Source organism: Saccharopolyspora sp. MMCC62, assembly GCF_057736575.1.
Window position 1 is genome coordinate 516,255 of sequence record NZ_JBYKCM010000003.1, and the last position, 56,214, is coordinate 572,468.

At 72.9% G+C, this 56,214-nt stretch carries 53 protein-coding genes (2 of these 53 running past the window's edge); 30 read left to right on the forward strand and 23 right to left on the reverse strand.

The genetic code is table 11. From position 1 onward, the window contains the following. A protein-coding gene (locus AC29IT_RS09590; protein ID WP_488218468.1) for a DUF2157 domain-containing protein crosses the window boundary here: on the forward strand, window positions 1–404 show its final stretch. Its footprint begins 580 nt before the window's first position; the window shows 404 of its 984 coding nt (coding positions 581–984); its start codon lies off the left edge, out of view; the stop codon is at window positions 402–404. A 275-nt stretch (window positions 405–679) separates the two neighbouring features. Here the strand turns inward: AC29IT_RS09590 and AC29IT_RS09595 are convergent, their stop codons facing one another. Together AC29IT_RS09595 and AC29IT_RS09600 are read right to left on the reverse strand one after the other, a co-directional pair. Further along, window positions 680–1,612 carry a TroA family protein gene (locus tag AC29IT_RS09595; RefSeq protein WP_358440664.1) on the reverse strand — a complete coding sequence of 311 codons (933 nt, stop codon included), beginning with the start codon at window positions 1,610–1,612 and terminating at the stop codon, window positions 680–682. An 87-nt stretch (window positions 1,613–1,699) separates the two neighbouring features. Further along, window positions 1,700–2,668, reverse strand: coding sequence for a quinone oxidoreductase family protein (locus AC29IT_RS09600; RefSeq protein WP_358440667.1), 969 nt, complete (start codon window positions 2,666–2,668; stop codon window positions 1,700–1,702). A gap of 147 nt (window positions 2,669–2,815) precedes the next feature. On the opposite strand from AC29IT_RS09600, the gene AC29IT_RS09605 reads away from it, so the two are divergent. The 3 genes from AC29IT_RS09605 (at window position 2,816) to AC29IT_RS09615 (ending at window position 4,588) form a co-directional block, all read left to right on the forward strand. Then, window positions 2,816–3,133, forward strand: coding sequence for a hypothetical protein (locus AC29IT_RS09605; RefSeq protein WP_358440669.1), 318 nt, complete (start codon window positions 2,816–2,818; stop codon window positions 3,131–3,133). Beyond that, the gene (locus tag AC29IT_RS09610) at window positions 3,130–4,002 is read left to right on the forward strand and encodes an ATP-grasp domain-containing protein (protein WP_488218469.1); all 873 of its coding nucleotides are present in this window, start codon (window positions 3,130–3,132) and stop codon (window positions 4,000–4,002) included. The genes AC29IT_RS09605 and AC29IT_RS09610 overlap by 4 nt, the downstream gene beginning before the upstream one ends. Window positions 4,003–4,093: 91 nt before the next feature. Then, window positions 4,094–4,588 (forward strand): GbsR/MarR family transcriptional regulator, encoded by a 495-nt coding sequence (locus tag AC29IT_RS09615; protein ID WP_488218470.1) that lies wholly within the window; start codon window positions 4,094–4,096, stop codon window positions 4,586–4,588. A 1-nt stretch (window position 4,589) separates the two neighbouring features. On the opposite strand, the gene AC29IT_RS09620 is transcribed toward AC29IT_RS09615, so the two are convergent. The 5 genes from AC29IT_RS09620 to mptB all read right to left on the reverse strand — a co-directional run bounded on the left by AC29IT_RS09620 (window position 4,590) and on the right by mptB (window position 10,340). Then, window positions 4,590–5,546 (reverse strand): COX15/CtaA family protein, encoded by a 957-nt coding sequence (locus tag AC29IT_RS09620; protein ID WP_358440678.1) that lies wholly within the window; start codon window positions 5,544–5,546, stop codon window positions 4,590–4,592. Window positions 5,547–5,602: 56 nt separating this feature from the next. After that, window positions 5,603–6,496 carry an SCO6745 family protein gene (locus AC29IT_RS09625; RefSeq protein WP_488218471.1) on the reverse strand — a complete coding sequence of 298 codons (894 nt, stop codon included), beginning with the start codon at window positions 6,494–6,496 and terminating at the stop codon, window positions 5,603–5,605. 258 nt (window positions 6,497–6,754) lie between these two features. Beyond that, window positions 6,755–7,477 carry an ABC transporter permease gene (locus tag AC29IT_RS09630; RefSeq protein WP_358440715.1) on the reverse strand — a complete coding sequence of 241 codons (723 nt, stop codon included), beginning with the start codon at window positions 7,475–7,477 and terminating at the stop codon, window positions 6,755–6,757. Window positions 7,478–7,611: 134 nt separating this feature from the next. After that, window positions 7,612–8,553 carry an ABC transporter ATP-binding protein gene (locus AC29IT_RS09635; RefSeq protein ID WP_488218580.1) on the reverse strand — a complete coding sequence of 314 codons (942 nt, stop codon included), beginning with the start codon at window positions 8,551–8,553 and terminating at the stop codon, window positions 7,612–7,614. A 50-nt stretch (window positions 8,554–8,603) separates the two neighbouring features. Then, window positions 8,604–10,340 carry a polyprenol phosphomannose-dependent alpha 1,6 mannosyltransferase MptB gene (gene mptB, locus AC29IT_RS09640; RefSeq protein ID WP_488218472.1) on the reverse strand — a complete coding sequence of 579 codons (1,737 nt, stop codon included), beginning with the start codon at window positions 10,338–10,340 and terminating at the stop codon, window positions 8,604–8,606. A gap of 130 nt (window positions 10,341–10,470) precedes the next feature. On the opposite strand from mptB, the gene AC29IT_RS09645 reads away from it, so the two are divergent. From AC29IT_RS09645 to AC29IT_RS09675, 7 genes are read left to right on the forward strand one after another with little or no spacing between them, the layout of a single operon-like run. After that, window positions 10,471–11,322, forward strand: coding sequence for a helix-turn-helix transcriptional regulator (locus AC29IT_RS09645; RefSeq protein ID WP_358440686.1), 852 nt, complete (start codon window positions 10,471–10,473; stop codon window positions 11,320–11,322). After that, on the forward strand, window positions 11,319–12,782 hold the full coding sequence (gene sufB / locus AC29IT_RS09650) for a Fe-S cluster assembly protein SufB (RefSeq protein WP_358440688.1): 1,464 nt from the start codon (window positions 11,319–11,321) through the stop codon (window positions 12,780–12,782). The genes AC29IT_RS09645 and sufB overlap by 4 nt, the downstream gene beginning before the upstream one ends. 1 nt (window position 12,783) lies before the next feature. Beyond that, window positions 12,784–13,974, forward strand: coding sequence for a Fe-S cluster assembly protein SufD (gene sufD / locus AC29IT_RS09655; RefSeq protein ID WP_358440691.1), 1,191 nt, complete (start codon window positions 12,784–12,786; stop codon window positions 13,972–13,974). 46 nt (window positions 13,975–14,020) lie between these two features. Beyond that, on the forward strand, window positions 14,021–14,794 hold the full coding sequence (sufC, locus tag AC29IT_RS09660; RefSeq protein ID WP_224957672.1) for a Fe-S cluster assembly ATPase SufC: 774 nt from the start codon (window positions 14,021–14,023) through the stop codon (window positions 14,792–14,794). After that, a complete protein-coding gene (locus AC29IT_RS09665) occupies window positions 14,791–16,092 on the forward strand; it encodes a cysteine desulfurase (RefSeq protein ID WP_358440693.1) in 1,302 nt (433 codons plus the stop codon). Before sufC ends, AC29IT_RS09665 begins: the two co-directional genes overlap by 4 nt. Window positions 16,093–16,110: 18 nt before the next feature. Continuing rightward, window positions 16,111–16,572, forward strand: coding sequence for a Fe-S cluster assembly sulfur transfer protein SufU (sufU, locus tag AC29IT_RS09670; protein WP_224957670.1), 462 nt, complete (start codon window positions 16,111–16,113; stop codon window positions 16,570–16,572). Beyond that, a complete protein-coding gene (locus AC29IT_RS09675) occupies window positions 16,569–17,000 on the forward strand; it encodes a metal-sulfur cluster assembly factor (RefSeq protein WP_224957669.1) in 432 nt (143 codons plus the stop codon). Before sufU ends, AC29IT_RS09675 begins: the two co-directional genes overlap by 4 nt. A 134-nt stretch (window positions 17,001–17,134) precedes the next feature. Here AC29IT_RS09675 and AC29IT_RS09680 read toward each other — a convergent pair whose 3' ends face one another. Next, a complete protein-coding gene (locus AC29IT_RS09680) occupies window positions 17,135–18,925 on the reverse strand; it encodes an EAL domain-containing protein (RefSeq protein WP_488218473.1) in 1,791 nt (596 codons plus the stop codon). A 203-nt stretch (window positions 18,926–19,128) separates the two neighbouring features. Continuing rightward, the gene (locus tag AC29IT_RS09685) at window positions 19,129–20,331 is read right to left on the reverse strand and encodes a lycopene cyclase family protein (RefSeq protein ID WP_488218474.1); all 1,203 of its coding nucleotides are present in this window, start codon (window positions 20,329–20,331) and stop codon (window positions 19,129–19,131) included. Between the two features lie 64 nt (window positions 20,332–20,395). Between AC29IT_RS09685 and AC29IT_RS09690 the strand changes: the two genes are divergently transcribed. Further along, the gene (locus AC29IT_RS09690) at window positions 20,396–21,967 is read left to right on the forward strand and encodes a deoxyguanosinetriphosphate triphosphohydrolase family protein (protein WP_488218475.1); all 1,572 of its coding nucleotides are present in this window, start codon (window positions 20,396–20,398) and stop codon (window positions 21,965–21,967) included. A 205-nt stretch (window positions 21,968–22,172) separates the two neighbouring features. Here the strand turns inward: AC29IT_RS09690 and AC29IT_RS09695 are convergent, their stop codons facing one another. After that, a complete protein-coding gene (locus tag AC29IT_RS09695; RefSeq protein WP_488218476.1) occupies window positions 22,173–23,468 on the reverse strand; it encodes an MFS transporter in 1,296 nt (431 codons plus the stop codon). Window positions 23,469–23,627: 159 nt separating this feature from the next. On the opposite strand from AC29IT_RS09695, the gene AC29IT_RS09700 reads away from it, so the two are divergent. The 4 genes from AC29IT_RS09700 to AC29IT_RS09715 all read left to right on the forward strand — a co-directional run bounded on the left by AC29IT_RS09700 (window position 23,628) and on the right by AC29IT_RS09715 (window position 27,615). Then, a complete protein-coding gene (locus AC29IT_RS09700; protein WP_358444865.1) occupies window positions 23,628–24,296 on the forward strand; it encodes an acVLRF1 family peptidyl-tRNA hydrolase in 669 nt (222 codons plus the stop codon). A 251-nt stretch (window positions 24,297–24,547) separates the two neighbouring features. Continuing rightward, window positions 24,548–26,176 (forward strand): ABC-F family ATP-binding cassette domain-containing protein, encoded by a 1,629-nt coding sequence (locus AC29IT_RS09705; protein WP_358444863.1) that lies wholly within the window; start codon window positions 24,548–24,550, stop codon window positions 26,174–26,176. A 329-nt stretch (window positions 26,177–26,505) separates the two neighbouring features. Continuing rightward, window positions 26,506–26,715 (forward strand): helix-turn-helix domain-containing protein, encoded by a 210-nt coding sequence (locus AC29IT_RS09710; protein ID WP_009942935.1) that lies wholly within the window; start codon window positions 26,506–26,508, stop codon window positions 26,713–26,715. A gap of 144 nt (window positions 26,716–26,859) precedes the next feature. Next, complete coding sequence (locus AC29IT_RS09715; protein WP_488218477.1) at window positions 26,860–27,615, forward strand: enoyl-CoA hydratase/isomerase family protein; 756 nt, start codon at window positions 26,860–26,862, stop codon at window positions 27,613–27,615. A gap of 125 nt (window positions 27,616–27,740) precedes the next feature. Here AC29IT_RS09715 and AC29IT_RS09720 read toward each other — a convergent pair whose 3' ends face one another. Beyond that, the gene (locus AC29IT_RS09720) at window positions 27,741–28,544 is read right to left on the reverse strand and encodes a sugar isomerase domain-containing protein (protein ID WP_488218478.1); all 804 of its coding nucleotides are present in this window, start codon (window positions 28,542–28,544) and stop codon (window positions 27,741–27,743) included. A gap of 203 nt (window positions 28,545–28,747) precedes the next feature. Here AC29IT_RS09720 and AC29IT_RS09725 point away from each other — a divergent pair, with 203 nt between their 5' ends. From AC29IT_RS09725 to AC29IT_RS09750, 6 genes are all read left to right on the forward strand, one after another. Further along, the gene (locus tag AC29IT_RS09725) at window positions 28,748–29,371 is read left to right on the forward strand and encodes a TetR/AcrR family transcriptional regulator (protein WP_358444855.1); all 624 of its coding nucleotides are present in this window, start codon (window positions 28,748–28,750) and stop codon (window positions 29,369–29,371) included. A 252-nt stretch (window positions 29,372–29,623) separates the two neighbouring features. Further along, window positions 29,624–30,337: an Imm1 family immunity protein gene (locus AC29IT_RS09730; protein ID WP_358446829.1), complete on the forward strand. Its 714-nt coding sequence runs from the start codon at window positions 29,624–29,626 to the stop codon at window positions 30,335–30,337. A 150-nt stretch (window positions 30,338–30,487) separates the two neighbouring features. Beyond that, window positions 30,488–32,269, forward strand: a complete 1,782-nt coding sequence (locus tag AC29IT_RS09735) for an ABC transporter substrate-binding protein (RefSeq protein WP_488218479.1) — start codon at window positions 30,488–30,490, stop codon at window positions 32,267–32,269. A gap of 3 nt (window positions 32,270–32,272) precedes the next feature. Beyond that, complete coding sequence (locus AC29IT_RS09740; RefSeq protein ID WP_488218480.1) at window positions 32,273–33,310, forward strand: ABC transporter permease; 1,038 nt, start codon at window positions 32,273–32,275, stop codon at window positions 33,308–33,310. Then, a complete protein-coding gene (locus AC29IT_RS09745; protein WP_488218481.1) occupies window positions 33,307–34,230 on the forward strand; it encodes an ABC transporter permease in 924 nt (307 codons plus the stop codon). Before AC29IT_RS09740 ends, AC29IT_RS09745 begins: the two co-directional genes overlap by 4 nt. Beyond that, a complete protein-coding gene (locus AC29IT_RS09750) occupies window positions 34,227–35,819 on the forward strand; it encodes a dipeptide ABC transporter ATP-binding protein (RefSeq protein WP_488218482.1) in 1,593 nt (530 codons plus the stop codon). Before AC29IT_RS09745 ends, AC29IT_RS09750 begins: the two co-directional genes overlap by 4 nt. A gap of 22 nt (window positions 35,820–35,841) precedes the next feature. Here AC29IT_RS09750 and AC29IT_RS09755 read toward each other — a convergent pair whose 3' ends face one another. Both AC29IT_RS09755 and AC29IT_RS09760 read right to left on the reverse strand, forming a co-directional pair. Then, window positions 35,842–36,471: a nucleoside/nucleotide kinase family protein gene (locus AC29IT_RS09755; RefSeq protein WP_358446841.1), complete on the reverse strand. Its 630-nt coding sequence runs from the start codon at window positions 36,469–36,471 to the stop codon at window positions 35,842–35,844. Window positions 36,472–36,491: 20 nt separating this feature from the next. Further along, entirely contained in the window at window positions 36,492–37,424 is a 933-nt protein-coding gene (locus tag AC29IT_RS09760; protein WP_358446844.1) for a S66 peptidase family protein, read from the reverse strand. Between the two features lie 248 nt (window positions 37,425–37,672). On the opposite strand from AC29IT_RS09760, the gene AC29IT_RS09765 reads away from it, so the two are divergent. Beyond that, a complete protein-coding gene (locus AC29IT_RS09765; RefSeq protein WP_358446846.1) occupies window positions 37,673–38,239 on the forward strand; it encodes a DUF3090 domain-containing protein in 567 nt (188 codons plus the stop codon). Window positions 38,240–38,245: 6 nt separating this feature from the next. Further along, window positions 38,246–39,040, forward strand: a complete 795-nt coding sequence (locus tag AC29IT_RS09770) for an SCO1664 family protein (protein ID WP_358446849.1) — start codon at window positions 38,246–38,248, stop codon at window positions 39,038–39,040. A 219-nt stretch (window positions 39,041–39,259) separates the two neighbouring features. Here the strand turns inward: AC29IT_RS09770 and AC29IT_RS09775 are convergent, their stop codons facing one another. Beyond that, the gene (locus AC29IT_RS09775) at window positions 39,260–40,474 is read right to left on the reverse strand and encodes a serine hydrolase domain-containing protein (protein WP_358446921.1); all 1,215 of its coding nucleotides are present in this window, start codon (window positions 40,472–40,474) and stop codon (window positions 39,260–39,262) included. Between the two features lie 290 nt (window positions 40,475–40,764). Between AC29IT_RS09775 and AC29IT_RS09780 the strand changes: the two genes are divergently transcribed. Beyond that, complete coding sequence (locus tag AC29IT_RS09780; protein WP_358446918.1) at window positions 40,765–42,168, forward strand: ATP-binding protein; 1,404 nt, start codon at window positions 40,765–40,767, stop codon at window positions 42,166–42,168. Next, entirely contained in the window at window positions 42,168–44,117 is a 1,950-nt protein-coding gene (locus AC29IT_RS09785) for a vWA domain-containing protein (protein WP_488218483.1), read from the forward strand. The genes AC29IT_RS09780 and AC29IT_RS09785 overlap by 1 nt, the downstream gene beginning before the upstream one ends. Before the next feature lie 7 nt (window positions 44,118–44,124). Here the strand turns inward: AC29IT_RS09785 and AC29IT_RS09790 are convergent, their stop codons facing one another. From AC29IT_RS09790 to AC29IT_RS09815, 6 genes are all read right to left on the reverse strand, one after another. Next, entirely contained in the window at window positions 44,125–44,493 is a 369-nt protein-coding gene (locus AC29IT_RS09790; RefSeq protein WP_488218484.1) for a VOC family protein, read from the reverse strand. A gap of 187 nt (window positions 44,494–44,680) precedes the next feature. After that, complete coding sequence (locus tag AC29IT_RS09795) at window positions 44,681–45,346, reverse strand: HAD family hydrolase (protein ID WP_488218485.1); 666 nt, start codon at window positions 45,344–45,346, stop codon at window positions 44,681–44,683. 107 nt (window positions 45,347–45,453) lie between these two features. Further along, window positions 45,454–47,238 (reverse strand): DUF2637 domain-containing protein, encoded by a 1,785-nt coding sequence (locus tag AC29IT_RS09800; RefSeq protein WP_488218486.1) that lies wholly within the window; start codon window positions 47,236–47,238, stop codon window positions 45,454–45,456. 177 nt (window positions 47,239–47,415) lie between these two features. Beyond that, a complete protein-coding gene (locus AC29IT_RS09805; RefSeq protein WP_488218487.1) occupies window positions 47,416–48,300 on the reverse strand; it encodes a glycine betaine ABC transporter substrate-binding protein in 885 nt (294 codons plus the stop codon). 20 nt (window positions 48,301–48,320) lie between these two features. After that, entirely contained in the window at window positions 48,321–49,181 is an 861-nt protein-coding gene (locus AC29IT_RS09810) for an ABC transporter permease (RefSeq protein ID WP_488218488.1), read from the reverse strand. Next, window positions 49,174–50,337, reverse strand: a complete 1,164-nt coding sequence (locus tag AC29IT_RS09815) for a quaternary amine ABC transporter ATP-binding protein (RefSeq protein ID WP_488218489.1) — start codon at window positions 50,335–50,337, stop codon at window positions 49,174–49,176. Before AC29IT_RS09815 ends, AC29IT_RS09810 begins: the two co-directional genes overlap by 8 nt. A 225-nt stretch (window positions 50,338–50,562) precedes the next feature. Here AC29IT_RS09815 and mshC point away from each other — a divergent pair, with 225 nt between their 5' ends. Next, window positions 50,563–51,798, forward strand: coding sequence for a cysteine--1-D-myo-inosityl 2-amino-2-deoxy-alpha-D-glucopyranoside ligase (mshC, locus tag AC29IT_RS09820; protein ID WP_358442245.1), 1,236 nt, complete (start codon window positions 50,563–50,565; stop codon window positions 51,796–51,798). Window positions 51,799–51,871: 73 nt separating this feature from the next. Here mshC and AC29IT_RS09825 read toward each other — a convergent pair whose 3' ends face one another. Beyond that, window positions 51,872–52,711: a PAC2 family protein gene (locus AC29IT_RS09825; protein ID WP_488218581.1), complete on the reverse strand. Its 840-nt coding sequence runs from the start codon at window positions 52,709–52,711 to the stop codon at window positions 51,872–51,874. Between the two features lie 263 nt (window positions 52,712–52,974). Here AC29IT_RS09825 and AC29IT_RS09830 point away from each other — a divergent pair, with 263 nt between their 5' ends. The 3 genes from AC29IT_RS09830 (at window position 52,975) to AC29IT_RS09840 (ending at window position 54,979) form a co-directional block, all read left to right on the forward strand. Continuing rightward, window positions 52,975–53,655, forward strand: a complete 681-nt coding sequence (locus AC29IT_RS09830) for an HAD family hydrolase (protein ID WP_488218490.1) — start codon at window positions 52,975–52,977, stop codon at window positions 53,653–53,655. A 55-nt stretch (window positions 53,656–53,710) separates the two neighbouring features. Beyond that, window positions 53,711–53,974: a phosphoribosyl-ATP diphosphatase gene (locus AC29IT_RS09835; protein ID WP_358442237.1), complete on the forward strand. Its 264-nt coding sequence runs from the start codon at window positions 53,711–53,713 to the stop codon at window positions 53,972–53,974. Between the two features lie 156 nt (window positions 53,975–54,130). Next, complete coding sequence (locus AC29IT_RS09840) at window positions 54,131–54,979, forward strand: VOC family protein (RefSeq protein ID WP_488218491.1); 849 nt, start codon at window positions 54,131–54,133, stop codon at window positions 54,977–54,979. A 205-nt stretch (window positions 54,980–55,184) separates the two neighbouring features. Here the strand turns inward: AC29IT_RS09840 and AC29IT_RS09845 are convergent, their stop codons facing one another. Further along, window positions 55,185–55,961, reverse strand: a complete 777-nt coding sequence (locus tag AC29IT_RS09845; protein WP_488218492.1) for a thioesterase family protein — start codon at window positions 55,959–55,961, stop codon at window positions 55,185–55,187. A 39-nt stretch (window positions 55,962–56,000) separates the two neighbouring features. Further along, on the reverse strand, window positions 56,001–56,214 hold the final stretch of the coding sequence (locus tag AC29IT_RS09850; protein WP_488218493.1) for a RecB family exonuclease. Its footprint extends 713 nt past the window's final position; only the last 214 of its 927 coding nucleotides appear in the window; its start codon lies off the right edge, out of view — the gene reads right to left on this strand; its stop codon occupies window positions 56,001–56,003.

Consider the following 56,214-nt stretch of genomic DNA (forward strand, 5'->3'; position numbering starts at 1 on the left):
TGCTGGTGCTGATCGTGCTCGGCGGGCTGTGGGCGGTGCTCGCGGTGCGCGGGGTGCTCGACCGTCCGGCCCGCGGTCGCGCGGGACGGGTCCGGCGCGACGTGGGTTTCGGGATCGCGGCGGCGACCGCGCTCACCGGCGCGCAGTGGACCGCCGTGGCGCACCAGTCGTGGAGCTACGCGATCACGTTCGTGCTGGCCGTCGGCTGCTTCGCCGCGTTCGTGGCGCTGCGCTCCGCGGTGCTGCTGGTGTTCGGCGTGCTCGGGGTGACCGTGGCCGTGCCGGAGGCGCTGTACCACTGGACCGGTGGTGCGCTGGGCGGTCCGCTGATCGTGCTGCTGGTGGGCGTGGTGCTGCTGGCCGCGGGCGGTTTCGGGCTGCGGCTGCGCAAACGGGTCGGCTGAGCTCCGGACGGGAGCGACGCGGGTCGGTCGACCTCGGGCGGGAGCCATGCCGCTCGGTTGATCTCCGGTCAGGGGCGCTGCGAGTCGGTCGACCTCGGGCGGGAGCAGTGCCGGCCGGTTGGCCTCCGGACGGGAGCGTGCGGTCGGTCGGTGTCCGGAAGTGAGCGACGCGGGCCGGTTGCTTTCCGGACGGGAGCGACTGCGGTCGGCCGACCTCCGGAGGGCGGCGACGCCGGTCGGCTGAGCTCCGGCCAAGGGCGCCGCCGGTAGGTCGGTCAGCGGGCGCGGAAGGCGCGGAGCCGGTCCAGGCCCGGGGGAGAGCCGATCCCCAGCAGCGGCTCCGCCCGGTCCAGCAGCAGCCCGGCCAGGTCGGCCAGCACCCAGCGGGCGCTGGGCAGCGAGGCCAGCGCGGCCCACTCGAACCGGTCGGCCGCCACGACCCGGCCCGCGCGCACCGCGGGCAGGGTCCGCAGCAGCGGCTGCTCCCGCACCGAACCGGCGCCGCCGCGCAGCAGCACCAGCAGGTCCGCATCGTGCTCGCCGAGCCGCTCACCGGAGATCTCCGGGAACGGCAGTGGACCGTCGGCGACCGCCTCCTGCGCCGGTGGCCGGGCCGCGCCGAGCGCCCGCAGCACCTGCCCGGCGGCGGTCGCGGTGGACACGGTGGTGACGACCCCGTCGCCGCGGCCCGCGCCGAGCACCGAGATCGTCGGCATCCGGCGGTTCGCCAGCCGGGCGGCGAGGTCGGCGCGGTCCCGTTCGAAGTCCTCCCACGCGGCGATGGCTCCGGTCGAGCCCACCGCCGCGCCGAGCGCCAGCGCGTCCGCGCGCACGTCCCCGGTCCGCCGCACCAGCCGCAACCGGGCGAGGCCGCGCAGCAGTTCCGCCGGGACGCCGGGCAGCCGGTGCCCGGCCAGCACCTCCGGGCGCAGCCGTGCCAGCGCCTCCAGGTCGAGCCCGCCCGCGCCGCCGAGGTCGCGCACCGGCGAGCCCTGCGCCGCCTCGATCGCGGGCAGCACCGGATCACCACCGGGCAGCGCCACCGTGCCCACCTGCTCGCGGCCGAGCAGCAGGGCGAGGCGGGCCGTCCCGCCGTCCAAGGTCACCAGTCCGCGCCCGGTCTCGGCCGGAGCCGGGCGGCAGCCGCCGAGCAGCCCGGCCGCGAGCAGGGCCAGCGCGCCGCGCCGCCCGATCACACGATCGATCACGGTCGACCAGTCGGCTGCGGCACCCCGGAAGTTCCAGGTGAGCGGCCGGCCCGACCGCGGGACGGAGCGGCCGCGCGCCCGGTGCGATCAGGGCAGCAGCAGGAGCTTCCCCGTGCTGCGGCGGCCTTCGAGGTCCTCGTGCGCCTGCCGCGCCTGGTCGAGCGGGTAGGTCCCGCCGATGCGCACGTCGAGCTCGCCCGCCCGCACCGCCTGGAAGATCTCCCGGGCCCGCCGGTCCAGTTCTTCCCGGTCCAGGATGTGGTGCGCCAGCGACGGCCGGGTCAGGAACAGCGAGCCGCCCGAGTTCAACCGCTGCGGGTCCACCGGAGGCACCGGCCCGCTGGAGGCGCCGAACAGCGCGAGCGTGCCGCGCGGGCGCAGCGACGCGAGGCTGCCGTCGAAGGTGTCCTTGCCGACCCCGTCGTAGGCCACGTCCACGCCGCGCCCGTCGGTGAGGTCGCGGACCTCCTCGGCCACGTCGGCCTCGGTGTAGCGGATGATCTCGTCGGCACCCGCCGCGCGCGCCAGCCGTTCCTTCTCGTCGGTGGACACGGTCCCGATCACGTTCCCGCCGCGCGCCTTGATCAGCTGGGTGAGCAGCAGCCCCACCCCGCCCGCCGCCGCGTGCACCAGCGCCGTCTCGCCGGGGCGGATCGGGTGCGTGGCGTCGACGAGGAAGTGCGCGGTCATGCCCTGGAGCATCGCGGCGGCCGCCGTCCGGTCCTCGACGCCGTCCGGGACGTGCACCGCGCCGCGGGCGGGCACCACGGCCTGTTCGGCGTAGCCGCCGGGCGACATGGCCCACGCGATCCGGTCGCCGGGGGCGAAGCCGGTGACGTCCGGGCCGACCTCGCGGACGGTGCCCGCGCCCTCGACACCGGGGGTGAACGGCAGCGGCACGCTGTAGAGGCCGCTGCGCTGGTAGGTGTCGATGAAGTTCACCCCGGCCGCGGACACCTCGACCAGCAGCTCCCCGGACTGCGGCGTCGGCCGGTCCGCTTCGGCGGCCTCCAGCACCTCCGGTCCGCCGTGGGCCGGAATCCGAATCGCGCGCATGCGTGCCTCCAAGATCTCGCCTCGTCCGCCCGGCACCGGAACGGCCGCCGGGACGGCCCCCACTCTCGCAGGCGCGGCGGCGGGCGGGCGGTGGCCTGGGTAACTGTTCGGTCCGTGTCGTCGGGGTGGTTGTCTAGGATCACCCGCATGGCAGCCGAGAACGACACCGAGCAGAGCACCGCGCCCGAGCCGAAGGCGATCGCCAGGGTGAAGGCGTTCGCCGCGGGCCACGGCGGTTCCGCGCGAGCCGTGGTGGAGAACCTCGGCCAGGCGGGCGCCCGCATCGTGCTGATCGGCGAGGACGGCGCGCTCGGCGACGTGCTGGTCGCCGACGTCGCGGCGGGGGAGGCCGTGGTCGAGGCCGTCGAGCAGGTCACCGGGGGCGAGTGGGACGGCGACACGACGGCCGCTCTGCAGATCGGGCCGGCGCACCGCCGCAAGATGGCCGGCCCGCGAGCCCGGTGAGACCGGCACCTCGGGTCCTGCTCGCCAGCTGCGCCGAGCTCCCCGGTTCGAACGCGGACGACGCGGACCTGCCGGAGGTGCTGGCCGAGCTGGGAGTGCCCGCGGCCTGGGCGCCGTGGGACGACCCGACGGCACCGTTCGGTTCCGCCGAGCTCGTGGTGCTGCGCAGCACCTGGGACTACCCGTTGCGGCGCAAGGACTTCCTGGCCTGGTGCGAGTCGGTGCCCGCGCTGGTGAACCCGGCGCGGGTGGCGCGCTGGAACACCGACAAGACCTACCTCGTCGACCTGGCCGCGCAGGGCGTTCCGGTGGTGCCGACCGAGCTGGTCGCCCCGGGCGAACCGCTGCGCTGCCCGGACTTCGAGTTCGTGCTGAAGCCCTCGGTGGGGGCGAGCTCGCGGGGTGCGGCGCGGTTCGCGGCGGGGGAGCGGGACGCGGCGGGCGCGCACCTGGCCGCGCTGCACGCCGAGGACCACACCGTGCTGGTGCAGCCCTACCAGCGGGCGGTGGACCGGGAGGGCGAGACGGCCCTGGTGTTCCTCGGCGGGACCTTCTCGCACGCGTTCGGGAAGGGCGCGATGCTGCCGGATCCAGTGGCCGCGGGCCCGGGACCGGGGGAGCGGTTCGGAGTGCGGCCGGATCCGGCGCTGCGCAGGCTCGCCGAGGACGCGCTGGACGCGGCGGCGGCGCTGCACCGGCTGCGCCGGTCGGAGCTGCTGTACGCGCGGGTGGACCTGGTGCGCCGGGACGACGGATCGCCGCTGCTGCTGGAGCTGGAGCTCACCGAACCGTCGCTGGGGTTCCGGCAGGCCGATCCGGAGGCGAAGCCGCGGTTCGCGTCGGCGGTGCGCGCGGCGCTGCGCGGCTGAGCTCCTCGGGGGCGTGTCGGGGTGGCTTCGCCGTTCTTCTCCGCCTATGGTTTCAGCATCGGTTGAAGTCGATCAGTCGGAGGCACCAGAGGTGACCGAGTACGCCCAGCGCACCGACCGTCCCGCCATGCCCGAGTGGATCGAGCAGATGGCGGCGCACTTCGAAGCCACCGAGGGAATGCCGCTCATCGCCGGGCGCATCCTCGCGTTCCTGCTGATCTGCGACCCACCGGAGCGCACCGCCGCCGAGCTCTCGCACGGCCTCAACGCCAGCAGCGGATCCGTCAGCACCAACGTGCGGTTGCTGCTGCGCCTCGGGGTGATCTCCAAGACGACCCGGCAGGGCCGCGAAGCGGCGCTCTACCGCGTCGAGGAGCACCGCTGGCCGGAACTCGTGCGGCACCGGATGGAGCAGGTCACCGGCCTGGAACAGCTCACCGAGGACGGCCTGCGGATGTTCAGCGGCCAAGGCGAGCGGGCCCGGCGGCTGCGCACCGTGCACGAGTTCTACAAGTGGCTCTCGGGCGAGATGCCCCAGCTCTGGCAGCGCTGGGAGCGGGAACGCCGCGGCGCGCTGCGGATGTGAGTCAGGCGGGAACGGGTTCCGCGGACTCGGCGGCGGGGACTTGCGGGACCGGTCCGCGGTAGCGGGATTCGCACCACAGCAGCGCGGTCGCCGTGATCACCAGCGTGGCGCCCAGCACGTGCAGCACCACCAGCACCCCCGGCACCCCGAGCAGGTACTGCGCCGAGCCGAGCGCGCCCTGCGCCAGCACCAGCACGCACGCCGCGCCGTAGGCCTTCAGCAGCGCCTTCGTCGGCCGGGCGGCGCGCAGCCACACCCCGAACACCGCGAGCAGGCACACGTACGCCATCACCAGCAGCCCGTGCACCTCGACCAGCGTCGGCACCGCCACGACGAGCCGCGGCGTGTCGGCGTCCCCGGCGTGCGGCCCGGCGGCGGTCACCAGCGTGCCCGCGACCAGCATCGCCGCGGTCACCGCGGTCAGCGCCACCAGCAGCCACCGCATCCGGTCCGGGAGCACCTGCGTCGCGGGCTCGTCGCCCTCACCGGCGGCCTTGTACAGGTACGCGGCCAGCCAGATCAGCACCGCCGAGGCCATGAAGTGGATGGACACGCTCCACCAGCTCAGGTCCACCAGCACCGTGATGCCGCCGATGACGGCCTGCGCGACCACGCCCAGCGGCATGACCAGCGCCAGCTTCACCAGGCGCGGCCGGCGCGGGCGCACCAGCCACGCGGCGATCAGGCAGGCCAGCGCGACGAACCCGACCAGGCCGGTCAGCGTGCGGTTGCCGAACTCGATCACCTGGTGCAGCGTCGCGACCTCGGGGTGGTCGATCGGGACCATGCTGCCGGGGAAGCACTGCGGCCAGGTGGGGCAGCCGAGCCCGGAACCCGTCACCCGCACCACCGAACCCGTCACCGAGATCAGCGATTGGGTGATGAGGACGGCGAGCGCGAGCCAGCGCACCAGGCGGTGGTCGGCGGCCGGGATCCGGGACAGCATCGACGACGGCACGCATCGATGGTATTCGCCGTCCCGCATCCCCCGGCCGCCAGGTGGTGCGCCGCAGGTCACTCCACGCGCTTCTCGCGGGCGAAGGTGCCCTTCGGGAACGCTCCGGCCTTGAGGACCTGGGTGCTGAGCTTCTTGCCGTACCCGGCGAGGCGCTGCGCGTTCTCGGCACCGAGGTGCGCCCAGGGGGCGGCGGCGAGCGCGTCGGTGCGCTGCTCGACGTCCTCGCGGAACGCGACGCCCTGCTCGGTGAGCTCGCCGTCGGCGTCGAGCAGGCCGCGGTCGGCGAGCTCGCGCTGCGCCTGCGCCCACTCGTCGTCGGACCAGCCGCGGCTGGCCTGCGAGAACTGGCGGGAGAGCCCGTCGCCGGCCGCGGACTGCAGGACCAGCGCCTGGAGCCCGGTGAGGCCCACCGCCTGCAGCACCATCAGGTGACCGTCGCCGCGGTGCTCGCGCAGCAGCGACTGGGCGTGCCAGAGCACCAGGTGCGGTTCTTCCGGCCAGGCGAGGTCGGCGTGCCCGGCGTACAGCGGGCGGGCTTCGGGGCGGCAGGCCTCGGTGGCGCGGCGGGCGAGCGCGGCGGCCTCGGCGAGCTCCTCGGAGGCGATCGTGTCGGGGCCGAGCAGCTTGCGCAGCGCGGCGTCGGCGGCGCGGAACCGGGCGGCCACGACGGCGTCCGGGGTGGTGATCGCCCAGGCCTGCGGGATGACCTCGGCGATCACCCGCGGGTTGAAGTTGTAGAAGGTGGCGGCGACGACCCCGGCGCCGACGGCGCCCATCGGGGCGGCGCGGCCGGCGAAGTAGCGCATCCGGGTGCCGTCGAGGCCGAGTGCGGCGAAGGCCTCGTCGGCTTCGGGGCTGAAGTAGATCAGCGAGTGCAGCGGTTCGAGGCTGCGGTGGCAGGGGCGGGCCAGTTCGGCACCGGGCGTCGCGTCGGCGTGCGGTTGGGTCATGCCCTCACCCTACTTCCGGTAACCCCAGGGCCCGGAAGTCCCGCGAGCACCCCCGCACCCGCGGCAGCGCACTGTCCTGTCAGCGGCGAAGCCGCTGAGCAGCAACGACGCGCGCACCCGGCACCGCAGCGGGTTCTCAGCGGTTTCCTCGCGAGGACAGCGTTTTCGCCTGTGGCGGAGCCACCGGTGAAAACGATCCCGCAGCGAGGAAAGCGCTGAGGTTCCGCCACCCGACCCTCTCGCCGAAGGAGCGGAACATCAAGTCAACCGAGTAGTCCGCACCGCCAGCGCTCCGGCTGCCGCGGCCCAGGCCACCAGGACCAGCACCGGCTGCCAGCCCGGCAGCGCCGCGTGCTCCAGCGCCGCTTCCAGCGAGGTGGCCAGCGCACCCGAGGGCAGCAGTCCCGCGATCGCGCCCACCGGCCCTGGCAGATCGCTCATCGGCAGCGCCAGGCCGCCGGCCAGCAGCAGCACGAACCAGATGGCGTTCGCCACCGCCAGCACGATCTCCGCGCGGAACGCGCCGCCGACCAGCACCCCGGCCGCGCCGAACGCGAGCGTGCCCAGCACCAGCAGCGGCAGCGCCGCCACGATCCCGACCGGGCTCGGCGTCCAGCCCAGCAGCGCGGCCGTGATCCCCAGCAGCACCGCCTGCAGCGCCACCACCAGCAGCGTCGCCAGCACCCGGCCGCTGATCAGCGTCCAGCGCGGCAGCGCCGTCGCGGACAGCCGCTTGAGCACCCCGTAGCGGCGGTCGAAGCCGAGCGCGATGGCCTGCCCGGTGAACGCGGTGGACATCACGGCCAGCGCGAGGATGCGCGGCGCCACCGAGTCGACCCGCGGCTCCGGCACGGTGCCGATGTGCAGCGTGCTCAGCCCGATCAGCAGCGCCAGCGGGATGATCAGCGTGAGCAGCGCCTGCTCGCCGTGCCGGATGATCAGCAGCGCCTCGATGCGGGTGTGCGCGGCGAGCATCCGCAGCGCCCGGCCGCGCCCCGGGGCGGACGCGAAGGTGCCCGCGGGGAACCGCTCGCCGGGGCGCGGGGCGTCCCGGTCGTCGTGCGCGAGTTCGGTCCCGGTGGTGCCGGTCCCGCCTGTCCTGGCGGCGCCGTGGTTCACGAGCGCAACTCCCGTCCGGTGAGGTCGAGGAACACGTCCTCCAGGCTGCGCCTGCTCACCCGCAGCTCGTTGGCGAACACGCCGTGCCGCGCGCACCACGCGGTCACGGTGGAGACGACCTGCGGGTCGATGGTGCCGCGCACCACGTAGCGGCCCGCGCGCTGCTCGACGGCCTCGTAGCCCTCGGGCAGCGCGGCCAGCAGCAGGTCCAGGTCGAGCGCGGGTTCGGAGTGGAACTTCAGCTCCTGCCTGCCCTGCGGGTCGGCGGTGAGCTCGGCGGTGGTGCCGTCGGCGACGGCGCGCCCGTGGTCGACGATGACGACCCGGTCGGCGAGCGCTTCGGCCTCGTCCATCAGGTGCGTGGTGAGCAGCACGCCGACGCCGTCGCGGCGCAGCGCGGCGACCAGGTCCCACACCAGGTGGCGGGCCTGCGGGTCGAGCCCGGCGGTGGGTTCGTCGAGGAACACCAGCTCGGGCCTGCCGACGAGCGCGCAGGCCAGCGACAGCCGCTGCTGCTGGCCGCCGGAGAGCCGCTTGTACGGGGTGCGCCCGGCGGAGGTGAGCCCGAGGACGTCGAGCAGCCAGCGCGGGTCGATCGGGTCCGCGGAGCAGGTGGCGATGAGCTCCAGCATCTCGGCGGCCCGCACGCCCGGGTAGGCCCCGCCGCCCTGCGGCATCACGCCGATCCGGGGCCGCAGCCGTTCGCCCTGGGTGGCGGGGTCGAGCCCGAGCACCCGCACCGTCCCGCCGTCGGGCCGCTGGAAGCCTTCGCAGATCTCGACGGTGGTGGTCTTGCCCGCGCCGTTGGGCCCGAGCAGGGCGAGCACGCTGCCGCGCGGCATCCGCAGGTCCAGGCCGTCGACGGCGGTGGTGCCGCCGAAGCGCTTGGTCAGCCCGCGCACGTCCAGCGCGTCGCCGTCGGCGGCCGGTCCTGCGATCACCGGGCCGGGCGTGGGGGTGCTCGCGGCTTCGTTCACGACGTCCAAGCCTATGACGTGACGGGGCGCTCATCCTTCCGGGTCGGCAGCAGCGGCGGCACCTTGCCCCGCACGAGCCACAGCAGGATCCCGAAGGCGAGCAGCGAGGCGATGACGGCGAACGGGATCTGGTAGGCGCGCAGGATGTAGGCGGCCCCGGTCGGCGGGACCACCAGCGCGACGATGGAGCAGATCGTGGCCGCGCCGATCCGGAACCGGTGGTCGTTGGTGGACAGCGACAGCGGTACGACCATCCACAGCAGGTACCAGGGGTGCAGCACCGGCCCGAACACGGCGAGCGTGCCGAGGGTGATGCCGAGCGCGGCGAGCGGTTCGATCCGCCCCTTGAACGACAGCCACAGCAGCCGCACGCACACCACACCGGTGATGGCGTACCCGAAGATCTTGGTGATGACCAGCATCGAGTTGGTGTGGTTGCCGAGGCCGAGCAGCATGCCGACGCCGCCGCCGGTCATGCCGAACGCGGTCATCGGCGCCAGCCAGGTCTTGATCCGGTTCGGCACGTCGTAGGTCTCGATCCAGCCGAGGCCCCAGCCGCTGGCCACGGTGATGATCGTCATGGTCCCCAGCATGAGTACGCCGAGCACGGCGGCGACCCCGACGAGGTCGCGCATCCGCCCGCCGCGCCTGCGCGCCACGTAGATGCCGAAGAAGCCGAGCGCGACGAAGCCCGGCGGTTTGATGGCGCCGCCGATGCTGAGCAGCACCCCGGCGAGGACCACGCCGATCGGTCCGCGCCAGCGCAGCCCGAGCTCGATCGCGGCGAGCATGATGCCGACCAGCAGCGCCTCGTTGTGCGCGCCGCTGACCACGTGGAACAGCGTGATCGGGTTGGCGGCGGAGAGCCACAGCGCGGCCACCGGGTGCACCCCGCAGCGGGCGGCGAGCCGCGGGATCGCCCAGATCGCCAGCACCAGCCCGATGATCATCACGACTCGCCAGAGCAGCACGCCGAACACGACGTCGTCGCCGATGACGCGGCCGAGGTGCTGGCCGAACAGCAGGAACAGCGGCCCGTACGGGGAGGGCGTGTCCCGCCAGATGTTCGGCACGTTGGCGACCAGCGGGTGGTCCACGCCGAGCGCGGTGGCGGGCCCCAGCGTGTACGGGTTGATGCCGAGCGCGGCCACCGCGTTCTGCGCCAGGTAGGTGTACATGTCGGTGCTGAACAGCGGTGGCGCGACGGCCAGCGGCAGCCCCCACATGACGACGGTGCGGTCCATCTGGGTGCGGCTGACCATCCGGTCCCGGCCGGGCCAGGAGAGCTTGCCGAGCCACAGCCAGGCGGTGACGACCATGAGCATGCCGAGCCAGGCGCAGGCCATGGCGACGGTGGGGATGCGCGCGGGCAGCCCGAGCAGCCGCACCCCGATCAGCGGGTTGTCGACGGGCGCCGCGCCCGCACCGATGGCGCCGAAGGCGAGCACGAGCGAGCCGGTGGTGCCGAAGCGGCGGACCAGGTCGAGCTGGCGGCGTTCGGGGGCGTCCAGCGGGGCGGGCTGGTACTCGGCGGGCGCATCGCCCGCGTAGGCGGTGTCGCTGCTGGGGGGCGCTTCGGCGACCCGGGTGGTGCCGCGTTCGTCCTGCTCAGCGCCGGTCGGCGCGGTGCCGGTGGCGTCCTGCCGTCCGGTCGCGTTCCGGGATCCGGTGCCCGCGTCCGGTGTGCCGGAGGTCGCTGACTCGCCCGGCCCGGCCTCGTCCTGCTGGTTCGTCTCGCCTGCGCCCACGGCACCGAAGCTTAGGGCAGGGGTCGGGCGGGGCGTCCCGCCGTCGCGCAACCGCCGATCGGAGTGATCCGGGTCACGTTGGTGGACCTGCGGTCTGGTGTGCCGGAGCTAAATAGGTAACATCGGTGTTGTGAAAAACGCTGGAACGTCACCTCCGGCCGCGGCCGCCGACTCGGGCGCCGCAGCCCCGGGTGCAGGCGCGCCGTCCGGGGACGGGCGGACCCGGCACTCGGTCGCCCGCCTCCTGCTGGAGCGCGGGCCGATCACCGCCGCGGCGGTGGCCGAGGCCCTCGGGATCAGTTCGGTCGCGGTGCGCAGGCACCTCGACGCGCTGGTCGCCGAAGGCGAGGCCTACACCAGGGAGTCCTCCGCCCGGCAGCGCCGGGGGAGGGGCAGGCCCGCGAAGCTGTTCCTGCTGACCGAGGTCGGCCGGGCCAGGTTCGGGCACGCCTACGACGACCTGGCCGTGGCGGCGCTGCGGTTCATCGCCGACACCGACGGTGAACAGGCGGTGCGGGAGTTCGCGCGCAAGCGGATCGCCGCACTGGTCGCCCACCACCGGGAGGCGCTGGCCGCTGCGCGGACCAGGGCCGAACGGGCCGAGGTCCTCGCCGGTGCGCTGACCCGCGAGGGCTACGCTGCCTCGACGCGCAGCGTGGCCTCCGGCGAGCAGCTCTGCCAGCACCACTGCCCGGTGGCGCACGTCGCTGCGGACTTCCCGCAGCTGTGCGAAGCCGAGACGGAGGCCTTCGCCGAAGTCCTCGGCACCCACGTGCAGCGGTTGGCCACCATCGCCAACGGCGACGCGGCCTGCACGACGCACGTACCGCTCACGCGGTCCGAGCGAACCGCCGATCGCGGCCCGGAGACCCAGGTCATCCCGGAATCCGCGTCGGCCGAAACCGATCCGGCCGCCCACGACCGGTCCCAGACCGACGGGCGGCAGACCGCCCCGATTCCTGACGGAGGGGAGTCCGTATGACTGCCGCTGCCGAGCAGCGCACACCCACCACGGCGTCGAACACCTCTGGCCAGCTCAGCCAAGAGGAGACGCTGGCGACCCTGGGCAACTACGAGTACGGCTGGGCCGACAAGGACGTCGCGGGCGAAGGCGCGCGACGCGGGCTCAACGAGGACGTCGTCCGGGAGATCTCGGCCAAGAAGGACGAGCCGGAGTGGATGCTCGAGGCGCGGCTGAAGGCGCTGCGGCTGTTCGAGCGCAAGCCGATGCCGAACTGGGGCGCCGACCTGTCGGGCATCGACTTCGACAACATCAAGTACTTCGTGCGCTCGACCGAACAGCAGGCCCAGAGCTGGGAGGACCTGCCCGAGGACATCAAGAACACCTACGACCGGCTGGGCATCCCGGAAGCGGAGAAGCAGCGGCTCGTCGCCGGTGTCGCCGCCCAGTACGAGTCCGAGGTGGTCTACCACAAGATCCGCGAGGACCTCGAGGAGAAGGGTGTCCAGTTCCTGGACACCGACACCGCGCTGCGGGAGCACCCGGAGACCTTCAAGGAGTACTTCGCCTCGGTCATCCCGGCCGGGGACAACAAGTTCTCCGCGCTGAACACCGCGGTGTGGTCCGGCGGCTCGTTCATCTACGTGCCGAAGGGCGTGCACGTCGACATCCCGCTGCAGGCCTACTTCCGGATCAACACCGAGAACATGGGCCAGTTCGAGCGGACGCTGATCGTCGTCGACGAGGACGCCTACGTCCACTACGTCGAGGGCTGCACCGCCCCGATCTACTCCAGCGACTCGCTGCACTCGGCGGTCGTGGAGATCGTGGTCAAGAAGGGCGCGCGCTGCCGCTACACGACCATCCAGAACTGGTCGAACAACGTCTACAACCTGGTCACCAAGCGGGCCAAGGCCGAAGAGGGCGCGACCATGGAGTGGGTCGACGGCAACCTCGGCTCCAAGGTCACCATGAAGTACCCGTCGGTGTTCCTGATGGGCGAGCACGCCAAGGGCGAGGTGCTCTCGGTGGCGTTCGCCGGTGAGGGCCAGCACCAGGACGCGGGCGCGAAGATGGAGCACATGGCTCCGCACACCTCCTCGACGATCGTCTCCAAGTCGATCGCCCGCGGTGGTGGCCGCACCTCCTACCGGGGTCTGGTGAAGGTCGCCAAGCGCGCCAACCACTCGGCCTCCACGGTCAAGTGCGACGCGCTGCTGGTCGACACGATCAGCCGCTCGGACACCTACCCGTACGTCGACGTGCGCGTCGACGACGTGTCCATGGGCCACGAGGCCACCGTCTCCAAGGTCAGCGACGACCAGCTGTTCTACCTGATGCAGCGCGGTCTGACCGAGGACGAGGCGATGGCGATGATCGTGCGCGGCTTCGTGGAGCCGATCGCGCGGGAGCTGCCCATGGAGTACGCGCTGGAACTGAACCGCCTGATCGAGCTGCAGATGGAAGGGGCCGTCGGCTGACATGACGAGCACCACTGACACCGCCGACGCCCAGCACGGCCTGACGGAACACTCGCACGGGGGCGCGGTCGTGCCGCAGTCCTCCCGCGGCGAGCGCTTCACCTCCTACGACGTCGAGGCCTTCGAGGTCCCCGGCGGCCGCGAGGAGGACTGGCGGTTCACCCCGATCAAGCGGCTCAAGGGGCTGCACGACGGCACCGCGCAGGCCACCGCTTCGCTGAACGTCGAGGTCGAGGCGAGCGCCGAGGTCACGGTCGAGACCGTCGGCCGCGACGACGAGCGCCTCGGCAAGGGCGGCGTGCCCGCCGACCGGATCGCCGCGCAGGCCTGGAGCTCCTTCGAGCAGGCCACCGTCATCACCATCCCGAAGGACGTGCAGCCGGCCGAGCCGGTCAGCGTCGTCGTGCACGGCCCCGGCGAGGGTGAGACGGCGTTCGGGCACATCCAGATCCGCGCCGAGCGGTTCGCCGAAGCGGTCGTCGTCCTCGACTACCGCGGCTCCGGCGTGCTGGGCGAGAACGTCGAGTTCATCACCGACGACTCCGCCCGGCTCTCGGTCGTGTCCGTGCACGACTGGGCCGACGACGCGACCCAGGTCAGCTCCGAGCACGCCTACCTGGGCCGGGACGCGGTGTTCCGACACCTGGCGGTGACCCTCGGCGGCGACCTGGTCCGGGTCAACACCACGATCACCTACGGGGACAAGGGCGGGGACGCCGAGCTGCTCGGCCTGTACTTCGCCGACGCGGGCCAGCACCTGGAACACCGGATGCTGGTCGACCACGCGCAGCCGAACTGCCGCAGCAACGTGCTCTACAAGGGCGCGCTGCAGGGCGACGCGGCGCACTCGGTGTGGATCGGCGACGTGCTGATCCGGGCCGCGGCCGAAGGCACCGAGACCTTCGAGCTGAACCGGAACCTGGTGCTCACCGAAGGCGCCCGCGCCGACTCGGTGCCGAACCTGGAGATCGAGACCGGTGAGATCGAAGGCGCCGGTCACGCCAGCGCCACCGGCCGGTTCGACGACGAGCAGCTGTTCTACCTGCAGGCACGCGGCATTCCGAAGGAGCAGGCCCGCCGACTGGTGGTCCGCGGCTTCTTCGGCGAGATCCTGCAGAAGATCACGGTGCCCGCGGTCCGGGAGCGGCTGGAGGCCGCGATCGAGGCCGAGCTGGCCGTCGTCGGCGCCTGACGCCGCCCCCACTTCCTTTCCCCACGTACCAGGAGAACACAGCACAATGGCCACCCTGGAGATCAAGGACCTGCACGGTTCCGTCCTCACCGAGGAGGGCGCCAAGCCGATCCTCAACGGCGTGAACCTCACGATCGACTCCGGCCAGATCCACGCGATCATGGGCCCGAACGGTTCCGGCAAGTCCACCCTGGCCTACGCCATCGCCGGGCACCCCAAGTACCAGATCGACTCCGGCTCCGTCCTGCTCGACGGCGAGGACGTGCTGGAGATGAGCGTGGACGAGCGCGCCCGCGCCGGCCTGTTCCTCGCCATGCAGTACCCGGTCGAGGTGCCGGGCGTGTCCATGTCGAACTTCCTGCGCACCGCCGCCGGTGCCGTCCGCGGTGAGGCACCGCAGATCCGGCACTGGGTCAAGGAGGTCAAGCAGGCGATGACCGAGCTCGACATCGACCCGTCGTTCGCCGAGCGCAGCGTCAACGAGGGCTTCTCCGGCGGCGAGAAGAAGCGGCACGAGATCCTGCAGCTGGACCTGCTGGACCCGAAGTTCGCCATCCTCGACGAGACCGACTCCGGCCTCGACGTCGACGCGCTGCGCGTCGTGTCCGAGGGCGTCAACCGGTACACGTCCAAGGGTGACAAGGGCGTGCTGCTGATCACGCACTACACCCGCATCCTGAACCACATCACGCCGGACCACGTGCACGTGTTCGCCGGCGGCAAGGTCGTCGAGTCGGGCGGGCCGGAACTGGCCGACGAGCTCGAGAAGAACGGCTACGTGCGGTTCACCGGCAAGAAGGAGGCCGTCGCGCAGTCATGACCGCTCAGCCCCTCACCACTGCCGGTGCGGCCGCGGGCCCGCTGGACGTCGCGGCGATCCGCTCCGACTTCCCGATCCTGGGCCGCACGATCCGCGACGACCGGCGCCTGGTGTACCTGGACTCGGGGGCGACGTCGCAGCGCCCCCGCCAGGTGCTGGACGCGGAGCGCGCCTTCGTGGAGACCTCCAACGCGGCGGTGCACCGCGGTGCCCACCAGCTCGCGGAAGAGGCCACCGACGCCTACGAGGACGCTCGCGCCAAGATCGCCCGCTTCGTGGGTGCCGGGGTGGACGAGGTCGTGTTCACCAAGAACGCGACCGAGGGCGTCAACCTGGTCGCGTACGCGATGAGCAACGCCGCGACGTCCGGGCCCGAGGCGGAGCGCTTCCGCCTCGGCCCGGGCGACGAGGTCGTGGTCACCGAGATGGAGCACCACGCGAACCTCGTGCCGTGGCAGGAGCTGTGCCGCCGCACGGGGGCGACGCTGCGCTGGTTCGGCGTCACCGAGGACGGCAGGCTCGACCTGTCCGACCTGTCCGGGGTGCTCACCGAGCGGGCCAAGGTCGTCGCCGTCGCGCACCAGTCCAACGTGCTCGGCACGGTGAACCCGCTCGGCGAGATCGTGGCGCGGGCGCACCAGGTCGGCGCGCTGGTCGTGCTCGACGCGTGCCAGTCGGTGCCGCACGCGCCGGTGGACTTCGCCGAGCTCGACGTGGACTTCGCGGTGTTCTCCGGGCACAAGATGCTCGGGCCCTCGGGGGTCGGCGTGCTCTACGGGCGGCACGAGCTGCTGCGCGCGATGCCGCCGTTCCTCACCGGCGGGTCGATGATCGAGATGGTGCACATCGACCGGTCCACGTTCGCCGAACCGCCGCAGCGGTTCGAGGCCGGCGTGCCGATGACCTCCCAGGTCGTCGGGCTCGGCGCGGCCGTGGACTACCTGTCGGTCGTCGGCATGGAACGCATCGCCGCGCACGAGAAGAAGCTGGCCGCGGCGGCGATCGAGGAGCTCTCGGCGATCGACGGGGTGCGCATCATCGGCCCGGGGACCACCGAGTCCCGCGGCGCCACCGTCGCGTTCGTGGTCGACGGCGTGCATCCGCACGACGTCGGGCAGGTCCTCGACAGCCAGGGCGTCGAGGTGCGCGTCGGCCACCACTGCGCGTGGCCGCTGCACCGGGCGTTCGGCGTGCCCGCGACGGTCCGCGCCAGCTTCTACCTGTACAACGATCTGGACGAGGTCCGGGCGCTCGGGGAAGCTGTGCGGGAGGCCCAGCGTTTCTTCGGTGTCGGGTGAACGGCTGAAGGACGTGTGATGCAGCTCGAACAGATGTACCAGGAGATCATCCTGGACCACTACCGCAACCCGCACGGGCACGGCCTGCGGGACCCGTTCGACGCGGAGTCCTCGCAGGTCAACCCGGTGTGCGGGGACGAGGTGACGTTGCGGGTCCGGTTGGCCGGCAACGGCCTCGACGCCACCGTCGAGGACGTCTCCTACGAGGGGCAGGGCTGCTCGATCAGCCAGGCCTCGATCTCCGTGCTCACCGACCTCGTCGTCGGCAAGTCGGTGAAGGAGGCGATGGGGCGGCAGGCCGCGTTCAGCGAACTCATGCAGGGTCGCGGCCAGGTCGAACCCGACGAGGACGTCCTGGAGGACGGCATCGCGTTCGCGGGGGTGGCGAAGTACCCGGCACGCGTGAAGTGCGCGCTGCTGGGCTGGATGGCTTTCAAGGACGCCGTTTCGCGCGTCGTCGACGAAGTGGGAGCGTCATGACAGACCGAACCCAGGTGCAGGACGAGCAAGCAGCCGCGGGCGAGGCCACCGACGTGGCGCGCGGCGCCGAGAACCTGCCGGAGCCCCCGGCGCCGGCCGCGGAGCTCGCCGCGCTCGAAGACGTGGAGGAGGCGCTGCGCGACGTCGTCGACCCCGAGCTGGGGATCAACGTCGTCGACCTCGGCCTCGTCTACGACGTGCGCGTGGAGCAGGACAACAGCGCCACGGTGGACATGACGCTGACCTCGGCGGCCTGCCCGCTGACCGACGTGATCGAGGAGCAGGCCCGCTCCGCGCTCACCGGCGGTCCCGGCGGCGGCCTGGTCAGCGACTTCCGCATCAACTGGGTGTGGATGCCGCCGTGGGGTCCGGAGAAGATCACCGAGGAGGGGCGCGAGCAGCTGCGCGCGCTCGGCTTCACCGTCTGATCCGGTCCGACCCGGTTCGCAGCGGCCCCGGCGGGACTCCGGTCCTGCCGGGGCCGCCGTGCGTCCGGGGCCGTGCGTCCGGGGCCGTGCCGCGCGAGGTGGTGGCGGGAGCGCCGTTCGGGGCCGTGCCGAGGTCATCGCGCCCGGGACTGCGGGCGGTCGCGGTCCGGGTCCTGCGACGGGAACATCCCCTCCGCCGGGCCGATCGGCTCCGGGAACGGCTGCGGCGCCGGTTTCCCGCGCAGCACGTCGACGTGGTCCGAACCGGGCCGCGACATCACCCAGCTGGACCCGGTGAGGTCCTTCGCCCGGTGCTTCAGCGGCGCCAGCAGCCGGGAGGCCTCGTCGTAGCCGGTGACGGTGCTCTGCGTGCACACCAGCGTCGCCAGCGACAGCGTCACCGGGATGCCGCCGGCCTCCCGCGGCGGGTCCAGCAGCAGCTCGGACAGCGGCACCAGGTCGTCCAGGTCGGCCACCAGCAGGAAGTCGTCGCCGCCGACGTGCCCGACGCGCACCGACGGCAGCGAGGCCGCCGCATCCGTCAGCCCCCGGCCGATGGACCTGATCAGGTCGTCCCCGGCGGAGAACCCGGCGCCGTCGTTGATGGCCTTGAACTCGTCGATGTCCAGCCAGCTCACCGCGAACACGTCGCCCGCCGCGATCCGCCTGCCCACGTCCCTGGCGATGGCGTCGCTGCCGGGGAGCCTGGTCAGCGGGTTCAGCGCCGCCGCCTCCTCCACCTTCAGGTCGGCCATGCCGCGGATGAGGTGCCCGGCCCGCACCGCGCCCAGGCAGCGCCCGGACTCGTCCACCACGATCGCGTCGTCGTACATCCGGTACTGGTCGGAGCGGGTCACCAGGCTCAGCGCCTCGATGGCGGTGGTGGCGGTGGTGACCACCCGCGGTTCGTCGGCCAGCCGCGACGCCGGGCGCTTCGCGTGCAGCGCGTGCCCGTAGGGCCCGGTGACGGCGAGCAGGAACCGGTTGCGGTCGATCGTGTACTGCGGCCGGTTGTGCTCGTCGACGAGCACCACGCCGCTGATCTCCGGGTGGTCGGCGAGCACGCCGCGCACCTTGTCGGCCGTCGCGTCCACCGACAGCAGGGTGGCGGGGGAGAGGAATTCGGTGACCCGCGGGCCCGCGGCGAGCGTGTTCACCGGCTGCCCGGCCGGATCGGTGACCTCGGCGGCCACGCCCGGCACGGTGATCGTGGTCGGTGGCCGGCGCGCGGGCGGGGCGAGCAGGTTGCCCTGCACCAGCCGCACCCCGGTGCGGCGCAGCGCCGAGAGCTGCCGGTCGTTCTCCACGCCCTCGGCGACCAGGTCGGCCTCCGCGGCCTCGCACAGGTGCCGCACCGCCTCCAGCACCGCGCGGCGGGGCGCCGAATCCGGCAGGCCCCGAACCACGCCCCGGTCCAGCTTCACCATGCCCGGTTCCATGTCGGCGATCAGCGCCAGCGGCACGTCACCGTCACCGACGCCGTCCACCGCGATCTGGAAACCGTCGGATTTGAGTGCCTGCACGCCCTCCACCAGCTGCGCCGGGTCGAGGCGGGCGAACGGCGGGCCGATCTCCAAGGTCACCTCGTGCTCGCGGCGGCCCACCTCGTGCAGCCGTTCCCGCAGCCGCTCGATCCGGGTCAGGTCGTGCGTGACAGTGCCGCCGAAGAGGTTGAGGTGCAGCGGTAACAGCGTCTCGTGGTCGGCGGCCGCGGTGACGGCGGCGCGCGCCAGTTCGACGTCGAGCTCGGTGAGCCTGCGGTGCCGGGCCGCCTCCCGGAACAGGTCGTGCACGCCCCCACCGGTGGGCCGGGCTAGGGCCTCCACCGCCACGATGGCACCGGTCTTGACGTTGATCAGGGGCTGGAACGCGAAGCGCACTTCGTTGACCAGCGCGAGCACGGGGTCGATGCTGCCTGCACTCATGGCTCTCCATCGAGCGGGTTCACGACCTGTTCACCGACATCTCAGCTGCTCCTCGTCTGCGGACGGGGGGTTGCCGGACGCCAACCTAGCGCGACGAACCGCCCCCGGGCACCCAGCTCGCCCACCCGCTGTGGGAACAGACACAGCGCCCTGACGTGCTGGTCGTGGCGTGCGCGGCCGCTCGGAGACCGCCCAGAGACCGCTCAGAGACCGCCGAAGCCGTGCTGCGCCTCGCCGCCTCCCGGCCCGAATCCGCCGGTCACGAGCCTACGCCGGACGGACCAAGGGGAGCGGCGGAACAGGGCCGTCATCACCGCCGCCGTCCGGGCGGGGTCGTGATCGGCCGCGAGGAACGCGGCCTGGTCGGCGGCGGGCAGCGAGAAGAACACCTCGAAGAACTCGGGCACCAGTTCGGGCGGGAACGACAGCAGCGCGCGCAGCCCCCGCCTGCGCAGGCCGTGCACGGCGACCGCGCGCGGTGGCCAGGAGATCGCCCACGCCGCCTTCGACGCCTTCGCCGGACCCGAGCTCAGGCCGGCGCTGAGCGCCCCCGCCAGCCACGGCGCCTGCCGCAGCGCGGCGGCCACGCTGAACCCGCTGGCCGGGTGCACCAGGCCACCGGAGGCGCCGAACGACACCGCCCGGCCCGGCATCGGCACCGGGTCGTCCACCGGGAACCGCACCCGTTCCTCGACGGCACCGTCGGGCACCTCGATCCCGGCCGCGGCGAGCCGCCCGTGCAGGCGGCGGCGCAGCAGCGCCAGCGGCAGCGACGGCCGCCGCGCCAGCGAGGTCTCCTCCAGCAGCACCGCGTCGCCGCCGAGCGGCACGCAGTACAGGAACGTGGGCCAGCCGCCGCGCGTGTCGGGCGCGGCCCGCCAGTCCATGAACATCCCGGAACCCTCCGGGCACAGCGGTTCCGCCGTGGCGGAGTCGAGCACCACGCCCACCGCCGACTGCTGCGCCGCGGTCCGCGCCGGGCGTCCGCCGGAGAGGACCCGCGCCGCCCCGGAGGCGTCCACGACGAGGGCAGCGGCGAGCCGCCTGCCGTCCTTGAGATGCACCGTCGACCCGGTCGGCCCGTGCTCGGCGCCCACCACGCGGCCGGTCACGTCGTGCACGTCCGGCCGCCACAGGTGCTTCCACAGCGCGGTGTTGTCCAGCACCCCGTACGACCGGTCCAGCTCGTGGCGCGTGGTGCCGAACGCCAGCATCGATCCGGTCACCGCCGCCAGCGCCTCGCGCGGCACCGCGGCGGGCAGCTCGTCGATCCAGGAACCGTAGGTGTTCCCCCAGCCGCGCCGCGGCGCCGGATCCACCACGGTCGTGTCCAACCCGGTGTCGGCGCAGGCCGCGGCCACCGCCCGGCCGGCGGGCCCCGCCCCCACGATGAGCACGTCCACCACGGTGGCATCAGATCACGTCCGGTGCGGGTGCCGCCGTCCGGCCGGTCGCGGTTAACGTCCTCGTATGCGAACCGATCCGCCGGTCGAGCGAACGTCCCGCCGCAGCGATGCGACCCGATCCGGGCCGCCGGCGTCCGACCTGGCGGGGAGCCCGTTCCGCGCCGATCGGGACCGCGTGTCGAGCTCCGCGTTCTTCGCCCGCCTCGGCGGCGTCACGCAGGTCGTGACGCCCAGCGGCTCCGGGATGCTGCTGCACAACCGGCTCACGCACAGCTTGAAGGTGGCGCAGGTGGCGCGGGCCATCGGCGAGCGGCTGCGCGCGGTGCCGGAGTCGCTGGCGGTGCTGGAGGAGCTCGGCGGCTGCGACCTGGACGTGGTCGAGGCCGCCGGGCTGGGCCACGACCTGGGGCATCCGCCGTTCGGGCACCTCGGGGAGACGGTGCTGGACCGGATCGCGCGCCAGGACTTCGGCCTCGTCGACGGGTTCGAGGGCAACGCGCAGTCGTTCCGGATCGTCAGCTCGATCGACGTGCGCGGCGACCCGAACGGCGGCGACGGCCTGGACCTCACGGCCGCGGTGCGCGCCGCGCTCCTCAAGTACCCGTGGACCCGGCGGCACCGCCCGTCCCCGCACCCGCGCGACCTGGATACCCCGCCCCGGGGCGCGTCCGAACCGGACGAGGCACCGGGCACCGGCTCGGCGAAGTTCTCCTGCTACGTCACCGAGCTGGAGGACATGCGGGACTGCCGATCGGTGTTCCGCGGCCGCATCGAGAGCTGGCAGCAGACCGTCGAAGCCTCGGTGATGGACACCGCCGACGACATCGCCTACGCGATCCACGACCTGGAGGACTTCCACCGGGTCGGCATCCTGCAGCACACCACCGTGTCCCACGAGCTCACCGAATGGCTGGGCAACCGGGCGGAACTGGTGGAGCTGGCCGACGCGGAACTCGCCGAGACCGAGCACCGGCCCGGCCGGTCGCTGGAGCGGCTGCGGCGCAGGCTGCACGCGAAGGACTCCTGGATCGCCTCGGACGCGGCGTTCACCGACGCCGTGCAGCGGGTCCTCGACGAACTGGTCACCAAGCTGCTGCGGGTGCCGTTCGACCGGTCCAAGCAGGCCGAGCAGGCGGTCGCGGCGTTCTCCGGCGAGTGGACGCGACGGCTCGTGGCGGGCGTGCGGGTGGAGCGGACGCCGACGGTGCGCTCCGGGCACGTCTCGCTGGTGCCGGAGCAGTGGCACGAGGTGCAGGTGCTCAAGTTCGTGCACCGCCGGTTCGTGCTGCAGCGCCCCGACCTGGCGCTGCACCAGCGCGGCCAGGACCGGTTGCTGACGAAGCTGGTGACCGCGCTCGACTCGTGGCTGATCGACCGCAGCGAGGCGGCGCGGCTGCCGCACCGGCTGCGCGACCTGTTCGACCGGGCGCGCGCCGAATTCGACGGCCTGCGCAAGACCGATCCGGTCGCGCTGTCCGTCGGCGGCCACCAGCTCGGGCCCGCCGACCTGGAGCGGTGGGCCCGCGGCCGCGCGGTGATCGACTTCGTGGCCTCCCTCACCGACGACCAGGCGGCCTCCCTGCTGGAAGCCCTCTCCGGCAGAACCACCCGTCTCTTCTCGGAGATCTCGATCTGAGGATCTCCACTCCTGTGGCGAGGCGGGGCGGGTGGCGGAACCTCAGCTGCTCCCTCGCTGCGGGATCGATTTCACCGGTGGCTCCGCCACAGGAGAAATCGCTGTCCTCGCGAGGAAGCAGCTGAGAACCCCCGGCGGTGCCGGTTGATCGGGTGGTCTCCGCTCAGCGGCTTCGCCGTGACGGGATGAAGCGCGTGGCGGGGTTTCAGCTGGTCGGCGGGGCTTCTTCGAGGGTTCGGCGGTAGGTCTCGGTGAGCAGGTAGCCGGAGCCGAGCGAGATGAGGCAGACCGCGATCACGTACCCGGCGATGGCCATCGACGAGCCGGTCCAGCCGTACAGCGCGGCGCAGATCATCGGTGCCAGCCCGCCGCCGAAGATCGCCGCCAGCTGGTAGGCGAGCGACGCACCGCTGTAGCGGAACCGGGTGCTGAACAGCTCGGCGAAGTAGGCCGACTGCGGCCCGTACACGGCGGTCCGGCACACCTGCACGACCATCCCGCCCAGCAGGAACAGCGCGATCGACCCGCTGTCGACGAGCAGGAAGTACGGCACCGCGAACACCGCCAGCCCCGCCATGCCCGCCATCGACATGCCGCGCCGCCCGATGCGGTCGGACAGCAGCCCGAACGCCAGCATCAGCGGGATGTCGACGAAGCTGAGCAGCGCGTTCGCCCCGAGGATCGTGGTGCGCTCGTAGCCCAGCGCGGTCGTCGCGTACGCCACGATCCAGGTGGTGCCCACGTAGAAGGTGGCGTTGGTGGCGAGGAACGACCCGGCGGCCAGCGCCACGATCCGCGGGTGCTCGCGCAGCACGTCGAGCACCGGTGCCCGGGTCCGCGGCCGTTCGCGCGCGGCGTGCTGGAACACGGGGCTCTCGCTGATCCGCAGCCGGATGAGCAGGCCGACGCCGATCAGCACCCCGCTGCACAGGAACGGCACCCGCCAGCCCCAGGCGAGGAACGCGGCCTCGTCGAGTCCGGCGGACAGCGCGGAGAACGCGAGGTTGCCCAGCAGCAGCCCGGCGGGCACCCCGATCTGCGGCCAGCTGCCGTAGAACCCGCGCCGGTGCGCCGGCGCGTGCTCCACCGCCATCAGCGCGGCCCCGCCCCATTCGCCGCCGACGCCGATGCCCTGCGCGAACCGCAGCACCACCAGCAGCAGCGGGGCGCCGACGCCGATGGTCCCGTAGGTCGGCAGCACCCCGATCAGCACGGTCGCCACGCCCATCAGCAGCAGCGAGGCGACGAGCACCGGTTTCCGCCCGCGCCGGTCGCCGTAGTGCGCGAACAGCACCCCGCCCAGCGGCCGCGCGATGAAGCCGACGGCGAAGGTGGCGAACGCGGCGACGGTGCCGAGCAGCGGTTCGAAGGCGGGGAAGAACAGCCGGTTGAACACGAGCGCGGCCGCGGTGCCGTAGATGAAGAAGTCGAACCATTCGATGGTGGTGCCGATCAGCCCGGCGAACGCGACCCGCCGGGCGCTGGAAGGGGGAGTGGTCATCTCGGCACGCCTTCCGCTCGAGGTGGTCCAGATCATCCGCACCGGGTCGGTGCACGTCAACGGGCCTGCCGATCGCCGCAGCCGGGTGCGGTCGGGCGGAGTGCGGTGCTGCGCCGAACGCCGTCGCGCCGGTGCGCCCGCGCGTGCTGGGATGGGGACATGCGCAGCAGGGAACTCGCCGGGGGCGGCCGGGCCGTGGCGGTGCCGCCGGAGCGGCTGGCGGGCTGGTTCGAACGCTTCGCGGTCCGGCACGGCGGGGCGGAACGCACCGAGCTCACCGCGCGCGAGGTGCTGGTCACCGCCGCCGACGGCGCCACCGCCCAGGTCGAGGTGGCGTTCGCCGACCTCCCCGAACCGCTCGGCGAACGAGCCGGTCTGGCGGTGGAACCGCTGGTGGAGCACGCGCGCACGCCCCGGCGGATCGGGCTGGTGCTGGTGCGCCTCGGCGCGCACAGCGTCGGCATCGCCCGCGCGGGCGCCGTCGAGGTCTCGCACACGGACCGGCACCTGGTGCACGGCCGGAACAAGGCGGGCGGCCAGTCCCAGCAGCGCTTCGCCCGCCGCCGCGAAGGCCAGGCCCGGCGTTCGCTGGAGTCGGCCGCCGCCGACGTCGCCCGGGTGCTGCTGCCGGAGCGGAACCGGCTGGACGCGCTGGTGCTCGGCGGTGATCGCCGGGCGCTGGACGCGCTGCGCGCCGAACCCCGGCTGCGGGAGTTCCTGGCCACCGCCGAACCACGGGTGCTCGACGTCCCGGAGCCGCGGCGTTCGATCCTCGACGACGCGGCCGAGCGCGCCACCGCCGTCGAGGTCCACGTCCGCGAGCCGTGACCGCCCGGTCGCGTCCCGTCGCCGCTGCGCGGAGTGCGCGCCGAGGCCGCGGGACCGGCCGCTACACTGGGCACGTGGTGAGCAAGCGCGCGACGAACAGGTGCGCGGCGGAGCTCCGCCTGCGGGGGCCGCGCACGACGGTCTCCGCCGATTAGCCGCGGTGCCCTCGGCCCGTCGAACCCGGTGACCGGACCGGCCTGCGGCGGGCGTCCCCGTGATCTCGCTCGACCACTACGTCTTCGGAGTTTTCCTTGATCTCTGCCTCGGGCCTAGAACTGCGCGCGGGTTCGCGCATCCTGCTCTCCGGCGCCACGTTGCGCGTCCAGCCGGGTGACCGCATCGGCCTGGTCGGCCGCAACGGCGCGGGCAAGACGACGACGCTGCGGGTGCTCGCCGGCGAGGGCGAGCCCTACGCCGGGGATCTCACCCGGCGCGGCGAACTCGGCTACCTGCCGCAGGACCCCCGCGAAGGCGACCTGTCGGTCACCGCGAAGGACCGGGTGCTCTCCGCCCGCGGCCTCGACCAGCTGCTGCGCGACATGGAGAAGGCGCAGACCGCGATGGCCGAGCTCGCCGACGACCGGCAGCGGGACAAGGCGATCAACCGCTACGGCAAGCTGGAGGAGCGCTTCGGCGCGCGCGGCGGCTACGCGGCCGAGAGCGAGGCCGGGCGGATCTGCTCGAACCTCGGGCTGGCGGACCGCATCCTGTCCCAGCCGCTGCGCACCCTCTCCGGTGGTCAGCGCAGGCGCGTCGAGCTGGCCCGCATCCTGTTCGCCGCCTCCGAGTCGGGGCCCGGTGGCCGCTCGGCGACGACGCTGCTGCTGGACGAGCCGACGAACCACCTCGACGCGGACTCGATCAACTGGCTGCGCGAGTTCCTCCGCGCCCACGACGGCGGGCTCGTGGTCATCAGCCACGATGTGGACCTGCTGGCCGACGTGGTGAACAAGGTCTGGTTCCTCGACGCGGTCCGCGGCGAGGCCGACGTCTACAACATGGACTGGAAGCGCTACCAGGAGGCGCGCGCCGCCGACGAGAAGCGCCGCCGCCGCGAGCGCGCCAACGCCGAGAAGAAGGCCTCCGCGCTGATGGCGCAGGCCGACAAGATGCGCGCCAAGGCCACCAAGGCCGTCGCCGCGCAGAACATGGCCCGCCGCGCGGAGAAGCTCGTCAACGACCTGGAAGACGAGAAGGTCGACGACAAGGTCGCCAAGATCCGCTTCCCGGACCCGGCGCCGTGCGGGCGGACCCCGCTCACCGCGAGCGGGCTGTCGAAGTCCTACGGCTCGCTGGAGATCTTCAGCGGCGTCGACCTGGCGGTGGACCGCGGCGCGAAGGTCGTCGTCCTCGGCCTCAACGGTGCGGGCAAGACCACGCTGCTGCGGCTGCTCGGTGGCATGGAAGAGCCCGACGCGGGCGGTATGGAACCCGGCCACGGCCTGCGCGTCGGTTACTACGCGCAGGAGCACGAGACCCTCGACCACGACGCGAGCGTGTGGGCGAACATCCGCAGCGCCGCCCCGGACACCCCGGAGCAGCAGCTGCGCACCCTGCTCGGCGCGTTCCTGTTCCGCGGCGAACAGCTGGAGCAGCCCGCGGGCACCCTCTCCGGTGGCGAGAAGACGCGACTGGCGCTGGCGGGCCTCGTTTCCAGCGCGGCGAACGTGCTCCTGCTCGACGAACCGACGAACAACCTGGACCCCGCGAGTCGCGAACAGGTCCTCGACGCACTGCGCAGTTTCACCGGAGCGGTGGTCCTGGTCACGCACGATCCAGGAGCGGTGGAAGCACTCGAGCCGGAACGGGTGATCCTGTTGCCCGACGGGACCGAGGACCACTGGTCGGCTGATTACTTGGAGCTAGTGCAACTCGCCTGACGAGTGGTTTTTCCCACCACGATCTTTCCGTAACGCGTCACGGTCCGCTGCGACGACCGGTCGCCGCTCGCGACGAGCGGCGACCGACCCCGGACAGTGATCACGCTCTGAACAGCGAAAACGTCGTGGGATGGCGATCCTCACCGCCGGATGTCGCGAGTTGGCTAGACCGAACGGTCGAGCGCATTCCGGTGATCGCAGCCTATCGATCTCAACCGTTGGGCGATCTTTTTGCATGATCGCCTGGCGTTTACGGCCGTCCTGTTCGATCATTGCGACGACAGGGGTCGCGAGCGGCCCGACCTGTTCGGAGGGAAGGCGGGGACACTGTGGCTGACCTGAAGAAGGGTGCGCGAATTACAGGGAGCGCCCGGGACAAGCTTGCCAGTGACCTGAAGAAGAAATACGAGAAGGGTGCGAGCATTCGCGCTCTCGCCGAGGCGACCGGCCGTTCCTACGGGTTCGTGCACCGAGTCCTCAGCGAGTCCGGGGTGCAGCTGCGCGGACGTGGGGGTGCGACGCGGACCAAGAAGAAGTGACCCTGCGGGCATGATCGGTTCGATGCGGTCCGTTTTCGACAGGCGGGTAACGTCTTGCGCGGTTCCTGTCCGGTCAACGCAGAACTGATGGAGGCCCGCTTGGAGCAGTCGAGGATGGACGCCGACCTTCTGGACCGTGGCGGTGTGGGGCTCACGGTCCAGGGGCGGCGCGCCACCATCACACTTGATCGCCCGGACAAGTTGAACGCGCAGACGCCCGCCACCTGGGCGGCATTGCGCGAGATCGGCCAGTCGCTCGACCCGGAGGTCCGGGTCGTCGTGGTGCGCGGGCGGGGGCGCGCGTTCTCCGCAGGGCTGGACCGGCGGTTGTTCGGGGCCGACGAGGTGGACGGCGAGCCCGGCCTGGTCTCGCTGGGGCAGCGCCCCACCGAAGAGGCCGACGCGGCGATCGCCACGTTCCAACAGGGATTCAGCTGGCTGCGGGAGCCCGACCGGGTGACCATCGCGGCCGTGCACGGGCACGCCATCGGCGCGGGCTTCCAGCTCGCCCTGGCCTGCGACCTGCGAGTGCTGACCGAAGACGCTTCGCTGCGGATGGCCGAGACCGGACTGGGGCTGGTCCCGGACCTCGGCGGGACCTTGCCACTGGTGCGCGCGGTGGGTTATGCGCGCGCCGTGGAGATCTGCGTGAGCGGCCGGGACGTTCCGGCCGCGGAAGCGCTGCGGATCGGACTGGCCAATTCGGTCGTCGCCGCCGAGGAACTCGATTCGGAGCTGGACCGGCTGGTGGAGGCGCTGAGCACGCCGCCGGAAGGCGCGGTCCGCGAAACGCTGGCGCTGCTGGCCCAGGCCGACGAGGCCGTGGACCCGGAGCAGCAGCTGGCGGCGGAGCGGGCGGCGCAGATCCGCCGCATCTCCGGCATGCTCGGCTCCGGCTGAGCGTTCTCGAACCCGGCGTTCGCCCGAATCCCGGCGCTTTCCGCGCGGGGATTGTTCTCGTGGGGACTTCCGAACCGGGGCCGGTTCCGCATCGTGCGGGACCGGCCCCGGTTCGCTTTCCGGGATCAGACCAGTCCGGGGACCCGGGCGCCGTAGTGCTGCAGGTTCGCCTTGTTCGCCTCGTCGCCGCCGACGGTGTTGGCGCTGCGCCACACCGGCAGCGGCACCTCCGCCCGCTGCGCGGCGTCGTGCAGCTCCACCAGCAGCATGTTCCACAGGTAGGCGTTGGACAGCGAGGAGAGCGGCGCGGTCACCGGCTCCGCCACCGGGTAGCTGGCGTCGCCGCCCGGCACCAGCGTGTCCAGCACGATCCCGGCCTGGGCCGCGAGGGTCGTGCCCGCGCGCAGCGGGGCGTCGGCGGAGGCCAGCGGCGAGGTGATCGCGATGACCACCGACCCCGCTTCCGCCGCGGCGGTCGCCAGCTCCACCGGGTACGGGTTCACCCCGGAGTTGGAGAACACGACGAGCGCGTCCAGCCCGCCGCGGAACCCGGCCTCGGTGAGGACCTCGCGGGCGAGACCGCTGGTGCGCTCGGTGTTGGTGGAGGCCACCGCGCCGTGCAGCGGCAGCAGGTCGGGGTGGTACAGCGGGCGCACCGCGGCGAGACCGCCCGCGCGGTAGAACGACTCCATCACTCCGGCGAGGGAGTGACCGGCGCCCGCGGTGAACACGAGGCCGTCCGCGCGCACGCAGTCGAGCAGTGCCTCGGCCGCCCCGCGCAGCGCCGCCGCGTTGTGCTCGCCGATGGCGCGCAGGTGCGCGAGGGTCGGTTCCGCGTGGTGCGGTCCGGTCACGGCCGGTGTCGGTGCCGGTGCTGGCTCGGCGGTCGAGGTGGCCTCGGGGTGGCCGGTGCCGGGATTGTCGGGCATGCGCGGACTCCTGGGTGTGAACTGCGGAACTCTGCCGGTCTATACCAATGGTGCGGGTGCTGGCAACCGAGGTGCGGCCCGCGGGCGGCGCCGTGTTGATCGCGGTGCGATGATCACTCTCGCGCTACACTGGTTACTCTGCGGTGTCGGTCGTGGACGGGCGCCGCGCACGACCGAGTCGACGCAAGATCAACAGGGGTTGCATGCCGCAGCGTAGGAATCGTCGGGTCCAGCTCGCCGACGCCGCGATCGAGGTGCTGGCGCGGGACGGGGGCCGCGGCCTGACCCATCGGGCCGTGGACCGCGAAGCGGGCTTCCCCGAGGGCACCACCAAGAACTACCACCCGAACCGGGACGCCCTGTACGTGGCGATCGCGCGGCGGATGGCGGACCAGCAGACCGCGGCGATGCGGGTGCTGCGGGAGACCATGCCGGACGGCGTGTCCGCCGACGACGTGCGGGCGCTGTACCTGGCGATGCTGCGCCGGATGGCGGGTTCGGCCCGCTCGCAGTTCCTGGCGCTGTTCGAGCTCCAGCTGGAAGGCGTGCGGAATCCGCAGGTGCGCTCGGCGCTCGGCGAGATGACCTTGGCCGGCGTCGACTCGGCCGTCACCCTGCACGCCGCCGTGGGCGAGCCGATCTCCGCGCGCGGCGGCGGGCTGCTGGAGGCCGGGATGATGGGCGTGGCGATGTCGATGCTGAGCCTGCCGGACGACGTGGTCGGCCGGATCGGGTTCGGCGACCCCGACGAGCTGGGGCGCTCGCTGCTGGGGATGGCGGTGGACGCGGAGCCCGCGGACGGGCTCCTCCGCGGCCGGGCGAGCTGACCGCCGGGCAAGTTCCGAGACCGTGCGCGGGCCGCCCGCCCCCTCGTGGGGCAGGCGGCCCGCTGCGTTCGCGCAGGGCGCCGAACTGGGGTTTCACCGCGGGCGTACGCGCTGCGGAGTGACAAGATCACGACAGGTAGTCTTCGTTCTCCCGGTACCGCTGTCCGCGGGCGCCGAGCGGGTTGGCATCATGGCTCGCGGCGTGTCCGTGCGAGACCAGCAGAATCGACTCCCGTGGGGTGCAACGAAGGCATGTCGAATCCGCCTCTGCAAGACGGCCCGGTCGAACCCTTGGCGGTGGTGTTCGCCCGCCTCTCCGACGTTCCGCTGGACCAGGTGGACAAGCTGATCGAGGCCACCAACGCCGTCTACGGCGAGCTCAACAAGATCCACGGCCACCCGTACTGGGGCGAGCTGGTGCTGCACCAGGGCTCCGCGATCAAGGCCCTCCGGGAGGCGCGGGAGTGCCTGGACGCGCTGCGCTCCGAAGCGGTGGGCGCGCGCAACAGCGAACTCGGCGTCACCGTCGCCACCGCCGTCGTCGACGGCGAGCGCCACTACGCCACGTCCGGCGACGACAAGGCCGCCCTGGTGGAGAAGGTGCTGCGGCCGCCGACAGCGGGCCGGGCCGCGCACCTGTACGTGTGGGACCGGCCGTACGAGAGCGACGAGATCGCCGGGCCGTACCAGCAGCTGCGGATCGTCACCGACGTGGACGCCGAGGTCGGGGTGCTCAACTACACCGAGGAGTCCGAGGATGGCGACCTCACCTCGTGGCACACCTGCAACCCGGTGCCGCTGCCCGACGCGCCGAAGCTGCGGTTCGACGCGGGCAGCGCGCTGCTGTTCCCGAAGGACTCGGTGCTGCCGTTCCGCGACCTGCGCGCCGGGCTGCTCGGCTACGTCGTCGACGGCGCCCGGCCGGACGCGGTGCAATGGCAGCAGGCCCGCTGGGGCGACAGCTGATCGTGCAGCTGGGCGCGGGCCGATCCGGTGGCGCGTAACGGTTGAGTACACACTCCGTGACCTGGGGCGCGGCACGGCTCGTGAAGCATTGACTAACCGCACCCGGGGATGGTTCTTTCTCCTCACTTCTGGAGAAGGGTGGGGTGCATCGTGGGGCGGAGACTGCTCGTCGCGCTGCTCGTCCTGGGCGGGCTGCTGGTGCCGAACGCGGCCATCGCGGCGCCCGCGGGACAGGGAGAGGCGCGGCTGCGGGTCGCCGTGCCGCAGCAGATCGACTCGCTCAACCCGTTCCTCGGGTACTCGCTGGCCGCCACCGAGCTGTTCCGGCTGATCTACCCGACGCTGACGACCTACAGCCCCGAGGACTTCTCGGTCACCCCGGAGCTCGCGGAGAGCTGGGAGACCTCCCCGGACCGGTTGACCTGGACCTTCCGCATCCGGGACGGCGTGCGGTGGACCGACGGGCAGCCGGTCACCGCCCGCGACGCCGCCTACACCTACGACCGGATGATGCGGGACCCGGCGGCGGCCACCGCGAACGGCAACTTCGTGGAGAACTTCGCCTCGGTCGCCGCGCCCGACGAACGCACCCTGGTGATCCGCACCAAGACCCCGCAGGCCACGATGCTCGCCATCGACGCGCCGATCGTGCCCGAGCACGTGTGGTCCGGGATCCGGGACGTCGCCGGGTTCGCCAACGATCGGATGCCGCTGGTCGGGTCCGGCCCGTTCGTGCTCACCGAGTACGAACCGGAGCAGTACGCGACGCTGCGCGCGAACCGGGAGTTCTGGCGCGGGCCGCCGAAGGTCTCCGAGCTGCAGTTCGTGCAGTTCAAGAACACCGACGCCTCGGTGCAGGCCCTGCGCAAGGGCGATGTGGACGTCGCGCCGAAGCTGACCCCCGCCCAGTTCGACGCGCTCGCGGACGAACCGGGCATCACCCAGGTCAAGGGCCAGGGCAGGCGCTTCTTCGAGATGCTGATCAACCCGGGAGCGGCCGACAGCACGGGCACCCCCATCGGTAGCGGCGACCCGGCGCTGCGCGACGTGCGGGTGCGCCGGGCCATCGACCACGCCGTCGACAAGGAGGCGCTGGTCGAGCGGGTGCTCAACGGGTACGGGCAGGTCGGCGGCGGCTACCTCCCGCCGATCTTCGAGGACTACCACTGGAACCCGCCGCGCCCGCGCGAGTTCGACCTGGCCGAGGCGAACCGGCTGCTCGACGAGGCCGGCTACCGGCGCGGACCCGACGGCACCCGCCGCAGCCCGCAGGGGAAGCCGCTGGACCTGCGGTTCATGCTGCACGCCAGCGCCTCCGCCGACGCGCAGGTCGGGGAGTTCGTGAAGCGGTGGCTCGCCGACGTCGGCATCCCCGTGCAGCTGGAACCGGTCTCGGACAACCAGGTCAACGACCGCACCACGGCCGGGGACTTCGACCTGGCGATCTCCGGCTGGTCGGCGAACCCGGACCCGGACTACGTGCTGCGGCTGCAGACCTGCGCCTCCCGGCCCACCCCGGAGGGCGGCGGCACGCCCGACTCGTTCCTGTGCGACCCGGTCTACGACGACCTCTACGCGGAGCAGCTCGGCGAGTTCGACCCGGCGAAGCGGATCGAGCTGGTCAAGCAGGCTCAGGAGCGGTTCTACGGGCAGGCGGCCTCCTCGGTGCTGTACTACCAGAACTCGCTGGAGGCCTACCGCTCCGACCGGTTCAGCGGGTTCGCCCTGCAGCCCGCTGACGGCGGCGTGATCACCGGGCAGCAGGGCTACTGGGGCTACTACGGGGCGCAGCCCACCGCGGCCGCCATGACCTCGCGGGCCGCCGACGACCGCACCACCCTGCTGGTGCTGGCCGGCGTGGTGGTCGTCGCGGGCGCGGTGATCCTGCTGGTGGCGCGGCACCGGCGGGCCACCGTCGACGAACGGGAGTGAGGCATGGCCGACTTGACGGTCGAAGCCGGCGACCAGGCGGCCCGGGGCCGCACCGGCGGTGGCTGGCCGGGATACCTGGCGCGCAAGCTCGGGGGCGGGCTGGTGAGCGTGTTCCTGGTGGCGGTGCTCGGGTTCTTCCTGTTCCGGGTGTTGCCCGGCGACCCGGTGCGCACCATGACGCGCGGCGCGCCCGTCTCCGCCGAGCAGCTCGAACAGCTGCGGCAGCGGCTCGGGCTCGACCAGCCGCTGTGGAAGCAGTTCGTCGACTTCCTCGGTGCGCTGGTGCGCGGTGACCTCGGCACCTCCTACACCTACAGCAGGCCGGTGGCGGAGCTGATCGCCGAGCGGTTCTGGCCGACGGTGCTGCTGGTGGGCACCGCGACCGTGCTGGCCGTCGCGCTCGGGCTGTGGATGGGCACCCGGGCGGCGTGGCGGCACGGCAGCGCGTTCGACAAGGCCTCCACCTCCATCGCGCTGACCCTGTGGTCGGTGCCGACGTTCTGGCTCGGGCTGATCCTGCTCATGGTGTTCGGCGTCGGGGTGGGGCCCATCCCGGGGCTGTTCCCCGTCGGCGGCATGGTCTCGCCGGACACGCCGCCGGTGCTGATCTCGCAGGTGCTGGACGTGGCGCGGCACCTGGTGCTGCCCGCGCTGACCATGGTCGCGGTGATCTACGCGCAGTACCTGATGGTGATGCGCTCCTCGCTGCTGGAGGAGATGGGCGCCGACTACCTCACCACCGCGCGCGCGAAGGGCCTGCGCGAAGACCTGGTGCGGCGCAGGCACGCGGTCCCGAACGCGCTGCTGCCCACCGTGACGTTGATCTTCCTGCACCTCGGGCTGGTCGTCGGCGGCGCGATCACGGTGGAGACGGTGTACTCGTGGCCCGGGCTGGGCCTGCTGACCTTCGAAGCGCTGCGCGTGCCCGACCTGCCGCTGCTGCAGGGCACTTTCATCGTGCTGGCCGGGAGCGTGATCGTGATGAACGTGGTGGCGGACCTGCTCTACCGGGTCCTGGACCCGCGGGTGCGTGCGGCATGACGGCCGCCGAACCGGTCATCCCGCCGGAACGGGACGCGGCCCGGCTGGTGCGCGCGCGCAGGCGGGCGGCCGCGGGCGAGTCGTGGCGGGTGTTCCGCGCCGACCGCGGCGGGCTCGTCGGGCTGGTGCTGCTGGTGCTCATCGCGGCGCTGGCGCTGCTGGCACCGCTGCTCACCGACCAGACCGGGCTGGACGTCACGAAGGTGACCGAGGAGGCGCTGCAGCCGCCGAGCGGGTCGGCCTGGCTGGGCACCGACGAGTCCGGGCGCTCGGTGCTGCTGCTGACCTGGTGGGGCGCTCGGGTGTCGCTGCTGGTGGGGCTGGCCGCCGCCGTGCTGTCGGTGGTGATCGGGACCGTGGTGGGCGTGCTCGCCGCGCACTTCGGCGGCTGGACCGACGCGCTGCTGATGCGGTTCACCGACTTCTTCCTGGTGCTGCCTGCGCTGGTGCTGGCGATCGCGTTGTCCACGGTGCTCTCCCGGGGGCTCGGCACGATCGTGCTGGCGATCGGGGTGACCTCCTGGCCCACCACCGCGCGGCTGGTGCGGGCGCAGACCCTCACCGTGGAGGCCCGGCCCTACATCGAGCGCGCCCAGGTGCTCGGCGGCGGGAACCGGCACGTCATCGGCAGGCACGTGCTGCCCGCGGTGCTGCCGCTGGTGTTCGCGAACACCACGCTGTCGGTGGCCAGCGCGATCATCATGGAGTCCACCCTGTCGTTCCTCGGCCTCGGCGACCCGAGCCGGGTCTCCTGGGGCTCGATGCTCAAGTCCGCGATGGACACCGGGGCCGTCACCGGCGGGGCCTGGTGGTACCTGCTGCCGCCCGGTGTGGGGATCGTGCTGGTGGTGCTGAGCTTCACGCTGTGCGGCCGGGCGATGGAAGCGGTGTTCAACCCGAGGTTGCGGGGGAATCGATGAGCCCGATCCTGACGCTGCGCGGCACGTCGATCTCCTACCGGGGCGCCGACGGCCTGGTGCCCGCGGTGCACGACGTGGACCTGAGCCTGGAACCCGGCGACACCCTCGGCCTCGCCGGGGAATCCGGGTGCGGCAAGACGACGCTGGCGATGTCGGTGCTGCGGTTGCTGCCGCGCTCGGCGGTGCTCGACGGGGAAGTGCTGCTGGACGGGGAGGACGTGCGCGGCCTGTCCTTCGGCCGGATGCGCGCGGCCCGCTGGTCCACCGCCTCCGTGGTGTTCCAGGGCGCGATGCACGCGTTGAACCCGGTGCGCACCGTCGGCGCGCAGATCGCCGAACCGATGCGACTGCACGGCACCGCCACCGGTGATCTGCGCGGGCGGGTGGCGGAACTGCTGGAATCGGTGGAGCTGCCCGCCGACCGCGCCGACGCCTACCCGCACGAGCTCTCCGGCGGGCAGAAGCAGCGCGTGATGATCGCGATGGCGCTCGCCTGCGACCCACGCTTGATCATCGCCGACGAGCCGACGACCGCGCTGGACGTGGTGGTGCAGGCCCAGGTGCTGGCCTTGCTGGGCAGGCTCGTCGCCGAGCGCGGCATCGCGCTGCTCATGATCAGCCACGACCTGTCGGTGCTGGCGGCGAGCTGCGCGCGGATCGCGGTGATGCACGAGGGCCGCATCGTCGAGCACGGGCCGTCGAAGCAGGTGATGGGCGCGCCGCAGCACGAGCACAGCCGGGCGCTGGCCGACGCGTTCCCGACCGTCGGCGACCCGCGGTTCCGGCTCGTCGAACCGGCCCGGCCCGCCGGGCGGCCGCTGCTGGCCGCCGAAGGCGTGGTGGTGGAGTTCCCGGCGCGCTCGGGGGCGGCGGTGCGCGCGGTGCGCGGCGTCGACCTGGAGGTCGGCGAGGACGAGGTCGTCGCGCTCGTCGGGCAGTCCGGCTCGGGCAAGACGACGCTGGCCCGCACCCTGCTCGGCCTGCAACGGCCCACCGCGGGCCGGGCGCTGTTCGACGGGAGTCCGCTGCCCACCGACAGCACCGGTCTGCGCGACTACCGGCGGCGGGTGCAGCTGGTGCTGCAGGACCCGACCGGGGCGTTGAACCCGCGGCACACCGTCTACGAGGCCGTGGCCGAGGGACTGCGCATCCACGGCGACGTCGTCGACGAGGCCGCGAAGGTCACCGCGGCGCTGGAGGCTGCCGAACTCCGGCCCGCGTCGACGTTCCTGTCCCGCTTCCCGCACGAGCTCTCCGGCGGGCAGCGGCAGCGCGTGGTGATCGCCGGGGCGCTGGTGCTGGCACCGCAGGTGCTGGTCGCGGACGAGCCGGTGGCCTCGCTGGACGCGACGGTGCGCGGGGAGATCTTGGCGCTGCTGCTGCGGTTGCGCGTCGAACGCGGACTGTCCACATTGGTCATCACGCACGATCTGGGGCTGGCGTGGAACATCGCGGACCGGGTCGCGGTGATGTACCGGGGCGAGATCGTGGAGGTCGGCACCGTGGAACAGGTCCTGCTCGACCCGCGGCACGACTACACGAAGACCCTGCTGGCGGCGGTCCCCGCCCTGGACCGCCGTCCCGGGTGATCGGCTACCGGCGGACTCCGGGTCAGGTCCAGGCGTCGACGACGGCCGGGTGGCCGGGGCGGTCGACGCGGATCACGTGGTCGGCGAGGCGTTCCGGGGCGACCTCGGCGTGGTAGCGGTCGAAGGCGGGCAGCGTCCAGCGCTCGGATTCGGGCGTGTGGCGCGCCAGCGAGGCACCCGGCAGCCACAGGTGCACCGCGCGGTCGAACGGCAGGCCCGCGCCCAGCAGCAGCGGGCCGTCCACCAGGGCCACGCCGCGTTCCGGCAGCCGCACCCGGTCGAGCCTGGGGGACCGGTCGGTCGCGGCGTCCCACAGCGCGGGCAGCACCTCCCCGGTCCCGTCCTCGGCGAGCGGGTCGAGCACTTCGCGGCGGAGTCCGGCGAGGTCGAACCAGCTCTCGTAGAACGAGTCCGGATCGTCCCGGCCGTGCTCGAACCGCAGCGAAGCCGGCCGCACGTACCCGGCCATCCGCACCCGCACCACCTCGCGGCCGCGCACCCGCAGCGGTTCCACCAGCCCGTCGGCGAAGTCCGCGGTGCCCGCCGCGGCGGCCCCGTCGACCGCGATCCGCGGCCACCGGCAGCGCATGGCGTCGACGGCGTCGGCGAGTTCGCCCGCCAGCTTCTCCGGAGTGATCGCCCGAACCCGCATCCCGCCGTTCTACCCGACGGTCACCGCAGCGCGGGTTGCAGGACGCTCAGCCGCTGCGCCGCGGTGTCGAGTTCGGCGGCCACCCCCAGCGGAACGGTGCGCTGCGCCGCGCAGTGCCCGAAGCCGAGCTCCCACAGCACCGGGACACCGAGATCGCCGAGCAGGTCGCGCAGCACCGCCCGCACCTCGTCCACCGGCCCGCACCCGGTCCACGAGCCCAGCGCGATGCCGCTGGCCCGGTCGAACCACCCGGCGCGCAGCAGCTGGGTCAGCGCCCGGTCCAGCCGGTACGGGTCCTCGTCGACGTCCTCCAGCAGCGCGATGCCGCGCACCGGGGGCGGCGCGGCGTCCGGGGCGCCGAGCCCGGCGGCGAGCAGCGACAGGTTGCCGCCGTAGGTGATGCCGCGCGCCCGCCCCGGCACCAGCGCCTCCGCGCCGCCGCGGGTCAGGATCGTCACCGATTCCGGGGTGAACAGGGTGCGCCGCAGGTGTTCGCGGGCCGGGGCGTCGTCGACGAACGCGCCGGTGCCGATCATCGGCCCGAACACGGTGGCGACGCCGAGCCGCGCGCCGAACGCGTCGTGCAGCGCGGTCACGTCGCTGGACCCGGCGAAGACCTTGTGCCCGGCCGCGGCCATCGCCGTCCAGTCCAGGTGGTCGAGGACCCGCATGCAGCCGTAACCGCCGCGGGCGCACAGCACGCCGTCGATCTCCGGATCGCACCAGGCCCGCTGCAGGTCCGCGGCCCGGTCCGCGTCGGCGCCCGCCAGGTAGCGCAGCCGGGGGTGGCGTTCGCGCACGTGTTTGCCGGGCACGACCCGCAGGTCCCAGTCGCGCAGCAGCTCCAACCCGGCGTCGAGCTGGTCGGCGGGCACCGGGCCCGCCGGGGCGACCACGGCGACCGTGTCGCCCGCCCGCAGCCGCGTCGGCCGGTGTCGTTCACGGGTGCTCATGGCATGACTCCGTCCGGAGGGCCGGATCGTGGGTGGCCAGAGCGTAGCGGGCCGCCGGTGATCGGGACCGCAGCCCGCGGCGGTGTGTTCGCGTTCGGCGAACAGCACGAGCGGGTCGGGTGAACCCCCCGCACCGGAGGGGCGCAGGTGCCCGCGTGGTGCCGACGGTGCTGCTGAGGGACCGTGCCGGGCCGAACAGGGGACGGCTTCGCGGCCCGCGGGCCGGGTGGCCTACTGTCGAAGGTGCCATGGCTCGTGTCATCCACGTCTTCCGCCAGCCCGACCGGTTCGTCGCAGGGACCGTCGGGGAACCCGGCGAGCGCACCTTCTACCTCCAGGCGTCCGAGGACGTCCGGACGGTCAGCGTGCAGCTCGAGAAGCAGCAGGTCTCGGTGCTGGCCGAACGGATCGGCGCGCTGCTGGAGGAGGTGCAGCGCCGCTTCGACGCGGAACTGCCCGCCGCGCCGCCGGACGATTCGCTCGACACCGACCCGCTCGCGGTCCCGGTGGAGGAGGAGTTCCGCGTCGGCACCATGGGCCTCGGCTGGGACGCCGAGACCGAGGCCGTCGTCGTCGAACTGCTCGCGGTCACCGAGGAGGAGATCGACGAGTCGGTGGTGCTCGACGACACCGAGGAAGGTCCGGACGCGGTCCGCGTGTTCCTCAGCCCCGCCGACGCCCGCGCGTTCGCCGAGCGCGCCGAACGGGTCCTCAACGCGGGCCGCAAGCCGTGCCCGCTGTGCGGGGAACCGCTGGACTCGGAGGGGCACATCTGCCCGCGGCAGAACGGGTACCGCCGCTCCGAGGAGGACTAACCGACCGTGCACCCCGATGATCCGGCCGTTCGCGAGGTCCTGGCACACGGCCGCATCGAGGTCGAGGGCAGGCTCGTCGAAGCCTCGAACGCCACGCTCTTCTGCTCCGTCGAGCACGAGGGCGTCGCGGCGGAGTGCGTGTACAAGCCGGTGCGCGGGGAACGGCCGCTGTGGGACTTCCCGGACGGCACCCTCGCCGGGCGCGAGGTCGGCTCGTTCCTGGTGGCCGAGGCGCTGGGCTGGAACCTGATCCCGCCGACGCTGCTGCGCGACGGGCCGTTCGGCCCGGGCATGGTGCAGCTGTGGGTGGACACCGAGGAGGACTCCGACCTGGTGGACCTGGTGCCGCCGTCGGAGGTGCCCGCGGGCTGGCGCGCGGTGCTGCGCGCCCAGGACCACCGCGGTGACCCGGTGCTGCTGGTGCATTCGGCGCACGAGGAGCTGCGCAGGCTCGCCGTGCTCGACATCGTGATCAACAACGCGGACCGCAAGGGCGGGCACGTGCTGCACTCGCCGCGCGGCGAGGTGTTCGGCGTGGACCACGGCGTGAGCCTGAACGCGGAGAACAAGCTGCGCACGGTGCTGTGGGGCTGGATCGGGGAGCGGCTTCCCGCGGACGCGGTGGAGGCGCTGAGCCGGTTCCGCGCCCTGCTGGAGGGCGATGTCGCGCCCCGGCTGGCCGAGCACATCACCCCGAAGGAGGTGCAGGCGCTCGTCAACCGGGTCGACGCCCTGCTCACCGCCGACGAGTTCCCGGCCCCCTCCGGCGACTGGCCCGCCATCCCCTGGCCAGCGTTCTGACCGAGCCGAACGCCCCAGAGCTTCTCCGTAGTCCTCTTGTCAGCGGCGCAGCCGCTGAGCGGCGACCACGCACGCACCCGGCACCGCCGCGGGTTCTCAGCGGGATTCTCGCGAGGACAGCTTTTTCCCTCGTGGCGGAGCCACTTGGGAAAAAGATCCCGCAGCGAGAATCCCGCTGAGGTTCCGCCACCCGCCCCCGAAGCAGAACGAGCCGACTCCTCAGTCCACCAGGGCCTGGTAGACGAGTTGGTGGAGCTGGGAGCGGATGGGGTGGGTGCCGGACGGGATGAGCTGGGTGAAGAACTGCACCGTCAGCTCTTCCGCCGGGTCCACCCAGAACGCGGTGCTGGCGAGGCCGCCCCAGGACAGCTCGCCGGGCGTGGAGATCACGTGCGAGGCGACGGGGTCCTCCACGACGGCGAAGCCGAGCCCGAACCCCTTGCCCGCGTTGGCGACCTCGGAGAAGGACCCGTTGGCGATCTGGTCCAGGTGCGCGCCGCCGGGCAGGTGGTTGCGGCCCATGTAGCGCACCGTCCGGTCGCTGAGCAGCCGCACTCCGTCCAGCGCTCCGCCGCCGAGCAGCATGCCGGTGAACCGGTGGTAGTCGTGGGCGGTGGACACCAGTCCGCCGCCGCCGGACAGCGCGCGCGGTGCGGCGTCGGCGGGCGGGTTCTTCGGCACGGTGGCCTTGCCCGCGGAGTCGGCGAGGTACAGGGCGGCGAGCCGGTCCTTGTCCTGCGCGGGCACCGCGAACCCGGTGTCGGTCATGCCGAGCGGTTCGAAGATGCGGGTGCGGAAGAACTCGTCGAGCCCCATGCCGGAGGCGACTTCGACGACGCGGCCGAGCACGTCGGTGGACACCCCGTAGTTCCACGCGGTGCCGGGTTCGAACAGCAGCGGCATCGCCGCGTAGTCGTCGCACACGCCGGCCAGGTCCTGGTCGGGGGTGCCGAATTCGTAGCCGGTGCGCCGGTAGATCTCGTCTACGGGGTTGAGCCGGTTGAAGCCGTAGGTGAGCCCGGAGGTGTGGGTGAGCAGGTGCCAGATCCGCACCGGTTCGGTCGCGGGCCGGGTCTGCGGGGCGCGCGCGGGCCCGCCGGTGTAGACGCGCTGCTCGGCGAAGGAGGGGATGAACGCGCCGACCGGGTCGGTGAGCTCGAAGGCGCCCTCTTCGTAGAGCATCATCGCCGCGACCGAGGTGATCGGCTTCGTCATCGAGTAGATCCGGAAGATCGTGTCGTCCTCGACGGGCGCGCCGGTGGTGATGTCCCGCTGCCCGTGCGAGCTGAAGTGCGCGACGACGCCGCGCCGGGCGATGAGCAGCTGCCAGCCGGGGAGCCTGCCGTCGGCGACGTACTCCGCGAAGTGGCGGTCGATGCGCCGGAGGCGCTCGGGGTCGAAACCCGCCTGGACGGGATCGGTCTGCAGCTGCACTTGATCATTCTCCTTCGCCGGGGCCGTCACCTTTCTACTCGCCGGTACCGACGGCGTGCCAGCGTGTTCCCCGGCACGTCGTCGCGCTGCGCGATCGCGTTGTCACCGGTCGCCAACGGTCCGGGTGCGCCACGCGCGGGGGCGCGGGCGGTTTCCGCGCGGGTTCCCGGCGGACGGCGGGCCGCTGATCACCGGAATCGCCGTCGGCGGCGGAATCCCGTTGGCACGGCGGCGTTTCTCCTGGCGAGACCTGTTCGCGGCGGCCGGGCCGAGCGAGTAGCGTCGAACGGGTGACGAATTCTCGGACCCCACCCCCCGGGCTGCCCGGCACGGCGGGGGAGCTGCGTGCCAGCGGACACCTGCCGTACAGCGTGAAGACCGAGGTGCGCCGCAACCTGCTGACCGCGCTGCGCTCGGGGAATCCGCTGTGGCACGGCATCGTCGGTTTCGAGCGCACCGTGCTGCCGCAGCTGGAGCGCGCGCTGATCGCGGGCCACGACGTGGTGCTGCTGGGCGAGCGCGGGCAGGGCAAGACGCGGCTGCTGCGCGGGCTGACGGCGCTGCTGGACGAGTGGACGCCGGTGATCCCCGGCTCCGAACTGGACGAGCACCCGCTGGAGCCGATCACCCCGGGCTCGATCCGCCGCGCCGCCGAGGAGGGCGACGCGCTGCCCGTCGCGTGGCGGCACCGCGAGGACCGCTACGTGGAGAAGCTGGCGACCCCGGACACCGCGGTCGGCGACCTCATCGGTGACGTGGACCCGGTGAAGGTCGCGGAAGGACGGTCCCTCGGCGACCCGGAGACGATCCACTTCGGACTGGTACCGCGGGCGCACCGCGGCATCGTGACCATCAACGAGCTGCCGGACCTGGCCGAGCGGATCCAGGTGGCGCTGCTGAACGTGATGGAGGAGCGGGACGTGCAGGTCCGCGGCTACAGCCTGCGGCTGCCGCTGGACGTGCTGCTGGTGGCCACGGCGAACCCCGAGGACTACACCAACCGCGGCCGGATCATCACCCCGCTCAAGGACCGCTTCGGCGCGGAGATCCGCACCCACTACCCGGTGGAGCTGGACGACGAGATCTCGCTGATCCGGCAGGAAGCGCTGCTGGAGGCCGAGGTCGGCGACCACCTGCTGGAGGTGCTGGCCCGGTTCGTGGGGCACCTGCGGGAGTCCTCGGCGGTCGACCAGCGCTCCGGGGTGTCGGCGCGGTTCGCGATCGCGGCGGCCGAGACGGTGTCCGCGGCCGCGCTGCACCGGGCGGCGCTGACCGGGGAGGAACCGGCGGTGGCGCGACCGGTGGACCTGGACGCGGTTCCGGCCGTGCTGCGCGGCAAGCTGGAGTTCGAAGCGGGCGAGGAGGGCCGCGAGGACGAGATCCTCCGCTACCTGCTGCGCCGTTCGGTCGCCGACACGGCCCGCGGCCTGTTCGCCGGGCTGGACCTGAGTTCGCTGATCTCGGCCGTCACCGGCGGGCACCAGGTCGCCACCGGTGAGCGGGTGGCGGGCGCCGACGTGCTGCGGGCGTTGCCGGAACTGCCGGTGCTGCACCAGGTCGCCGAGCGGCTGGACGTGCGCGCCGGGGATCCGGTCGGGCGCATCGCGAGCGCGGTGGAGCTGGCGCTGGAAGCGCTGTACCTGGCGAAGAAGCTGGCCAAGGACACCGACGAGCAGCGGTCGGTGTACGGCTGATGCCGCGGTTCCGGTACGGCGCCTGGCACGGTGGTTCCGATCCGCTGGAACCGCCGGTGGACCTGCGGTCCGCGCTGGACCAGATCGGCCGGGACGTGATGGAGGGCGCGTCGCCGCGCTCCGCGCTGGAGGAGCTGCTGCGCACCGGGACCCGCGGCACCACGGGCCTCGACGAGCTGACCCGCCGGTTGTGGCAGCGCCGCAGCGAACTGCAGCGCAGGCACAACCTGGACGGCACGGTGCGGGAGGTGCGCAGGCTGCTGGACCGCGCCCTGGAGCAGGAGCGCGCCGCGCTGGCCGCCGAGGACGGCGAGGACGCGCGGTTCCGGGAGATGCAGCTGGGCGCGCTGCCGCCGGACGCGGGCGGTTCGGTGCGGGAGCTCGCCGAGTACGACTGGCGTTCGTCCGACGCGCGCGAGACGTTCGAGGAGATCCAGCGGATGCTGGGCGGCGAACTCCTGGAACAGCGCTTCCGCGGCATGAAGCAGGCGCTGCAGGACACCTCGCCGGAGGACGTGGAGCGGGTCCGCGCGATGCTCGACGACCTCTCCGAGCTGCTGGCCGCGCACGCCCGCGGCGACGCCGACGTGCCGGAGCGGTTCGAGCGCTTCATGGCCGAGCACGGCGAGTTCTTCCCGGAGAACCCGCGCGACGTGGACGAACTGGTCGACGCGCTGGCGGCGCGGTCCGCGGCGGCGCAGCGGATGTTGAACTCGATGAGCGAGCAGCAGCGCGCCGAACTCGCCGAGCTGTCCCGGCAGGCGTTCGGCGACCCGCGCATCGGCGAGGCGCTGAACCGGATGGACCAGCAGCTGCGCTCGCTGCGCCCCGGCGAGGACTGGTCCGGCCGCGGCCGGTTCCGCGGCGACCAGCCGATGGGCCTGGCGGAGGCCACCGAGGCGATGGCCGAACTGGGCGAGCTGGAGCAGCTGGCCGAGCAGCTCGGCCAGTCCTACCCGGGCGCGAGCCTGCAGGACATCGACTTGGAGGCGCTGGAGCGGCAGCTCGGCGAACGGGCCGTGGTGGACGCGCAGCGGCTCGCGGACATCGAGAAGCAGCTGCGCGGGCAGGGCCTGCTGCAGCGCGGACCGGACGGGAACCTGCGGCTGAGCCCGCGCGCGATGCGCAGGCTCGGCGAGACGGCCTTGCAGTCGGTGGTCTCGCAGCTCCGTTCCCGCAAGGGCGACCGCGACACGGACCGGGCGGGCGCGGCGGGGGAGCTCACCGGGACCACCCGGCCGTGGGCGTACGGGGACACCGAACCGTGGGATGCGGTCCGCACCGTGCGGAACTCGGTGCTGCGGCGCGCCGCGGCGGGCCCGTCGGCGCCCCGGCTGGACATCGAGGACCTGGAAGTCGCCGAGACCGAGCAGCGGTCCCGGGCGGCGGTGGCGCTGTGCGTGGACACCTCGTGGTCGATGGTGCAGGACGGCCGCTGGGTGCCGATGAAGCGCACCGCGCTGGCGCTGAACCACCTGGTCGCCACCCGGTTCCGCTCGGACGCCCTGCAGCTGGTCACCTTCGGCCGGTACGCGTCCGCAGTGGACGTGGGAGAACTGGCGGCGCTGGAGGGAACCTGGGAGCAGGGCACCAACCTGCACCACGCGCTGCTGCTGGCCGGCAGGCACCTGCGGCGGCACTCGGACGCGCAGCCGGTGGTCCTCGTCGTCACCGACGGCGAACCGACCGCGCACCTGGAACCCGACGGCGAAGCCGTGTTCCAGTACCCGCCGACTCCGCGCACCCTCGGCGTCACGCTGTCCGAAGTGGACTCGCTGCACCGGTTGGGCGCGACGCTCAGCGTGTTCATGCTCGGCGAGGACCCCCGCCTGGAGGCGTTCGTCGACGTGGTCGCCCGCCGCGGTGGTGGCCGGGTCGTCGCCCCCACCGCCGACGGGCTCGGCGCGGCGGTCGTCGGCGACTACCTCCGCACCAAGCGCCGGCGTTGACGGGCCCTCACAGGTACGAGCCGGTGAGCAGTTCGAGGTAGTGGCCCGACGGGTCCAGGAGGTAGACGCCGCGGCCGCCGTGGCCGGTGTTGATCTCACCGGGACGGGTGCGCTGCGGGTCCGCCCAGTGGTCCCGGTCGGCGATCCGCGCGCGGGCGCGGTCGAAGTGCGCGTCGTCCAGCCGGAAGGCGTAGTGCTGCGGCGGGAACTCCACCGGCGGGGTGGCGAACTGCAGCAGGACGCCGTCCGGGAGCCGGACGTTGACGAACGGGCCCCACGACGGGGCTTCGTCGGCCTCGAGCAGGTCCCGGTAGAACTCGGCCATCTCGGCCGGATCCGTCGAAGCGATGATCGTGTGGTCGAAGCGGGCTGCCACGGTCCTCCTCGGTCGGTGCGGGTGACGTCGAGTGCACTCGCCGACGAGGGGGCGCGCGGATCAGCCGCCGACCAGGTGGCCGTCCCGGGAGCGGCCGGTACCGGCCTGACTGGTCATCACGCGGTGATCGTACCGCTCGGCCACCGCGCCCGTCCGCGTTCTCGACCGGTCACCGGAGGCCGCGTGGTCAGGTCGCGAGGAGCTCGCGGGCGGTGGTGACCGCCTCGGTCAGGCTCTCGACGAGCGGAGCACCGGACCCGGCGAAGTGCTCGCGGGCGTGCAGCGCGCTGCGGCCCGAGTGGTAGACCACGCAGCGGGCGCCGACCGAGGCGGCCGCCGCCGCGTCGTCCACCGTGTCGCCGATGAACACCACCCGCGCCGGATCCGGATCGCCCAGCTCCCGCAGGTGGGCGCGGACGTGCGCGGCCTTGGTGTCGGCGAACTCGCCGCTGCGGCCCTGCACGTGCCGGAAGGAACCGGTGATCCCGGCCGCCCGCACCATCGGGACCAGCACCTCGTGCGGGCACATCGACAGCAACGACTGGGTGCCGCCGGACGCCGCCCACCCGGCGAGCGCGGCCTCCGCGTCCACGGCCAGTGCCAGGTCCGGCAGCGCCCGCGCGTAGTGCTCGTCGAACCCGCCGAGCAGCTCCGCCAGCTCGGCCGCCGCCAGCGGACCGTTCGCCAGCCGCTCGCAGAACGCCGAGATCGGCCGGGTGAACAGCCGCTGGTGGTCCTCGACCGTCACCACCAGGCCCGCGTCGGCGAACGCCGCGATGACCGCGCCGATCATCGCGTCCCCGTCGTCGAGCAACGTCCCGTTCCAGTCCCACACGATGTGGCCGCTCGGCATGGGCCCTCCCGTCGTCCCCGCGACTCTCGCGGACCGCGGTCGCCGGCGTCCAGCTCCGCTCAGGTGAACGGCCCGCGCCTCCCGGCCGGGCCGATCACCTCGCGTGATCAGCTCTGGTCGGCGCCGACCAGCTGGGACTTCTCATGGGCCTCTTCCTGGGCCATGGACTTGCGGGCTGCGTTGATCTGGCGGCGGCCCCAGCTCTCCGAGAGGCCGTAGCGCTTGGCCAGCTCGGCGGGCTTCACCGGCTGCTCGGCCGCCACCGACATGCGGTAGTCGTAGCGGGCCGCGGACCGCTTGTCCTGGTCGCTCATCGGCCCGTCCGGGACCGGGGGCAGGGTGAGCGTCTGCTCGGTGTCCTGGACATCGGTCGGCTTCTTCGCGCCGCCGGCGGTGGTCGCGGCGGGCTTCTGCTTGGCGGCGCCGGACTTGGCGGTGGTCTTCGCGGCGGCCCCGGTCTTCGCGGCCTCGGTCGCCGAGGTGTCGGTCTCGGGGGTGTCGGTTTCCGAGGTGCCGGTCTCGGGGGTGGGCGCAGCGGCTCGGTCGTCCTGCTCGGCGGTGACCTTCGGCAGTTCGAGCGTGACCGTGGGGGCGTCCGCGGTGCCGCCGGTGGCGAGCTCGGACCGCGCCTCCTCGGCGGGCCGCTGCGCGTTCCGCGCGGTGGTCGCGGGCCGTTCGTCCTGCGCGGTGGTGCCGGATTCCCGCGCCTCGGCGGCGGAATCCGCGGCGTCCGCCGCGACCGCACCGGACGCCTTCGCGGAAGGGCCGGAGTTCGTCGCGGAAGCATCGGAGCTCTTCGTGGAAGCGCCGGAGCTCGTCGCGGTGACGCCGGAGCTCTTCGTGGTGACGCCGGAGCTCTTCGTGGTGACGCCGGAGCTCGTCGCGGCGGCGGAGGTCTTCGCCGCCGCCCTGGGCGTCGTCGCGGCCGTCGCAGAATCCCGCGCCGTCGAGCCGGATTCCGCGGTCTCCGCGGCGGTGGAACCGGCCCGGACCGAGGACGCGGCGGCGCGTTCGGCGGCCGGGCGCTGCGCCGCGGGCTCGGTGGCCCGGGAGGTCTCGTTCGAGGTGGTCCGCGGCGCGTTCCGGGAGTTCTCGGCGCGTTCGTCGTCCGAAGTGGACGATTCGGTCCTGGCGGCGGGTTCGGCCTCGACGCGCGGCTGGACCTCCGCGCGGGGTTCGACGCGTTCGGTCTCCCGCTCGCCGATCGCGCCGGCCGCCTGCTGCTCCTGCTCGGCCTGCGCCGCGATCTTGAGCGCGTTCGCGCGGCGGGTTCCGGGCGGGGCCAGGGTGCCGAGCCCGGCGATCTCCTCGACCGGGATGTCGATGACCTGCTTGCGGAACGCTTCGGCGGTGCTGCGCCGGTCCACCATCCAGCGCAGCACGAGCAGGCCCGGCCGCAGCCGGAACCCGCGCATGCCGTGCTTGGCCTCGTAGTCCGCGCGCAGCTCCAGCAGCACCACGTCGAACACCGCGACCGCCGCGATGGGGAGCCCGGCGGCGACGATCTGCGCCTCCTGGCTCGGCTGGTGGATCCAGTTGATCCACGAGCTGACGCCGGTGAACGCCCACATCAGGATGCGGCCGCGCACCGCGGAGCGGCCGTTGATGGAGGAGCGGTAGGTCATCAGGGTGCAGGCGAACGCGGCGCCGTCGAAGGTGGCGGGCACCAGCCACGCCGACCAGTAGGTGAACCCGGCCATCGACTGCATGCCGTACTCGTGCAGGCCGACGAAGCTCGCGCCCCAGCCCATCACGGCGGCCATCGCCACGAAGATCAGCGCGGCGATGGACAGCGAGCGGCTTCCGCGATCGCGGGGGGCGCTGGGAAGCGGCTCCGCGTTCGGAATCGGGCTGCTGGTCGAGTGCTCGCTGCTCTTGGCGGCGTCATGCACGGGGTGTCCTCCAGATTCGCGTGACGGCACGCTCGGCAGTGCCGGATAGTAACTAACCCATCACCTGGACGGATGACCGGATGCCGATTCTGTGCTAGGGGAGGGCCCGATTCGCTCGCAATGAGTGGTTTTCGCCGGGTGGCCGACCGCCGCGCGGCAGGAGCGGAGGCGCCGGGATCAGCCGGTGAAGCTCGCGATGACCTCCGGGTGCGCGTCGGCCCACCGCGCCGCCGCCGCCTTCTCCTGGCCCTTGGGCGCGGCGTTGACCTCGTTCTCCAGCGACGCCAGCTGCGCGTCGTCGAGGTGGAACTTCCGCACCATTCCCGTCACCTCGGGGAAGTCGGCCGTGAAGCCCTTCCGGCCGACCGCGTGGATCTGTTCCGCCGCCCCCATCGCGCCGCGCGGATCGGCCAGGTCCTTGATCGGGAACTTCGCGTACGCCCAGTGCGGGTGCCACAGCGTCACCACGATCGGCTGGTGCGCGTCGACGGCGCGTTGCAGCGACGCGAGCATCGCGGTGGTGGAGGAGGTCTGGAGGGTGTACTGCCCGTCCAGCCCGTACTGCGGGATCATCTGGTCGCGGGTCACCCGGCTGAGACCGGCCCCCGGGTCGATGCCGGTGATGGTGCCGCCGAACTCGGCGGCCCGGCCGCGCAGGTCCTCGATCGAGTTCACGTCCACCAGGTAGTCCGGCACCGCGATGTTCAACGTCGCCCGGTCGTACCAGACGCCGAGGTCCTCCAGCCGGTCGTGGTACTGCGCCCAGTAGTCGGCGTGCGTCTGCGGCAGCCACGAGTCGAGGAACAGGTCGACGTCGCCCTTCGCCAGCCCCGCGTAGGTCGGACCGGCCTCCAGCTCGGTCAGCTGAACCTGGTAGCCCCGCCGTTCCAGCACCACCTCGTACAGGTTGCTGACGGCGATCGCCTCGTCCCAGGCGATGTAGCCGATGGTGATCCGCTTGCTCTGCTGCCCGGTCTCCGGTTGCCTGCCACCGCAGCCCGCGGCGAGCAGCACCAGCGCCGCCAGCAGTGCGACGCACGTGACCCAGCGCGATCTCCGCATGGTCCTGCCTCCCGTCCTCGTCATCCGGTGCGCGCGGCGCGCCGCGCCGCGGGGAAGCGGTCGGCGAGCACGGCGGTGATCCGGTCCAGGTAGACGGCGAGGATCACCACCGCCACGCCCGCTTCGAACCCGGCGCCCAGCTGCACCCGCGTGACCGCGGTGTAGACCTCGGTGCCCAGGCCTTCGGCGCCGACCATGCCCGCGATGACCACCATCGACAGCGACAGCATGATCACCTGGTTGATTCCGGCCATGATCGACGGCAGGGCCAGCGGCAGCTGGATGCCGGTGAGGATCCGCCGCGGCGGCGCCCCGAACGCGTGGCCCGCTTCGACCACCTCGGCGTCGACCTGCCGGATGCCCAGCTCGGTCAGCCGCACCCCCGGCGGCAGCGCGAAGATCACCGTGGCGACCACGCCGGGCACCGACCCGATGTTGAAGAAGAAGATCACCGGGATGAGGTAGACGAACGCGGGCATCGTCTGCATCAGGTCCAGCACCGGCCGCACCACCCGGCTCACCACCCGGCTGCGGGCCGCCAGCACTCCCAGCGGGACGGCCACCGCGATCGCGATCGCGCTGGCCACGAGCACGAGCGCCGAGGTCTGCACCGTCGGCGGGAACTCCCGCATGCTCACCACCAGGCCGAACCCGAGCAGCGCGAACAACGCGAACCGCCAGCCGCGCAGCCACCAGCCCAGCGCCGCCAGCAGCAGCACCAGCACCCACGACGGCGGCCACAGCAGCGCCGCGGTCAGCCCGTCCACCGCCGAGCGCACCACCAGGTCGATGAAGTCGAAGACCGGGCCGATCGTGTCGTCGAGGAAGTTCACCAGCGCCTGGAACCAGTCGCCGAGCGGAACCCTGGGTAGCTCAGGCATCGCCGCCCTCCTGCCCGCCCGCGCCGAGCGCGCGCAGCAGCGGCACCGGCCGCACCAGCCCCACCAGCCGGCCCGTCCCGTCGACGACCGGGGTGTCGGTGCCGACGCGGCCGAGGAATCCGTCGAGCGTGCGGTCCGCGGCCACGGGCTCCGGCCCGGGGTGCAGCAGGTCGGCGAGCGCGGTGTCCGGTGGTGCGAGCTCCGCGGCCGACCGCTCCAGCAGCCCCACCGGCCGCCCGCGGTCGGTGATCGGCAGCCGGTCCAGGTCGTGCTCGCGCAGCAGCTCCAGCGCCCGCCGCAGCGGCTCGGCGCGATCCGCGTGCACGGCCGGTTCGGCGACGAGCCCGGCGGTGAGCACCCGGCTGCGGTCGACGTCCCGCACGAAGCGCGCCACGTAGTCGTCCGCCGGGCGGTGCAGGATCTCGGCGGCGGTGCCGACCTGCACGATGCGCCCGGCGCGCATCACCGCGATGCGGTCGCCCAGCCGCATCGCCTCGTTGAGGTCGTGGGTGATGAACACGATCGTCTTGCCCAGCTCGCCCTGCAGCCGCACCAGCTGGTCCTGCATGTCCCGCTTGATCAGCGGGTCGAGCGCGCTGAACGCCTCGTCCATCAGCAGCACGTCGGTGCCCGCGGCCAGTGCTCTGGCCAGCCCCACCCGCTGGCGCATGCCGCCGGAGAGCTGCGCCGGGAACCGGTGCTCCCACCCGGTCAGGCCCACCATGCCCAGCGCCTCCGCCGCCCGTCCGCGGGCGCGCGCCGGCGGATCGCCGCGGACCAGCGGCCCGTACTCGGCGTTGTCCAGCACGGTGCGGTGCGGCAGCAGCGCGAAGTGCTGGAACACCATGCTCATGGTGCGTTGCCGCAGCACCCGCAGGTCCCGGCCGGTGAGCGCGGTGACGTCGCGGTCGTCGGCGCGCACCCGGCCCGCGGTGGGGGTGAGCAGGCCGTTGAGCATCCGGATCAGCGTGGACTTGCCGGAGCCGGACAGGCCCATCACCACGAACGTCTCCCCGGGCTCGACGGTGAACCCGACGTCGAGCACGGCGACGGTGGCGCCCGCCCCGGCCGGGTCACCGGCCCGGCAACGCCGCAGCGCCTCCTCGGGCCGGGTGCCGAAGACCTTGCACAGACCGTCCGCTCGGAGCGATGTCAACGCCTCGCCTCCTCGCCCGGTGCGGCTCGCGCGGATCTGTGCCAGATCCCGCGATCCCGTGCGGTGCGGCGGAAATCCTCCGCATCCGACCGAGGATAGGCCCGGGGCGGGCGGGGCCCGACATTGTCGAAAGTCCCGACTGCGGGCGGCCCGCGGCAGTGCCCTGGTTCTCACGATGTGTAACGGGGCGGCGTCCGGTCGGCGGAGACGTTTAAGGTCGGATGCATGCAACCCTGGTCGTCGGTCCCCGTGCCCCAGGTGCCGGGCACACCCCGCCCCCTCCGGCTCTTCGACACCGCCACCGGCGAGGTCCGGCCCACCCAGCCCGGCCCCGTCGCGCGGATGTACGTCTGCGGCATCACCCCGTACGACGCCACCCACCTCGGTCACGCCGCCACCTACCTGGCGTTCGACCTGGTCCACCGCATGTGGCTGGACAACGGCCACGAAGTGCACTACGTGCAGAACGTCACCGACATCGACGACCCGCTGCTGGAGCGGGCCGACCGGGACGGCGAGGACTGGATCGTGCTGGGCATGCGCGAGACGGCGCTGTTCCGGGAGGACATGTCCGCGCTGCGGGTGCTGCCGCCGCAGGACTTCATCGGTGCGGTCGAGGCCATGCCGGAGATCGTGGAGGCCGTCGGGAAGCTGCTGTCCTCCGGCGCGGCCTACCGGGTCGACGACGAGTACCCGGACGTCTACTACCGGCACGATGCGACCGGCCGGTTCGGCTACGAGTCGAACTACGGCCCGGAGGACATGCTCAAGTTCTTCGCCGAGCGCGGCGGCGACCCGGACCGTCCCGGCAAGGAGCACCCGCTGGACGCGCTGCTGTGGCGGGCCGCCCGTCCCGGTGAGCCGTCCTGGGAGTCCGAGCTCGGGCCCGGCAGGCCGGGCTGGCACCTGGAGTGCTCGGTGATCGCGCTGAACCGGCTGCGGATGGACTTCGACGTGCAGGGCGGCGGCTCCGACCTCGCGTTCCCGCACCACGAGTACAGCGCCGCGCACGCCGAGGCGCTGACCGGCGAATCCCCGTTCGCGCGGCACTACTGCCACGCGGGCATGGTCGGCCTCGACGGCGAGAAGATGTCCAAGTCCAAGGGCAACCTGGTGTTCGTCTCGCGGCTGCGCGGCGACCGGGTGGACCCGATGGCGGTGCGGCTGGCGCTGCTGGACGCGCACTACCGCACGGACCGCTCCTGGACGGCGGACGCGCTCACCGCGGGCACCGCTCGGCTCGCCCGCTGGCGGGAGGCCGCGGCGCTGACCGCGGGGCCTGCCACGGCGACCGCGATCGCCGGGTTGCGGGACCGGCTCGCCGACGACCTGGACACCGAAGGCGCGCTGCGCGCGATCGACACGTGGGCCGACGAGGCGCTCGCGGGCGGCGGCAGCGACGCGGCCGCGCCCGACGAGATCCGCGCCGCGGTCGACGCGCTGCTGGGCGTGCAGCTCTGAGCAGCGGGCCCGAACAGCGGAACGCCCTCCGAGCCTGGCTCGGAGGGCGTTCTCGTGCGATCGGGCGTGCGCATCAGCCGGGTCCGGGACCCAGCGGCCCCTTGCCGCCCGGCCCCCGCCTGCGCAGGTAGCGCTCGAACTCGGCGGCGATCGCGTCGCCGCTGGTCTCGGTGAGCTTCACCTCGGCATCGCCGCGTTCTTCCAGGGCGCGCACGTAGTTGCGCACGTCCTCGTCCTCCTCGGCCATCTCGCTGACCGTGGTCTCCCACTCCTCGGCCTGGTCGGGCAGGTTGCCGAGCGGGACCTCCAGGTCCAGCGCGTCCTCCACCCGGTGCAGCAGCGCCAGCGTCGCCTTCGGCGACGGCGGCTGCGACACGTAGTGCGGGACCGCCGCCCAGAACGAGATCGCCGGGATGCCCGACTGCACGCACGAGTCCTGGAAGATCCCCACGATGCCCGTCGGGCCCTCGTAGGTGGAGCGCTCCAGCCCGTAGCGGGTCGCCGAGTCCGCGTCGTAGGCCGTGCCGGTCACCGGAACCGGGCGGGTGTGCGGCGAATCGGCCAGCAGCGCGCCTAGCGAGACCACGGTGCGCACCCCCGCCTTGTCGAGGTGCTCCAGCAGCTCCGCGCAGAACGCGTTCCAGCGCATGTTCGGCTCTATCCCGTGCACGAGCACCACGTCGTGCTCGGCGCCCGGCGGCCGGCACACCGACAGCCGCGTCGTCGGCCAGCTCACCTTGCGGGTCACGCCGTCCACCAGCTTCACCGTGGGGCGCGAGACCTGGAAGTCGTAGTACGGGTCCGGGTCGATCTCGGCCAGCGGGGAGGCGTCCCAGGTGAGTTCGAGGTGCTCGATCGCGGAGCTTGCGGCGTCGCCCGCATCGTTCCAACCTTCGAATCCGATCACCGCGATCGGAGCGGTCGGCCCTGCGGGTTTGCCTTCGGTCGATGTCCCTTCGGTCGATTTCCCCTCGGTCCGGTCCACCTGGTCTGCGGAGCGTGGTTCGCGATCGTTCACCGCGTCAGCCTACGACCTATCGCCGACGTGAGCGCCCGACATCCCGCAGACGTTCGGAACCGGCGGGGGAGGGATCGGCCACGTTCGCTGGGAGCCGCCCCGGGCGCCCTGCTGTACTGGCGGGGTGGGACTGATGAGCTTGCTGAGATCAGGGCGCGATGGCTGACGCCCGCCCCGCCGCCGTTCTGTTCGACATGGACGGCACCTTGGTCGATTCCGAGAAGCTGTGGTCGATCTCGCTGAGCGATTACGCCGTGCACCGCGGTGGTGAGCTCGGCGTCGCCACCCGCGAAGCGATGGTCGGCTCGAACATGTCCACCAGCATGCGGATGCTGCTGGCCGATCTGGGCCTGCCCGCCGATCCGGCGAACGTCGCGGACGCCGCCGGGTGGGTCGAGAAGCGCAGCGCCGAGCTGTTCCGCCAGGGCCTGCCGTGGCGGCCCGGGGCCCGGGAGGCGCTCGACCAGGTGCGCGCGCTGGGCATCCCGTCCGCGCTGGTCACCTCCACGATCCGCTCGCTGGCGGAGATCGCGCTGGACACGCTCGGCCGGGATTCCTTCGACGTCACCGTCTGCGGCGACGAGGTCGACGGCCGCAACAAGCCCGACCCGGAGCCGTACCTGCGGGCGGCGCGGCTGCTGGACGTGGACCCGCGGCGCTGCGTGGCGGTGGAGGACTCGCCGACCGGAGTGGCGGCGGCCGTCGCCGCCGGGTGCACCGTGGTCGCGGTGCCCTGCGAGGTGCCGCTGGAGCCGGGGGAGCGGCGGGTGCTGCTGTCCTCGCTGGAGTCCTTCGACGTGCCCGCGCTGAGCGCGCTGCTGCCGGGCGCGGTCGCGTGAGCGGCGGCGGGACCGCTGTCGGGTCCCGCCGCGCCGGATGCGAGGATCGAACGTCGTGAAGACCTTCGACGAGCTGTTCAGCGAGCTCCAGGAACGCGCCCGCACCCGGCCGGAGGGCTCGGCCACCGTCGCCGCGCTCGACGCCGGAGTGCACGCGCAGGGCAAGAAGGTCATCGAGGAGGCGGGCGAGGTGTGGCTCGCCGCCGAGCACGAGTCCGACGAAGCGCTGGCCGAGGAGATCTCGCAGCTGCTCTACCGGCTCCAAGTGATCATGCTCGCCCGCGGGCTGAGCACCGAGGACGTCTACCGGTACCTCTGAACGTGCGACGCGAGCGGGTGGAACATCCCGTTCGTCCTTGTCGTCCCGTTCAACTCCGTTGCCCCGATGGAGGAATCCGCCTCGGCGCGACCTCGATCGCCGATCACTCGGTCATAATGGGAGTGATCTTGAAGCGATGAGGTGGGGGTGAGGAAGATGGCCGTAGTGCAGCCAGGGGAAGCGGCTCCCCAATGGGAGATCGTGGCCGGGATGCCGTGCTGGATCGAGCTGGTCACCACCGACGTGGACCAGGCCCGCGAGTTCTACGCCGAGCTCTTCGGCTGGCAGTACGACACGCACCAGGACGACGAGGCCGGGGAGCACGTCGTCGCCTACCGCGACGGCTTCCCCGTCGCCAGCATCCGCCGCTCCGCGGGCGAGCACTCCGAATGGCGGCTGTTCCTCGCGGCGCAGGACGTCGACGCCGTCGCGGAGCAGGCCCGGGGCGAAGGCGCCCGGATGGTCGTGCCGCCCGCCGACGTCCCCGGCATCGGCCGCAAGACCGTCCTCACGGGGCCCTCCGACGCCGAATTCGGGTTGCTCTCGCCCGACGACTCCTGGCAGTTCGACGTCGGCCTGCCCGGCACCCTCATGTGGGCCGAGCTCGTCACCATCAAAGCCGCCGCCGCCGACGGCTTCTTCCAGCACCTCTTCGGCTACGAAGCCGAGCAGTTCGGCGCCGAGAACCGCTCCAACTACGCCGTCTGGTACCTGGCCGGGGAATCCGTGCTCGCCCGGGTCAGCATGATCCGGGACTACATCACCCCCGACACCCGGCCGCACTGGCTGCTCTACCTCGGCGCCGACGCCGAGGAGGGCATCGACGGGCTCGTGCACCGCGCCATCGGACTCGGCGGGCGAGTCCGCGTCGACCCCTACGGCTCCAGCATCGGCCGGGTCGCCGTGCTGCGAGACCCCACCGGGGCGCGGTTCGCCGTCGTGGACGACACCCAGGCCACCGACTGGTTCGACAGCGCGGCCAACTTCGATCCTTACGATGATTGACGGTCTTCGGCCTGCTTAGTGCTCGGGTGGCGGAACCTCAGCGGCTTCCTCGCTGCGGGATCGTTTTCGCAGGTGGCTCCGCCACATGCGACAACGCTGTCCTCGCGAGGAAACCGCTGAGAACCCGCGGCGGTGCGAGTTGCTCGGGTGGTCGCTGCTCAGCGGCTGCGCCGCTGACAGGAAAGAGGGAAGACGGTCGGCTCGGTCAGCGGGGGGTGACCAGGAGGGTCTGGGCGGAGCGGCCGACCGGGCCGGTTCCGTCGTGGACGGTGCTGGTGGCGAGGCCGCCGCCGTCCGGGCCGAGCGTGGTCTCCGCGTCCAGGCCGACCCACTCGCCGACCGGTTCCCGGTGCAGGTGCACCGTCAGGTCGGTGTTCGCGAACGACCACTCCGACATCCGCGCTCGCCGGGACACGCCGCTGGACGAGTCCACCACCGCGAACAACCGCTGCAGCGGGCTCGGCTCCTCCCCGGCCAGCAGCGGAATCCGCTGCCGCGCCCACACCCGCGCGCTGCCGAGCTCGGCGCCCGGGCCCGCGCGCCACTCCATCGCCGCCGCGTAGCCCTGGTCCCAGCCGTCGATGCCCGGCACCTCCGGCCACGCCAGCGGATCGCCCAGCACCTCGTGCGCACCGCCCGCGACCGGCGTGCTGTCCCCGCGGACCATGCGCCACGCGCGAGCCGTCGCGCACACCCGCCCGCCCGCGGACAGCTCCGCCGACAGCAACTGCACCGAACGGCCCGGGCGCAGCACCTCGGCGCGCACCGCCAGCTCGGCCACCGGCACCGGGCCCAGCACGTCCACCGCCACCCGGCGGATCGCCGTGCCCGGCGCGGGAGCGCAGCGCTCCAGCTCGCGCACCAGCAGCGCCGACACCGGGCCGAAGTGCTGCGCCGCATCCGACCAGGGGCCCGCGGTGTGCTCGGTGGCGCGGAACCGGTCCGCGCCCAGCCGCTCGTAGAACACGGCCCGTTCGTCCACTGCGTCCTCCTCGATCACGGTTCTGCCCTCGGCGAACGCTCAGTCCGTCCGGTCCAGCAAGGACTCCTGTCCCGGGTCGGGCTCCGGCCAGCCCGGGTAGGGCGGGGGAGTGCCGCCGAACTCCGGGCAGCGGGACTTGTGATCGCAGTAGTCGCACAGCTTGCTCGGGTTCGGGCGGAAGTCGCCGGTCTTCCCGGCGCGCAGGATCGCCTGCCAGATCGCGTCCAGCGTCCGCTCGAACCGGCGCAGCTCG

Coding starts and splice junctions, on each gene's coding strand:
- sufU (WP_224957670.1), top strand. CDS start 16,111: ATGCAGCTCGAACAGATGTACCAGGAGATCATCCTGGACCACTACCGC.
- AC29IT_RS09625 (WP_488218471.1), bottom strand. CDS start 6,496: ATGACCCAACCGCACGCCGACGCGACGCCCGGTGCCGAACTGGCCCGC.
- AC29IT_RS09700 (WP_358444865.1), top strand. CDS start 23,628: ATGCGCAGCAGGGAACTCGCCGGGGGCGGCCGGGCCGTGGCGGTGCCG.
- AC29IT_RS09725 (WP_358444855.1), top strand. CDS start 28,748: ATGCCGCAGCGTAGGAATCGTCGGGTCCAGCTCGCCGACGCCGCGATC.
- AC29IT_RS09830 (WP_488218490.1), top strand. CDS start 52,975: ATGGCTGACGCCCGCCCCGCCGCCGTTCTGTTCGACATGGACGGCACC.
- sufC (WP_224957672.1), top strand. CDS start 14,021: ATGGCCACCCTGGAGATCAAGGACCTGCACGGTTCCGTCCTCACCGAG.
- AC29IT_RS09730 (WP_358446829.1), top strand. CDS start 29,624: ATGTCGAATCCGCCTCTGCAAGACGGCCCGGTCGAACCCTTGGCGGTG.
- AC29IT_RS09745 (WP_488218481.1), top strand. CDS start 33,307: ATGACGGCCGCCGAACCGGTCATCCCGCCGGAACGGGACGCGGCCCGG.
- AC29IT_RS09805 (WP_488218487.1), bottom strand. CDS start 48,300: ATGCGGAGATCGCGCTGGGTCACGTGCGTCGCACTGCTGGCGGCGCTG.
- AC29IT_RS09600 (WP_358440667.1), bottom strand. CDS start 2,668: ATGCGCGCGATTCGGATTCCGGCCCACGGCGGACCGGAGGTGCTGGAG.
- AC29IT_RS09760 (WP_358446844.1), bottom strand. CDS start 37,424: ATGAGCACCCGTGAACGACACCGGCCGACGCGGCTGCGGGCGGGCGAC.
- sufB (WP_358440688.1), top strand. CDS start 11,319: ATGACTGCCGCTGCCGAGCAGCGCACACCCACCACGGCGTCGAACACC.
- AC29IT_RS09605 (WP_358440669.1), top strand. CDS start 2,816: ATGGCAGCCGAGAACGACACCGAGCAGAGCACCGCGCCCGAGCCGAAG.
- AC29IT_RS09840 (WP_488218491.1), top strand. CDS start 54,131: ATGGCCGTAGTGCAGCCAGGGGAAGCGGCTCCCCAATGGGAGATCGTG.
- sufD (WP_358440691.1), top strand. CDS start 12,784: ATGACGAGCACCACTGACACCGCCGACGCCCAGCACGGCCTGACGGAA.
- AC29IT_RS09720 (WP_488218478.1), bottom strand. CDS start 28,544: ATGCCCGACAATCCCGGCACCGGCCACCCCGAGGCCACCTCGACCGCC.
- AC29IT_RS09785 (WP_488218483.1), top strand. CDS start 42,168: ATGCCGCGGTTCCGGTACGGCGCCTGGCACGGTGGTTCCGATCCGCTG.
- AC29IT_RS09675 (WP_224957669.1), top strand. CDS start 16,569: ATGACAGACCGAACCCAGGTGCAGGACGAGCAAGCAGCCGCGGGCGAG.
- AC29IT_RS09665 (WP_358440693.1), top strand. CDS start 14,791: ATGACCGCTCAGCCCCTCACCACTGCCGGTGCGGCCGCGGGCCCGCTG.
- AC29IT_RS09765 (WP_358446846.1), top strand. CDS start 37,673: ATGGCTCGTGTCATCCACGTCTTCCGCCAGCCCGACCGGTTCGTCGCA.
- AC29IT_RS09750 (WP_488218482.1), top strand. CDS start 34,227: ATGAGCCCGATCCTGACGCTGCGCGGCACGTCGATCTCCTACCGGGGC.
- AC29IT_RS09795 (WP_488218485.1), bottom strand. CDS start 45,346: ATGCCGAGCGGCCACATCGTGTGGGACTGGAACGGGACGTTGCTCGAC.
- AC29IT_RS09810 (WP_488218488.1), bottom strand. CDS start 49,181: ATGCCTGAGCTACCCAGGGTTCCGCTCGGCGACTGGTTCCAGGCGCTG.
- AC29IT_RS09690 (WP_488218475.1), top strand. CDS start 20,396: ATGCGAACCGATCCGCCGGTCGAGCGAACGTCCCGCCGCAGCGATGCG.
- AC29IT_RS09755 (WP_358446841.1), bottom strand. CDS start 36,471: ATGCGGGTTCGGGCGATCACTCCGGAGAAGCTGGCGGGCGAACTCGCC.
- AC29IT_RS09740 (WP_488218480.1), top strand. CDS start 32,273: ATGGCCGACTTGACGGTCGAAGCCGGCGACCAGGCGGCCCGGGGCCGC.
- AC29IT_RS09695 (WP_488218476.1), bottom strand. CDS start 23,468: ATGACCACTCCCCCTTCCAGCGCCCGGCGGGTCGCGTTCGCCGGGCTG.
- mshC (WP_358442245.1), top strand. CDS start 50,563: ATGCAACCCTGGTCGTCGGTCCCCGTGCCCCAGGTGCCGGGCACACCC.
- AC29IT_RS09680 (WP_488218473.1), bottom strand. CDS start 18,925: ATGAGTGCAGGCAGCATCGACCCCGTGCTCGCGCTGGTCAACGAAGTG.